Source organism: Paraburkholderia sp. J69-1 (assembly GCF_905220255.1).
Taxonomy (GTDB): Bacteria; Pseudomonadota; Gammaproteobacteria; order Burkholderiales; family Burkholderiaceae; genus Paraburkholderia.
The window spans coordinates 167,019-224,689 of sequence record NZ_CAJMZG010000001.1 but is presented as its reverse complement, the minus strand read 5'-3'; the positions used below and the strand labels follow the sequence as shown (position 1 = coordinate 224,689).

48 protein-coding genes (2 of these 48 cut by a window edge) are annotated in these 57,671 nt (G+C 65.1%); 33 read left to right on the top strand and 15 right to left on the bottom strand.

Annotated features, from left to right (window positions below; genetic code table 11):
• Positions 1 to 2,075 carry the 5' portion of a bifunctional [glutamate--ammonia ligase]-adenylyl-L-tyrosine phosphorylase/[glutamate--ammonia-ligase] adenylyltransferase gene (gene glnE / locus U5A67_RS01100; RefSeq protein ID WP_321815984.1) on the bottom strand. It extends 766 nt beyond the left edge of the window, so 2,075 of the gene's 2,841 nt are visible here — the first part of the coding sequence; it begins with the start codon at positions 2,073 to 2,075; the stop codon falls past the left edge of the window.
• A 285-nt stretch (positions 2,076 to 2,360) separates the two neighbouring features.
• Here glnE and U5A67_RS01095 point away from each other — a divergent pair, with 285 nt between their 5' ends.
• The 4 genes from U5A67_RS01095 to aroG all read left to right on the top strand — a co-directional run bounded on the left by U5A67_RS01095 (position 2,361) and on the right by aroG (position 10,835).
• A complete protein-coding gene (locus U5A67_RS01095; RefSeq protein ID WP_321815983.1) occupies positions 2,361 to 6,782 on the top strand; it encodes a YhdP family protein in 4,422 nt (1,473 codons plus the stop codon).
• Between the two features lie 127 nt (positions 6,783 to 6,909).
• Positions 6,910 to 7,761, top strand: coding sequence for a carbon-nitrogen hydrolase family protein (locus U5A67_RS01090; RefSeq protein WP_321815982.1), 852 nt, complete (start codon positions 6,910 to 6,912; stop codon positions 7,759 to 7,761).
• A gap of 90 nt (positions 7,762 to 7,851) precedes the next feature.
• Positions 7,852 to 9,318: a metalloprotease TldD gene (gene tldD, locus U5A67_RS01085; protein WP_205981377.1), complete on the top strand. Its 1,467-nt coding sequence runs from the start codon at positions 7,852 to 7,854 to the stop codon at positions 9,316 to 9,318.
• 443 nt (positions 9,319 to 9,761) lie between these two features.
• Positions 9,762 to 10,835: a 3-deoxy-7-phosphoheptulonate synthase AroG gene (aroG, locus tag U5A67_RS01080; protein WP_205981378.1), complete on the top strand. Its 1,074-nt coding sequence runs from the start codon at positions 9,762 to 9,764 to the stop codon at positions 10,833 to 10,835.
• 89 nt (positions 10,836 to 10,924) lie between these two features.
• Here aroG and hmpA read toward each other — a convergent pair whose 3' ends face one another.
• On the bottom strand, positions 10,925 to 12,139 hold the full coding sequence (gene hmpA, locus U5A67_RS01075) for an NO-inducible flavohemoprotein (protein WP_321815981.1): 1,215 nt from the start codon (positions 12,137 to 12,139) through the stop codon (positions 10,925 to 10,927).
• Positions 12,140 to 12,247: 108 nt separating this feature from the next.
• Positions 12,248 to 12,835: a cob(I)yrinic acid a,c-diamide adenosyltransferase gene (locus U5A67_RS01070; RefSeq protein ID WP_321815980.1), complete on the bottom strand. Its 588-nt coding sequence runs from the start codon at positions 12,833 to 12,835 to the stop codon at positions 12,248 to 12,250.
• Positions 12,836 to 13,040: 205 nt separating this feature from the next.
• Between U5A67_RS01070 and U5A67_RS01065 the strand changes: the two genes are divergently transcribed.
• The 6 genes from U5A67_RS01065 (at position 13,041) to proC (ending at position 20,421) form a co-directional block, all read left to right on the top strand.
• Entirely contained in the window at positions 13,041 to 14,465 is a 1,425-nt protein-coding gene (locus tag U5A67_RS01065; RefSeq protein ID WP_321815979.1) for an FAD-binding oxidoreductase, read from the top strand.
• Positions 14,466 to 14,492: 27 nt separating this feature from the next.
• On the top strand, positions 14,493 to 16,046 hold the full coding sequence (locus U5A67_RS01060; protein ID WP_205981382.1) for an FAD-linked oxidase C-terminal domain-containing protein: 1,554 nt from the start codon (positions 14,493 to 14,495) through the stop codon (positions 16,044 to 16,046).
• Positions 16,047 to 16,289: 243 nt separating this feature from the next.
• On the top strand, positions 16,290 to 17,378 hold the full coding sequence (gene glcE, locus U5A67_RS01055) for a glycolate oxidase subunit GlcE (protein ID WP_205981495.1): 1,089 nt from the start codon (positions 16,290 to 16,292) through the stop codon (positions 17,376 to 17,378).
• An 18-nt stretch (positions 17,379 to 17,396) separates the two neighbouring features.
• Positions 17,397 to 18,626 (top strand): glycolate oxidase subunit GlcF, encoded by a 1,230-nt coding sequence (glcF, locus tag U5A67_RS01050; protein WP_205981383.1) that lies wholly within the window; start codon positions 17,397 to 17,399, stop codon positions 18,624 to 18,626.
• Positions 18,627 to 18,884: 258 nt separating this feature from the next.
• Entirely contained in the window at positions 18,885 to 19,583 is a 699-nt protein-coding gene (locus tag U5A67_RS01045) for a YggS family pyridoxal phosphate-dependent enzyme (protein WP_321815978.1), read from the top strand.
• 22 nt (positions 19,584 to 19,605) lie between these two features.
• Positions 19,606 to 20,421, top strand: coding sequence for a pyrroline-5-carboxylate reductase (gene proC / locus U5A67_RS01040; RefSeq protein WP_321815977.1), 816 nt, complete (start codon positions 19,606 to 19,608; stop codon positions 20,419 to 20,421).
• Positions 20,422 to 20,511: 90 nt separating this feature from the next.
• Here proC and ubiA read toward each other — a convergent pair whose 3' ends face one another.
• The 5 genes from ubiA to recG form a co-directional block, all read right to left on the bottom strand.
• Complete coding sequence (ubiA, locus tag U5A67_RS01035; RefSeq protein WP_321815976.1) at positions 20,512 to 21,375, bottom strand: 4-hydroxybenzoate octaprenyltransferase; 864 nt, start codon at positions 21,373 to 21,375, stop codon at positions 20,512 to 20,514.
• A 219-nt stretch (positions 21,376 to 21,594) separates the two neighbouring features.
• A complete protein-coding gene (locus U5A67_RS01030; RefSeq protein WP_205981387.1) occupies positions 21,595 to 22,083 on the bottom strand; it encodes a Dps family protein in 489 nt (162 codons plus the stop codon).
• A gap of 235 nt (positions 22,084 to 22,318) precedes the next feature.
• Positions 22,319 to 22,495 carry a hypothetical protein gene (locus tag U5A67_RS01025; protein ID WP_205981388.1) on the bottom strand — a complete coding sequence of 59 codons (177 nt, stop codon included), beginning with the start codon at positions 22,493 to 22,495 and terminating at the stop codon, positions 22,319 to 22,321.
• 478 nt (positions 22,496 to 22,973) lie between these two features.
• A complete protein-coding gene (locus U5A67_RS01020) occupies positions 22,974 to 23,933 on the bottom strand; it encodes a hydrogen peroxide-inducible genes activator (RefSeq protein WP_205981389.1) in 960 nt (319 codons plus the stop codon).
• Between the two features lie 171 nt (positions 23,934 to 24,104).
• Entirely contained in the window at positions 24,105 to 26,399 is a 2,295-nt protein-coding gene (gene recG / locus U5A67_RS01015) for an ATP-dependent DNA helicase RecG (RefSeq protein ID WP_321959666.1), read from the bottom strand.
• A 252-nt stretch (positions 26,400 to 26,651) separates the two neighbouring features.
• On the opposite strand from recG, the gene queA reads away from it, so the two are divergent.
• The 5 genes from queA (at position 26,652) to secF (ending at position 32,823) form a co-directional block, all read left to right on the top strand.
• The gene (gene queA / locus U5A67_RS01010) at positions 26,652 to 27,713 is read left to right on the top strand and encodes a tRNA preQ1(34) S-adenosylmethionine ribosyltransferase-isomerase QueA (protein WP_205981391.1); all 1,062 of its coding nucleotides are present in this window, start codon (positions 26,652 to 26,654) and stop codon (positions 27,711 to 27,713) included.
• Between the two features lie 102 nt (positions 27,714 to 27,815).
• A complete protein-coding gene (gene tgt / locus U5A67_RS01005; protein ID WP_321815974.1) occupies positions 27,816 to 29,015 on the top strand; it encodes a tRNA guanosine(34) transglycosylase Tgt in 1,200 nt (399 codons plus the stop codon).
• A gap of 303 nt (positions 29,016 to 29,318) precedes the next feature.
• Complete coding sequence (gene yajC, locus U5A67_RS01000; protein WP_205981393.1) at positions 29,319 to 29,648, top strand: preprotein translocase subunit YajC; 330 nt, start codon at positions 29,319 to 29,321, stop codon at positions 29,646 to 29,648.
• A 151-nt stretch (positions 29,649 to 29,799) separates the two neighbouring features.
• Positions 29,800 to 31,857 (top strand): protein translocase subunit SecD, encoded by a 2,058-nt coding sequence (gene secD / locus U5A67_RS00995; protein WP_321815973.1) that lies wholly within the window; start codon positions 29,800 to 29,802, stop codon positions 31,855 to 31,857.
• Between the two features lie 15 nt (positions 31,858 to 31,872).
• On the top strand, positions 31,873 to 32,823 hold the full coding sequence (secF, locus tag U5A67_RS00990; protein ID WP_321815972.1) for a protein translocase subunit SecF: 951 nt from the start codon (positions 31,873 to 31,875) through the stop codon (positions 32,821 to 32,823).
• A gap of 102 nt (positions 32,824 to 32,925) precedes the next feature.
• Here secF and U5A67_RS00985 read toward each other — a convergent pair whose 3' ends face one another.
• Complete coding sequence (locus U5A67_RS00985) at positions 32,926 to 33,501, bottom strand: YceI family protein (RefSeq protein ID WP_321815971.1); 576 nt, start codon at positions 33,499 to 33,501, stop codon at positions 32,926 to 32,928.
• Positions 33,502 to 33,603: 102 nt separating this feature from the next.
• Complete coding sequence (locus U5A67_RS00980) at positions 33,604 to 34,176, bottom strand: YceI family protein (RefSeq protein ID WP_321815970.1); 573 nt, start codon at positions 34,174 to 34,176, stop codon at positions 33,604 to 33,606.
• A 346-nt stretch (positions 34,177 to 34,522) separates the two neighbouring features.
• Between U5A67_RS00980 and U5A67_RS00975 the strand changes: the two genes are divergently transcribed.
• From U5A67_RS00975 to U5A67_RS00940, 8 genes are all read left to right on the top strand, one after another.
• Positions 34,523 to 35,359 carry a paraquat-inducible protein A gene (locus tag U5A67_RS00975; protein WP_321815969.1) on the top strand — a complete coding sequence of 279 codons (837 nt, stop codon included), beginning with the start codon at positions 34,523 to 34,525 and terminating at the stop codon, positions 35,357 to 35,359.
• A gap of 49 nt (positions 35,360 to 35,408) precedes the next feature.
• Positions 35,409 to 36,080: a paraquat-inducible protein A gene (locus tag U5A67_RS00970; RefSeq protein WP_321815968.1), complete on the top strand. Its 672-nt coding sequence runs from the start codon at positions 35,409 to 35,411 to the stop codon at positions 36,078 to 36,080.
• On the top strand, positions 36,073 to 37,710 hold the full coding sequence (locus tag U5A67_RS00965) for an intermembrane transport protein PqiB (RefSeq protein ID WP_321815967.1): 1,638 nt from the start codon (positions 36,073 to 36,075) through the stop codon (positions 37,708 to 37,710). Before U5A67_RS00970 ends, U5A67_RS00965 begins: the two co-directional genes overlap by 8 nt.
• Positions 37,707 to 38,459, top strand: a complete 753-nt coding sequence (locus U5A67_RS00960) for a membrane integrity-associated transporter subunit PqiC (RefSeq protein WP_415767537.1) — start codon at positions 37,707 to 37,709, stop codon at positions 38,457 to 38,459. Before U5A67_RS00965 ends, U5A67_RS00960 begins: the two co-directional genes overlap by 4 nt.
• 180 nt (positions 38,460 to 38,639) lie before the next feature.
• Positions 38,640 to 40,775 carry a site-specific recombinase gene (locus tag U5A67_RS00955; protein WP_321815966.1) on the top strand — a complete coding sequence of 712 codons (2,136 nt, stop codon included), beginning with the start codon at positions 38,640 to 38,642 and terminating at the stop codon, positions 40,773 to 40,775.
• A 192-nt stretch (positions 40,776 to 40,967) separates the two neighbouring features.
• Entirely contained in the window at positions 40,968 to 41,243 is a 276-nt protein-coding gene (locus tag U5A67_RS00950; RefSeq protein ID WP_321815965.1) for a type II toxin-antitoxin system RelE/ParE family toxin, read from the top strand.
• A 9-nt stretch (positions 41,244 to 41,252) separates the two neighbouring features.
• The gene (locus tag U5A67_RS00945; protein WP_321815964.1) at positions 41,253 to 41,477 is read left to right on the top strand and encodes a HigA family addiction module antitoxin; all 225 of its coding nucleotides are present in this window, start codon (positions 41,253 to 41,255) and stop codon (positions 41,475 to 41,477) included.
• A gap of 190 nt (positions 41,478 to 41,667) precedes the next feature.
• Complete coding sequence (locus U5A67_RS00940) at positions 41,668 to 42,978, top strand: THUMP domain-containing class I SAM-dependent RNA methyltransferase (protein ID WP_205981404.1); 1,311 nt, start codon at positions 41,668 to 41,670, stop codon at positions 42,976 to 42,978.
• A 27-nt stretch (positions 42,979 to 43,005) separates the two neighbouring features.
• Here the strand turns inward: U5A67_RS00940 and U5A67_RS00935 are convergent, their stop codons facing one another.
• Positions 43,006 to 43,800: a glycosyltransferase family 2 protein gene (locus U5A67_RS00935; protein WP_321815963.1), complete on the bottom strand. Its 795-nt coding sequence runs from the start codon at positions 43,798 to 43,800 to the stop codon at positions 43,006 to 43,008.
• 252 nt (positions 43,801 to 44,052) lie between these two features.
• Between U5A67_RS00935 and U5A67_RS00930 the strand changes: the two genes are divergently transcribed.
• Both U5A67_RS00930 and U5A67_RS00925 read left to right on the top strand, forming a co-directional pair.
• Entirely contained in the window at positions 44,053 to 44,469 is a 417-nt protein-coding gene (locus tag U5A67_RS00930; RefSeq protein WP_241023181.1) for a VOC family protein, read from the top strand.
• 132 nt (positions 44,470 to 44,601) lie between these two features.
• Positions 44,602 to 45,288 (top strand): YafY family protein, encoded by a 687-nt coding sequence (locus U5A67_RS00925; protein WP_321815962.1) that lies wholly within the window; start codon positions 44,602 to 44,604, stop codon positions 45,286 to 45,288.
• 69 nt (positions 45,289 to 45,357) lie between these two features.
• Here the strand turns inward: U5A67_RS00925 and U5A67_RS00920 are convergent, their stop codons facing one another.
• From U5A67_RS00920 to U5A67_RS00910, 3 genes are read right to left on the bottom strand one after another with little or no spacing between them, the layout of a single operon-like run.
• The gene (locus tag U5A67_RS00920; protein ID WP_205981407.1) at positions 45,358 to 46,812 is read right to left on the bottom strand and encodes an NAD(P)(+) transhydrogenase (Re/Si-specific) subunit beta; all 1,455 of its coding nucleotides are present in this window, start codon (positions 46,810 to 46,812) and stop codon (positions 45,358 to 45,360) included.
• Positions 46,813 to 47,139 carry an NAD(P) transhydrogenase subunit alpha gene (locus tag U5A67_RS00915; protein ID WP_205981408.1) on the bottom strand — a complete coding sequence of 109 codons (327 nt, stop codon included), beginning with the start codon at positions 47,137 to 47,139 and terminating at the stop codon, positions 46,813 to 46,815.
• 13 nt (positions 47,140 to 47,152) lie between these two features.
• The gene (locus U5A67_RS00910) at positions 47,153 to 48,304 is read right to left on the bottom strand and encodes a Re/Si-specific NAD(P)(+) transhydrogenase subunit alpha (RefSeq protein WP_205981409.1); all 1,152 of its coding nucleotides are present in this window, start codon (positions 48,302 to 48,304) and stop codon (positions 47,153 to 47,155) included.
• Positions 48,305 to 48,594: 290 nt separating this feature from the next.
• On the opposite strand from U5A67_RS00910, the gene U5A67_RS00905 reads away from it, so the two are divergent.
• From U5A67_RS00905 to U5A67_RS00895, 3 genes are all read left to right on the top strand, one after another.
• A complete protein-coding gene (locus tag U5A67_RS00905; protein ID WP_205981410.1) occupies positions 48,595 to 49,098 on the top strand; it encodes an NUDIX hydrolase in 504 nt (167 codons plus the stop codon).
• 35 nt (positions 49,099 to 49,133) lie between these two features.
• Positions 49,134 to 50,354, top strand: coding sequence for a tRNA 2-thiouridine(34) synthase MnmA (gene mnmA / locus U5A67_RS00900; RefSeq protein WP_321815961.1), 1,221 nt, complete (start codon positions 49,134 to 49,136; stop codon positions 50,352 to 50,354).
• A gap of 235 nt (positions 50,355 to 50,589) precedes the next feature.
• A complete protein-coding gene (locus U5A67_RS00895) occupies positions 50,590 to 52,197 on the top strand; it encodes an FMN-binding glutamate synthase family protein (protein WP_321815960.1) in 1,608 nt (535 codons plus the stop codon).
• A gap of 144 nt (positions 52,198 to 52,341) precedes the next feature.
• Here U5A67_RS00895 and U5A67_RS00890 read toward each other — a convergent pair whose 3' ends face one another.
• Positions 52,342 to 52,953: a glutathione S-transferase gene (locus tag U5A67_RS00890; protein WP_205981413.1), complete on the bottom strand. Its 612-nt coding sequence runs from the start codon at positions 52,951 to 52,953 to the stop codon at positions 52,342 to 52,344.
• 235 nt (positions 52,954 to 53,188) lie between these two features.
• Between U5A67_RS00890 and U5A67_RS00885 the strand changes: the two genes are divergently transcribed.
• The 5 genes from U5A67_RS00885 to purH form a co-directional block, all read left to right on the top strand.
• On the top strand, positions 53,189 to 54,637 hold the full coding sequence (locus tag U5A67_RS00885) for an aminopeptidase P N-terminal domain-containing protein (protein WP_321815959.1): 1,449 nt from the start codon (positions 53,189 to 53,191) through the stop codon (positions 54,635 to 54,637).
• 70 nt (positions 54,638 to 54,707) lie between these two features.
• Positions 54,708 to 55,967, top strand: a complete 1,260-nt coding sequence (locus U5A67_RS00880; RefSeq protein WP_321815958.1) for a UbiH/UbiF/VisC/COQ6 family ubiquinone biosynthesis hydroxylase — start codon at positions 54,708 to 54,710, stop codon at positions 55,965 to 55,967.
• Positions 55,968 to 56,182: 215 nt separating this feature from the next.
• Entirely contained in the window at positions 56,183 to 57,247 is a 1,065-nt protein-coding gene (gene dusB, locus U5A67_RS00875) for a tRNA dihydrouridine synthase DusB (RefSeq protein WP_321815957.1), read from the top strand.
• Entirely contained in the window at positions 57,244 to 57,477 is a 234-nt protein-coding gene (locus U5A67_RS00870) for a Fis family transcriptional regulator (protein WP_027816854.1), read from the top strand. The genes dusB and U5A67_RS00870 overlap by 4 nt, the downstream gene beginning before the upstream one ends.
• 73 nt (positions 57,478 to 57,550) lie before the next feature.
• A protein-coding gene (purH, locus tag U5A67_RS00865; RefSeq protein ID WP_321815956.1) for a bifunctional phosphoribosylaminoimidazolecarboxamide formyltransferase/IMP cyclohydrolase crosses the window boundary here: on the top strand, positions 57,551 to 57,671 show its beginning. The gene runs 1,445 nt beyond the window's last position; the window shows 121 of its 1,566 coding nt (coding positions 1-121); it begins with the start codon at positions 57,551 to 57,553; the stop codon falls past the right edge of the window.

The window sequence follows — 57,671 nt, the reverse complement described above, 5'->3', positions numbered from 1 at the left end:
CCCAGCTTGCCGTAGGCGATCGCCGCAAAGCGCGGCACGTCGCGATGTCGCTTCGAAAACTGCTTCCAGACGGTTTCGATGGTGACGTCGAGCACCGCATCGGCGAGTTCGGAAAGCCGGTCGCTCACGTGTTCGACCGACAGCCGCCCGGCCAGGTCGTTGAGCAGAATGCGGAACACTTCGGCCTGGTGCGCGTGACGCAGCAGGTCCATCTGCTGCTCGACATCGGCGGCGGCGCTCATGCGCGCACGCAGCAGACGCGAGAACTCGGGCCAGTCGAACGGCGAGGAAATCGCTTCGTCGTCGAGCAGTTCGTCGAGCAGTTGCGGATGGCGGATCAGATAGCCCGCCGCCCAGCGCGACGCGCCCAGCACCTTGAGCACGCGGTTGAGCGCGTCCGGGTATTCGGTCAGCAGCGCGAGATAGGCGCCGCGCCGGATCACCGCTTCGAGCAGGTCGAACATGCGCGCGAGCGTGTCGCCGCGCCGCTCGCGCGGCTCCAGCGTGCGCGCGGCTTCGAGCGCGCGTTTGGCGACGCTGTCGAAGCGCTCGCGGCTCTTTTCCGGCAACCCGGTGTAACGCGACGATTGCCACAAGCCGCGCAGACGCGCGAGCAGCGGCGCCGGATCGTCGATGCCGAGTTCGGCGAGCCGCGCGAGCAGGTCGCCGTCCGCGCTTTCTTCGGCCAGCGCGCCGCTCCAGACCCACGCGGCCGCGCCGTCGTCGGGCGCGCCGCAGCCGCTTTCGCCGCCCACCTTGTCGGAAAAGATCTGGTCGAACTGCTGCTCGACCTTCTCGCGATGCGCTTCGAGCGCCACCATCAGCGCGGCGTAATCGGCGTAACCCATGGTCTGCGCGAGCGCCGCGCGCTCGGTTTCGTCGACGGGCATGGCGTGCGTCTGCGCGTCGTCGCGATATTGCAGACGGTGTTCGAGTTCGCGCAGGAAGTTGTAGGCGAGCGTCAGGTCGTGGCAGACCTCGGGCGCAATCAGGCCGCGCGCGGCCGCGTAGCCGAGCACGGCGAGCGTCGGGCGCACCCGGAAGCCCGCGTCCTGGCCGCCGCGAATCAGCTGGAACACCTGGGCGCTGAATTCGATTTCGCGGATGCCGCCGCGCCCGAGCTTGATGTCGTCGGCTTTATCGGGGCGCATCATGGCGCGGCGCTGCGCTTCCTGACGAATCTGCAGATGCAGCGAGCGGATCGCGCTGATCACGCCAAAATCCAGATAACGGCGATAAACGAAGGGCTTCACCAGCGAATCGAGTTGCGTGGCGAGGCGCAGGGCGCTCTCGCTCTCGCTCTCGCGCTCGGAAACGAGACGGCCCTTGATCCACGCGTAGCGCTCCCACTCGCGGCCCTGCACGTAGAAATATTCTTCGAGCATGCCGAGGCTGCACACGAGCGGCCCGGAATCGCCGTTCGGCCGCAGACGCATATCCACGCGGAACACGAAGCCGTCCGCCGTCACATCCGAAAGCGCGCCGATCAGCCGCTTGCCCACGCGCGTGAAAAAATCCTGGGTGGCGATGGGCGAACGCTGGCCGCCGGTGGTTTCGCCATCGTCTTCGTAGACGAAGATCAGGTCGATGTCCGAGGACACATTGAGCTCGCGCCCGCCGAGCTTGCCCATGCCGACCACGCCCAGCGTCAGACGCTCGCCGTTGGGGCCGCGCGGTTCGCCGAACAGCGTTTCGAGGTCGGCGCTCACGACTGCCAGCGCACGCTGGATCGCCACTTCGGCCAGATCGGTCATGGTGCCGGTGACTTCGGCGACATCGGCGTTGCGCGCGAGATCGCGCTCCATCACCGCGCAGATGACTTCGGCGCGCAACTGGCGCAGCGCTTTTTTCAGTTGCTCGTCGGTCAGCGTGGGAACCGTGGCGGGAACAGCGGCGGCACCGGCGGGCGTGCCGCTTGCTTGCAGACACAAGGCGTCGAGCCGCGCGACGATGCGCTCGCGCGTGATGAGCGATGTGGCCAGCGCGGCGACTTCGTGCGCCAGGTCGGCACGGGCGGCGTAGACGCGCGCTGCATAGCGCGAATAACTGGAACTCAGGAGAGGAATGTCAGTCATGAAGGCTCTGGCTCGGCTGATTCGACTAATAATGTTGCGTGTAGCGCGGAGAGTGGATGACGAGGAAAGGCGATGGCGGGCAAGTCACGCGACGGCGGCCTGCGCTGATGGATTCGCCGCGCCGGGCTAAATATCGCCGGTCGCAACGCAAAATTTCCGTGCCCGAAATGCCGCTCGCCGCTCTGCCGCTTACCATTCCGGCTTCCCCGGATGGCCGGTCCCACGGCCCTGTGTGATACATTTCGTCGTCAGAACGCAACGCTACCATACCCCACCCGCCGCAGCATGTCCGAGCGTAACGATCCCGCCGGCTCGCCTCAAACCGGACAAGTCAGCCGGGAAAGCGCAGACGCGGGCCCGCAACATCATCACCCGGTCTTGCGCCACACGCTACGCGTGCTGGCGTGCATCGCGCTCGTCTTCTACTTTATCGTCGCCACGCTGCTGCTCGGGCTGCGCTATATCGTGCTGCCGCACGTGGACGATTTCCGTCCGCGCATCGAAAAGCTCGTCTCCGACAGGATTCACGCCGACTTCCGCATCGGCAAACTTTCGCCGCACTGGTCGGGCTTCCAGCCGGGCATCGACGTCGCCAATCTGACGATCCGCGACCGTCACGGCAAGCTCGCGCTCAACGTTCCGCACGCCACGGCCTCGGTCGCCTGGCGCTCGCTCGTGACGTTCGAGCCGCTGCTCTCCAGCGTGATCGTCGAGAACCCGGACGTGGCAATCGCCCGCGAAGACGACGGCACGCTCACCGTCGCTGGCGTGCCCGTGCCGACCGCCCACACCGGCAACGCCACCTTCACGACCTGGCTGATGCGCCAGCAGGCCATCGTGCTGCGCGGCGGCACGCTGCGCTGGCGCGACGCCACGCGCGACGCGCCCGAACTCAAGCTCAGCAACATCCGTCTGGCGATTCTCAACGACGGTTACGACCATCAACTGGCCCTGCAGGCGCCCGCCGAGGGTACGGTGCTGCACGGCCCGCTCGACTTCCGCGCCCAGTTCAAGCACGCGCGCTTCGCCCAGGCCGGCAAGCCGAACGCCTGGAGCGGCAGCGCGTATGTCTCGACCGGCCCCGTCGATCTGCCCACGCTCGCGCGCTATATCAACCTGCCGATCACCACGTATGCAGGCCGCATCGACAACGCAATCTGGGCGAATTTCGAAGCCGGCCGCATCGTTTCCGCCGATGGCGTACTCAACGGCAACGATGTCGCGTTGCGCGTGAAGCCCACCCAGCCGCGTCTCGATCTGCCGATCGCGAAATTCAACTGGCGCATGGGTCTCGCGCCCGGCGACTACACGCTGCAACTGCGCGACTTCCGCGCCGAACTCGGCCAACCGCCGCTCGACGACGGCACGCCGCTTACGCGCTCGCTCGCCTTCACCACGCTCGACGCGCGTTTTCGCCAGCAGACGCTGCAGAACGGCCAGCTGATTTCGGTTAAGGGCGACCGTATCGATCTGGGCATCCTCGCCGAATTCATGCGCGGCCTGCCGCTGCCGGGCCGCGTGCAGACCGCGCTCGTGCGCTTCAATCCGCGCGGACTGGTCGCCAACTACGATCTGGCGATGGAGCGCAGCAAACCCGATTCGGGCGAAGCCGCCGCCGAGCAGCGCAGCACCAGCGCCGAGCCGTTGCTCCACTACCGTTTCAAGGGCGATCTGCAGGGCTTCAGCGTCGCGGCCCAGGAACCGGGGCCGGGCCTCACGCCGCGCAACCATCCGCGCGCGGGCCTGCCGGGGGTCGAAAACCTCTGGGGGCGCATCGACGCCGACGAATCGCACGGCACGATCGACTTCGATACCGCCGACGCCGCCATCACGCTGCCGGGCGTATTCGACGATCCGCGTCTGCACTTCGACCGCCTGTGGGGCGCGGCGAAGTGGACGGTGGCCGCGCAGCGCCAGCCTGGCGACAAGATCAAGGGCTTCGACGTCAACGTGACCGAACTCGGCGTGCAGAACGCCGACGCGCGCGCCAAGATGACCGCGCACTACCGCAACCCTGGCCACGGGCGCGGCGCGCTCGACCTCGTCGCGCATTTCGATCAGGCGCAGGTGAAGGCGATTCCGCGCTATCTGCCCACCAGCATCAGCGAAAAGACCCGCACGTATCTGGGCCACGGTTTGCAGGCCGGTCTTTCGAAGGGCGCGACGATCGAGATTCACGGCGATCTCGCCCAGTTCCCCTACTCGCGCGACCCGAGCGCGGGCCAGTTCCGCATCGTCGCGCCGTTCGCGAACGGGCGCTTCGACCCGTCGCCGTTCCCGCCGAAGAAGATGCGCAACGGCGCGCCCAACGTCTGGCCGGCGTTCGATGGCATCGACGGCGTGTTCAAGCTGTCCGAAAACAAGCTGCGTTTCGATGTGGCGCACGGTCATTACCGCCGCTTCGTGCTGCATGACGTGAGCGGTCGTATCGACGAACTCGGCGTGAAGGGTTCCGATCTGGTGATCGAAGGCGCGGGTCGCGGGCCGCTCGCCGATCTGCTCGATTACGCCGATAACAGCGCGCTCGGCGCGATGTCGAAGCACGCGGCCGCGAAGGTCGAGGCGCAAGGGCCGGCCACGCTCGCGCTCAAGCTCACGATCCCGCGCAAGCCGATGCCGAAGGTGGCCGTGGCGGGCGCGGTCGGTTTCGAGAACAACACGCTTTCGGCGCACAACGTACCGCCGCTGTCGAACCTCAACGGCCGCGTGCGCTTCACCAACCGCAGCGCCCAGGTCGAGCGGCTCACGGGCCGTTTCCTCGGCGGCGATCTGCGCGCCAACGGCGGCATGCGCGAGGACGGACACTATGACGTCAACGTCGCGGGCAATGTGGCCGTCGATGCGGCGCGCGGGCTCAATTTGCACGGCACGGCGGCGGCGGTGCTCGGGCGCTTCTCGGGCGCGGCGCCCTACTCGCTTTCGGTGACGGGCACGCGCGGCCATCTGCCCGACGTGAAGGCCAGTTCCGACCTGACCGATCTGGCCATCGACCTGCCCGCGCCGTTCGGCAAGACGGCGGGCACGCAGATGCCGCTGCGCTTCGCCTTGCAGCCCGGTCCCGGCGACGATCCCAACGCTCAGGCCGCCCCGCTTTCGGCCAGCGACGCCGCCGCGTTCCAGCACGCCGAGCTTACGCTCGGGCCGCTGGCGGCGCGTTACGTGCTGCGGCGCAATCCCGGTCATGTGCCGCAAGTCGTGCGCGGCGCGATCGGCATGAACAAGCCCGCCGATCTGCCGTCGGACGGCGTGACCGCAGCCGTCGATCTGCCCTCTTTCGATGCCGATGCGTGGCGTCGTGTGGTACAGGAACTGCGTGGGACGGCGGCGGCCAATCCTGCGGTTGCTGCAGTCGCTGCGGGTGCGACGCCAGCCAGCGCTGCGGCGTCCGCGCAGACAGGCCCGGCTGCGAGCGCTCCTCAAGCTGTCTCGCAAACGATAACGTCGACCGCGACGTCAACTGCGACGTCGACCGCGACTTCCACCGCGACATCGACCGCCACGCCGCCTGCGTCATCGCTCGCGCCGGGCGGCGCATTCGCGTCTTACGTGCCCTCGCGTTTCGCGGTCCACGTCGGCACGCTCACGCTGCTCAAGCGCCACTGGGAAAACGTGATCGTCGGCGCGTCGCGCGACGCCAACCAGTGGCAGGCCAACGTCGCCTCCAATCAGGTCTCCGGCCACGTCTCGTGGAAACCGGGCGCGGTGCCGGGATCGCCCGGCACGCTCGAAGCGCGCCTCGCGCGCCTCGTCGTGCCCGCCGCAACCGAAAACGATCTGCTCGGTCAGGCGGTCTCGCAGCCCGCGCAGAACATGCCGTCGATCGACCTCGTCGTGAACCAGCTGATCGTGCGCGGACGCGACTTCGGCCGTCTGCAGATCAACGCGCACAACTTCGACGAAAACGGCGTGCCGGTCTGGCAGCTCGACACGCTCGACATCGTCAATCCGGCTGGTCATTTCACGGCGACGGAGAACTGGCGCGCCATCGGCGACGAAACCGCTCCGGCCGATACCGCAGGCGGCGCCGCGCAGACGCCGCGCCGCACCGCGCTCGACTTCCATCTCGACATCAAGGATGCAGGCGACCTGCTCGAGCGCGCGGGCGTCGCGCACGCGATCAAGGGCGGTTCGGGCACGCTCAGCGGCAATCTCGTGTGGCGCGGCGGCCCCAGCAAACTCGACTATCCGACGCTCAACGGCAGCCTCGCGCTCGATCTGCGCCACGGCGAAATCCTCAAGATCCATCAAGGCGTGGCGACGCTGCTCGGCGTGCTGAGCCTGCAGAGTCTCGCGCGCTACGCGAGCATGGATTTCCGCGATGTGATCGGCGAAGGTCTACCGTTCACGAGCGTCACGGGCAGCGCGCAGATCCAGAACGGCATCGGCCGCACCAGCGACTTCAAGCTCGTCACCGCACCGGGCCGCGCGCAGATGATGGGCAGCGTCGATCTCGCGCATGAAACCCAGGACCTGCGCGTGCACGTGGTCCCGACGGTGAGCGCGGGCGCGGGCGTGATCGTCGCGGCGGTGATCAATCCGCTGCTCGGCCTGGGCGCGCTGCTCGGCGACATCGCGCTCTCGCACACGGTCGAAACCACCTTCGCGCGCAACTACGCCATCACCGGTTCCTGGGCCAAACCGCATGTTGAGCGACTGCTGGGCGATCAGGGTAAGATGGACGCGCAGGTTCCGGCGGCGGCGCATTGAGTTCCACATCGTCTGCCGATGATCGCTGCGAGACATGCGCCGTGCGCGTCTCGCAGCGATCCAGCAACGCGCAATCGCACAACATGCAGCGCTCCGGGCCCGACCACTGTCCAAACAAGAGCCGTCGATGAGCGAATCTTCCTCCCGCGCAGCATCCAGCGCCCCGGTTACGCCGTTCCGCGTGGCCGCGTTGCAGATGGTCAGCACGCCCGAGCCCGCCCGCAATCTCGCCGAAGCCGAACGCCTGATCGCCGCCGCCGTCGCAAAGGGCGCACAACTCGTGCTGCTGCCCGAATACTTCTGCTTCATGGGTCACAAGGACATCGACAAACTAGGCGTGCGCGAGCCCTACGGCGACGGCCCGATCCAGCGCTTTCTCGCCGATGCCGCGCAACGTCATAAGGTGTGGATCATCGGCGGCACGCTGCCTTTGAAAGCCGAGGAAGAAAACCGTGTGCTCAACACCACGCTCGTGTTCGATCCGAGCGGCACCGAGCGCGCGCGTTACGACAAGATCCATCTGTTCAGCTTCGAAAAAGGCGCCGAATCGTTCGACGAAGCGCGCACGATTCGCCCCGGCACGCAGGTGCGCACCTTCGACGCGCCGTTCGGCCGGGTGGGCCTGTCGGTCTGCTACGATCTGCGCTTTCCCGAGCTGTACCGGCGCATGGGCGACTGCGCGCTGATGGTCGTGCCATCGGCGTTCACCTACACCACGGGCCGCGCGCACTGGCGAACCTTGCTGAGCGCGCGCGCCGTCGAAAACCAGTGCTACGTGCTCGCCGCAGCGCAAGGCGGCACGCACGAAAACGGCCGCCGCACGTGGGGCCACAGCATGCTGATCGATCCGTGGGGCGAAATCGTCGATGTGCTCGACGAGAATCCCGGCGTGGTGATCGGCGATATCGACCTCGAACGCATCGCGGCCGTGCGCGCCAGTCTGCCCGCGTGGCGGCATCGCGTGCTCGACTGCAACTGACACGCTTCCCGAGCCAACCATCGACCAGGGCGTCTTGATTTCGCCGTACCGCGCCCGAATCTGCCATCTGAAACTTTCCATATTGAGCGCATGAACATCATCGAACCCGGCATCCGCAATCTGGCGACCGCGAAGGAAGTGCTCCTCGCGCCCTATGGCCTCGACGAGGCGCTGCTCACGCGCACGCTCGGCGAGATCTTCACGCACCGCGTCGACTACGCCGATCTCTATTTCCAGGCCACGCGCAGCGAGGCATGGAGCCTGGAGGAAGGCATCGTCAAGTCGGGCAGCTTCAGCATCGATCAAGGTGTGGGCGTGCGCGCGGTATCCGGCGAGCGCACCGCGTTCGCCTATTCCGACGACCTCTCGCCCGAAGCGATCCGCCAGGCGGCCATCGCCACGCGTTCGATCGCCAAGGCTGGCGGCGGCAAGCAGAAAATCCAGGTGGCCACCTCGCTCAAGGGCGTCGCGGGCCGCGATCTGTATCTGCCTTCCGATCCGCTGACTTCGCTCGACGCCACCGAAAAGGTCAAGCTGCTCGAACGCATCGAGCAGATGGCGCGTGGCCGCGATCCGCGCGTCACCCAGGTGATGGCTGCGCTCGCGGGCGAGTACGACGTGGTGCTGGTCGCGCGCAGCGACGGCGCGCTCGCCGCCGACATCCGCCCGCTCGTGCGGGTGTCCGTCACCGTGATCGCCGAACAGAACGGCCGTCGCGAAGTGGGCAACGGCGGCGGCGGCGGTCGCTACGACTACAGCTATTTCACCGACGACGTGCTGTCGAAATACGTCGACGACGCCGTGCATGCGGCGCTCGTGAACCTCGAAGCGCGTCCGGCGCCGGCCGGCGCGATGACCGTCGTGCTCGGCCCGGGCTGGCCTGGCGTGCTGCTGCACGAAGCGATCGGCCACGGGCTGGAAGGCGACTTCAACCGCAAGGGTTCGTCGGCGTTCGCGGGTCAGATCGGCCAGCGCGTGGCGGCCAAGGGCGTCACCGTGGTGGACGACGGCACGCTGCCGAACCGCCGCGGCTCGCTCAATATCGACGACGAAGGCAACCCGACGCAGTGCACCACGCTGATCGAGGACGGCATTCTCAAGGGCTATATCCAGGATTCGCTCAACGCGCGCCTGATGAAGATGCCCGTGACCGGCAACGCGCGCCGCGAATCCTACGCCGCCCTGCCGATGCCGCGCATGACCAACACCTACATGCTCAACGGCGACAAGGACCCGCAGGAAATTCTCGCTTCGGTGAAGAACGGCCTGTATGCGGTGAACTTCGGCGGCGGTCAGGTGGACATCACCAACGGCAAGTTCGTGTTCTCGGCCTCCGAGGCCTACATGATCGAAGACGGCAAGATCACCTACCCGGTGAAGGGCGCGACGCTGATCGGCAGCGGCCCGGAATCGCTCAAGTACGTGAGCATGATCGGCAACGACATGCGCCTGGATTCGGGCGTGGGCGTGTGCGGCAAGGAGGGCCAGAGCGTGCCCGTGGGCGTGGGCCAGCCGACGCTGCGTATCGACCGCATGACGGTCGGCGGCACGGTCTGACGACCCTGTCAGCCTGAAGCCGCTGTGAAGCCGCTACGCAGGCTTCATGCATGGCGATGCGGAAATTCCGCATCGCCATGCGGATTTCCTGCACTGAAGCGAGAATTTCCGCGGAACATCCGCTTTTTCGCCGCGACCCGCTTGCCAGCCTGAAGAAGGCCGGGTTATAAAGGCAATCACCCTTTTCGACGTAACGAACCGAATCCGCCATGTTCGCCACGAAGTTTTATTTTTACTTCTTTTGGTATCTCAGACCGCTGGCGGATCGAGAGGGTTGATAGTACGCGCAGGACCCCGAACAAACGAAAACCGCCAGCCTAGCCTGGCGGTTTTTTTTCGCCCGGCTTCTTTGGCCCCCCACTCATACGAGCCTCACTTTCATCTAGCAGATTGCCGACGTTTCGCATCGCGAAGCACGCTACACAGGATCAGGAGAAAACAACATGCCCCCGCACAACACCGACGATGTCCGCATCCGCGAACTCAAGGAACTCACGCCGCCCGCACACCTGATCCGCGAATTCCCGTGCTCGGAAGCCGCTTCCACGCTGATCTACGAATCGCGCCGCGCGATGCACCGCATCCTGCACGGCATGGATGATCGTCTGATCGTGATCGTCGGGCCGTGCTCGATTCACGACACCAAGGCCGCGGTCGACTACGCGAAGAAGCTCGTGGAGCAACGCTCGCGCTTCAAGAACGAGCTGGAAATCGTCATGCGCGTGTACTTCGAAAAGCCGCGCACGACGGTGGGCTGGAAGGGTCTCATCAACGACCCGTTCATGGACAACAGCTTCAAGATCAACGACGGCCTGCGCACCGCGCGCGAACTGCTCGTGTCGATCAACGAACTCGGCCTGCCGGCGGGCACCGAATACCTCGACATGATCAGCCCGCAGTACATCGCCGATCTGATTTCGTGGGGCGCGATCGGCGCGCGTACGACCGAATCGCAGGTGCACCGCGAACTGGCTTCGGGTCTCTCCTGCCCGGTCGGCTTCAAGAACGGCACGGACGGCAACGTGAAGATCGCCGTCGATGCGATCAAGGCCGCGTCGCAGCCGCACCATTTCCTCTCGGTGACGAAGGGCGGCCATTCGGCCATCGTCTCGACGGCGGGCAATGAGGACTGCCACGTGATCCTGCGCGGCGGCAAGACGCCGAACTACGACGCGGAAAGCGTCAACGCGGCGTGCAACGACATCGGCAAGGCGGGTCTCGCCGCGCGTCTGATGATCGACGCGAGCCACGCGAACAGCTCGAAAAAGCACGAGAACCAGATTCCGGTCTGCGCCGATATCGGCCGCCAGATTGCGGGCGGCGACGAGCGCATTGTCGGCGTGATGGTGGAATCGCACCTCGTGGCGGGCCGCCAGGATCTGAAGGAAGGCTGCGAGCTGACCTACGGCCAGAGCATCACCGACGCGTGCATCGGCTGGGACGAAAGCGTGGGCGTGCTCGAAGGGCTCGCCGAAGCGGTCAAGCAGCGCCGTATCGCGCGCGGCAGCGGCAACTGATGGTTCGCTGACGCTCGATGATGTGAACAGCCCGGCCAGTTCTGTTGATCACTGGCCGGGCTTTTTTACGTCGATCGCTTCGGGTTCGCTCAGTCGAGCATGCCCGAGCCGAAGATTTCCGTGTGGATGCGCGCCGCGTCCACACCGCGCGCCACCAGCGCTTCGCGCTGCGCGCGCATGAAGGCGACCGGGCCGCAGATGTAGTAATCGGCATCCGGCAGCATGACGTCGGCTTCGATGCGCGCGATGTCCATGCGGCCTTCGAAGTCGTAGTCCTTGCCTGGCTGATCGTCCGCGCTCACGGCCTCATAGAACACCGCGCGCTTGAGGTTCGGATGCTCGGCGGCGCTGCGGCGCAGCCAGTCGCTGAACGCATGCACGCGAGCGTTGCGGCAGGCGTGCGCGAAGGTGATCTGGCGCTCGCTGCGTGCGGCCAGCAGCGTGGCGAGCATCGACGCCATCGGCGTAATGCCGACGCCGCCGCTCATCAGCACGACCGGCGTGCTCTTGTTGCGATCGAGCGTGAATTCGCCCATCGGCGCGCTCACGTGGACGATCGCGCCCTGCTCGACGCCGTCGTGCATCAGGTTCGAGACGAGGCCCGGCTGCACGTCTGCGGCGGCGCTGTTGCCCGCTTCGCGCTTCACCGAAATGCGCAGCCAGCGGCCGTGCGGCGCATCCGAGAGACTGTACTGACGCGGCTGATCGACGCCGAGTTGATCGACGAAGCGCGTCACGCTCACGTACTGACCCGGTTCGAAACCGCCAGCCGGCGCGCCGTCAGCGGGTGCGAGATAGAACGAGGTGATTTCGTCGCTTTCCACCTGCTTGCGCACGACCTTGAACGGACGGAAGCCGCTCCACGGCGCCGCTTCATAGAGCTTCGATTCCGCGCCGATCATGATCTGCGCAAGCTGCGCGTAGGCCACGGCCCAGGCGTCGAGCGTGGCTTGATCGACGGCGTCGCCGAGTACATCGACCACGGCGCCCAGCAGATGACGCCCGACGATCGGATAGTGTTCCGGGCGAATGTTCAGGCTCGCGTGCTTGTGCGCGATATGCGTGACCGCGCCGCTCAGCGCGCCCAGATTGTCGATGTTCGCCGCGTACGCGTAGACCGCGCGCGCCAGCGTTTCGGGCTGGCTGCCGCTCTTCTGATGCGTCTGGTTGAAGAGGTTCTTCAACTCAGGATGCGCGTTGAACATGCGCTGATAGAAATGCTTCGTGATGGTCGTGCCATGTTCGGCAAACACGGGCGCGGTGGCCTTGACGCGGGCGATCTGGTCGGCGGTGAGCGCGGTCATTGCGGCTTCTCCTCGTTAAAGATGTACACAAGATACATCTTTAACGAGGCAGGCTGTCGGGTCATTTTGTCGCACCCCAGCAAAAGGTCGGGGTGCGCATCGTGTCCTCTATTCGATATCCGCGGCAACGCCAGATTGGCCGCGATCATGGCGCCAGAGCACGTCACTGCCGCCCGCCGCGCGATTGAGCACACGCGCGAGCACGAACAGCAGATCGGATAGCCGGTTCACGTAGCGGCGCGGCGTCTGCACGAGTTGCGCTTCTGCGTCCTGCGCATCGCCCAGCGTGACGATCGAGCGTTCCGCGCGCCGACAGACCGTGCGGCAGACATGCGCGAGCGACGCCGCGCGCGAACCGGCCGGCAAAATGAACTCCTTGAGCGGCGGCAGCGTGGCGTTGTAATCGGCGAGCCAGGCGTCGAGGCGCGCAAGATGCGCATCGGTGACGATCGTGTGCCCCGGCATGCACAGCTCGCCGCCCAGATCGAACAGATCGTGCTGGATCGCGATGAGCGCGGCACGCACGTCGTCGGGCAGCGGCTCGCAAAGCAGCACGCCGATGTTCGAATTGAGTTCGTCGACGTCGCCGATAGCGGCGATACGCGCATCGTCCTTGCGCACGCGGCTGCCGTCGCCGAGTCCGGTCGTGCCGTCGTCGCCGGTGCGCGTGGCGATCTTGCTCAGGCGGTTGCCCATGATGTGTCTCTCCAGAAACGTGAACGTGCTTGAAGCTGTTGCTCGAAGCCGGGATTGTCGCTTGCCCGCGCCCAGCGTGGATCATGCAGTGCAGCATGGCGCATGAACTCCGGGCTGCCCCGCCTTTGCGCCCGGAACGTTGAGCGTAGAATGATTTCCGACGAGCATCGCACCAAAGATCAAGCCCAACAAGGAGACACCCCGCGTGAATCATCTCGCGCCGCCGGCCGTTGCCCAACCCGCACGCCGCCCGTTCCCCGCCGATCTCCTTAACAGCCTGCGCACCGCCTTCGGCGAGCGCGTTTCCACTTCCGAAGCCGTGCGCGCCCATCATGGCCGCGACGAATCGCGCTTCGATCCGCAACTGCCAGACGCCGTCGTCTACGCGCAGAGCACCGAAGAGGTCCAGGCGATCGTGAAGCTGTGCGCGCAATACAGCGTGCCGATCATTCCCTACGGCAACGGTTCCTCGCTCGAAGGCCATCTGCTGGCTGTGCAGGGCGGTGTGTCGATCGATCTCTCGCAGATGAACCGCGTGCTTTCGATCAACGCCGAAGACCTGACCGTCACCGTCGAGCCCGGCATCTCGCGCAAGCAGCTCAACGAAGCGCTGCGCGACACGGGCCTGTTCTTCCCGATCGATCCGGGCGCGGACGCGAGCATCGGCGGCATGTCGGCGACGCGCGCCTCGGGCACCAACGCCGTGCGCTACGGCACGATGCGCGAGAACGTGCTGGGCCTGAGCGCCGTGCTGGCGGACGGCCGCGTCATCAAGACCGGCACGCGCGCGCGCAAATCGTCGGCGGGCTACGACCTCACGCGTCTGTTCGTGGGCTCCGAAGGCACGCTCGGCGTCATCACCGAAATCACCGTGAAGCTGTATCCGCAGCCTGAAGCGGTGTCGGCGGCCATCTGCGCGTTTCCGTCGATGGCCGAAGCCGTGCGCAGCGTGATCGAAACGATCCAGATTGGCGTGCCGATCGCCCGCGTGGAATTTATCGACGCGCTTGCGGTGCGCGCCATCAACAAGCATTCGAACCTGACGCTGCGCGAAAAGCACACGCTGTTCTTCGAGTTTCACGGCACCGAAGCGGGCGTGGCCGAGCAGGCGCAACTGGTGCAGGAAATCGCCGCGCAAAACGGCGGCGAAGGCTTCGAATGGGCCACGCGCCCGGAAGATCGCAGCCGCCTGTGGAACGCGCGCCACAGCGCCTACTTCGCGATGCTGCAACTCAAGCCCGGCTGCCGAGCCGTGACCACCGACGTCTGCGTGCCGATTTCGCGCCTCGCCGAATGCGTGGTGGAAACCGAAGCCGATCTCAAGGCTTCGCCGCTGCCCTGCCCGATCGTCGGTCATGTGGGCGACGGCAACTTCCATGTGGCGATCCTCATCGACCCGGACAAGCCCGAGGAAATCGATGAAGCCGAACGCCTGAATCACCGCATCGTGCAGCGCGCGATCCGCATGGACGGCACCTGCACGGGCGAGCACGGCGTGGGCCTGCACAAGATGGATTTCCTGATCGAGGAACACGGCGCGGATACCATCGACACCATGCGCGCGATCAAACACGCGCTCGATCCGCAGAACCTGATGAACCCGGGCAAGATATTTAGCTGGGCCGCCTGATCCGGGCGCACTGAACCTGGAGGAGACATGAACGGACCGGACGCCAAGCTGGTGGAGCCGAACAATGCGCCCACGAACGCGCAAAAACATGCGGACGCCCTCGAACTCACACCCGAAGTGCTCGCGCAGCGCCAGCGCGAAGTCGTGCAGGCGCTGATGGCGGTGCTGCCCGCGCATTGCCTGCTGCATCGCGAGGAAGACACGGTCGCCTACGAATGCGACGGGCTGGCCGCCTATCGCCGCCTGCCGCTCGCGGTGGCGCTGCCGGAAACCGAATCGCAGGTGCAGCGCATCGTGCAGATCTGCCGGCGTCTGGATGTGCCCGTCGTGCCGCGTGGCGCGGGCACCGGCCTTTCCGGCGGCGCGATGCCGATCCGCCATGGCATCGTGCTGTCGCTCGCGCGCTTTCGGCGCATTCTCGAAGTCGATCCCTACGCGCGCACCGCCACGGTCCAGCCCGGCGTGCGCAATCTGGCCGTTTCCGAAGCGGCGGCGCCCTACGGCCTTTACTACGCGCCCGATCCGTCCTCGCAGATCGCCTGCACGATCGGCGGCAACGTTTCCGAGAATTCGGGCGGCGTGCACTGCCTCAAGTACGGCTTGACGCTGCATAACGTGCTGCGCGTGCGCGCCGTGACGATGGACGGCGAGATTGTCGAATTCGGCTCGCTCGCGCCCGATGCGCCCGGCCTCGACCTGCTCGCCGTGATGATCGGCAGCGAAGGCATGTTCGCGATCGTGACCGAAGTCACCGTCAAGCTGATCCCGCGCCCGCAGACCGCGCAGGTGATCATGGCGAGCTTCGACGATGTCGTGAAAGGCGGCGACGCCGTGGCCGCGATCATCGCCTCCGGCATCATTCCGGCCGGTCTGGAAATGATGGACAAGCCGGCGACGCGCGCGGTCGAAGAGTTCGTCAACGCGGGCTACGATCTCGACGCCGCGGCCATCCTGCTGTGCGAGTCCGACGGCACGCCCGAGGAAGTCGCCGACGAAATCGCCCGCACGACCGTCGTGCTGCGCGAGCACGGCGCAACACGCATCCAGATTTCGCGCACTGAAGAAGAGCGTCTGCGCTTCTGGTCGGGCCGCAAGAATGCGTTCCCGGCGGCGGGCCGCATATCTCCCGACTATTACTGCATGGACGGCACCGTGCCGCGCCGCGCGATCGGACCGCTGCTCGCGCGCATCCACGAGATGGAGCAGCAGTACCGGCTGCGCTGCATCAACGTGTTCCACGCGGGCGACGGCAATATGCATCCGCTGATTCTCTTCAACGGCAGCGATCAGGACGAATGGCATCGCGCCGAGGCCTTCGGTTCGGACATCCTCGAAACCTGCGTCGAACTGGGCGGCACGGTCACGGGCGAACATGGCGTGGGCATCGAAAAGATCAATTCGATGTGCGTACAGTTCTCGCCCGAAGAGCGCGACGCCTTTCATGCGGTGAAGCACGCCTTCGACCCCGCCAATCTGCTCAATCCCGACAAGGGCATTCCCACACGCGCGCGCTGCGCCGAGTACGGGCGCATGCACGTACGCGGCAATCTGCTGCCGCATCCCGACCTGCCACGGTTCTGATCCAGGCGTTCCCGCCACGCGCGTTGCGTTTTGCATGATTTTTTGCAGGACGCGGGGCGCGTCGGGCGGCGTGCTGCAAAGCCTGCTGCGAATCGCGCTCCGCTGCGGCCCACCGCCGGGTTTCGGCGCGCACCGCCATGCGGGCCTGCCCCGGGTTGTCAGCACGAAACGCGTCAGTACAATCAGGCGAACCACAACGACAACCGCGCCAGCAACCGCGCCAAGACACGCGCTATGGGAAGCATGCAAGAGGACGACATCGTCGCTGACTGGTCGGAGCGCATCCGCGCCGCAAGTGCGGACGGCAAGCCGCTGCGCATCCGTGGTGGCGGCACCAAGGACTGGTATGGCCAGGCGCTCGAAGGCGAGGTGCTGGATACCCGCGCGCATCGCGGCATCATTGCGTATGACCCCGCCGAACTGGTGATCACGGCGCGCGCCGGCACGCCGCTTCTCGAAATCGAACACGCTCTGGCGGCGCACGGCCAGATGCTGGCGTTCGAGCCGCCTCACTTCGGCCCGCAGGCGACCTTCGGCGGCTGCATCGCAGCAGGTCTTGCCGGACCGCGCCGCGCGAGCGCAGGCGCGGCGCGCGACTTCGTGCTGGGCGCCGTGATCATGAACGGTCGCGGCGAGGTGCTGCACTTCGGCGGTCAGGTCGTGAAAAATGTGGCGGGCTACGACGTCTCGCGCCTGCTGGCGGGTTCGCTCGGCACGCTTGGGCTGATGCTGGAACTGTCCGTGAAAGTGCTGCCGGTCGCGCAGGCGGAAGCCACGCTGCGCTTCGACATGAACGGCACCGACGCCGTGCGCAAGCTCAACGAATGGGGCGGCCGCCCCTTGCCGATGACCGCCAGCGCCTGGCGCAACGGCACGCTCGCCGTGCGGCTGGCGGGCGCCGAAGCAGGCGTGAAAGCTGCGCGCACATCGCTGGGCGGCGAAGTCGTGGATGCCGTGGAAGCCGAGCGCTTCTGGGCGGGGTTGCGCGAGCAGACCGATCCGTTCTTCGCCTCGATCGCTCCCGACGCCGCGCTCTGGCGCCTCGCACTTCCCTCGATCGCCGAGCCGCTGCAATTGCCCGGCACGCAACTGATGGAATGGGGCGGCGCACAGCGCTGGTGGATCACCGAAACCGATGCGCAGACCGTGCGCATCACCGCCAAGCAGGCCGGCGGCCACGCCACCCTGTTCCGCAACGGTCACGCTTACGACCGCAGCGCGGGCGTGTTCACACCGTTGCCCACGCCACTCATGAAGATCCATCGCGGCCTGAAAGCCGCGTTCGACCCGGCCCGCATTTTCAATCGCGGCCGCCTGTATTCCGACTTCTGACGAGAACCCCACGCGGCGATGCAGACGAACCTCGCGGACTTCATTCGCAACACTCCCGACGGCGACGAAGCCGACGCGATCCTGCGCAAATGCGTGCATTGCGGCTTCTGCACCGCGACCTGCCCGACCTACCAGTTGCTCGGCGACGAACTGGACGGCCCGCGCGGTCGCATCTATCTGATGAAGCAGATGGTGGAAGGCGCGCCGGTCACGAAAAGCACGCTCACGCATCTGGACCGCTGCCTCACCTGCCGCAGTTGCGAGACCACCTGCCCGTCCGGCGTGCAATACGGGCGGCTCGTGGAAGTGGGCCGCAAGCTGGCGGAAGAACGCGTGTCGCGACCGTTGCGCCAGCGCCTGATTCGCCGCTTTCTCGCGGGTTTCCTGCCGCGCCGCATGCTGTTCTCGCCGGCCATGCGCACGGCGCAGCAGATGCGCGCCTTGCTGCCGCGCCGCCTGCGCGACAAGGTGCCGGTGCGACAGCGCCCGCTCGCCTGGCCGACGGCGAAGCACCCGCGCAAGATGCTGATGCTCGCGGGCTGCGTGCAGCCTTCGATGATGCCCAACATCAACACGGCGACCGCGCGCGTGCTGGACGCAATCGGCATCGAAACCATCGTGGCGCCGCAGGCGGGTTGCTGCGGCGCGATCCGCCTGCACATGGGCTATACCGACGATGCGCTCGAAGACGTGCGCGCGAATATCGACGCCTGGTGGCCCTACGTCGAGCAAGGCGCCGAAGCCATCGTGATGAATGCATCGGGCTGCGGCGCGACGGTCAAGGAATACGCGCACTTGCTGCGCAATGATCCGGTCTATGCCGAAAAAGCGCGGCGCATCGCCAGTCTCACGCGCGATCTGTCCGAAATCCTGCCCGCGTTCGAAGAAGCGCTGACCGCCGCCACGCGCAGGCGCGGCATCCATACCGTGGCGTACCACCCGCCCTGCACGCTGCAGCACGGCCAGCAACTGCGCGGCGGCGTGGAGAAGGTGCTGGGCGCGCTGGGTCTGGACGTGCGTCTGCCTGCCGACAGCCACCTGTGCTGCGGTTCCGCCGGCACCTACTCCATCACGCAGCCGCGCCTGTCGTACACGCTGCGCAACCAGAAGGTCGATCGGCTCAAGGCGCTGGAGCCGCAACTGATCGTATCGGCGAATATCGGCTGCATTGCCCATCTGCAAAGCGGCACGAAGATTCCGGTCACGCACTGGATCGAGCTGGTCGAGCATATGCTGGCGGCCAATTAACGGAAAGAAACGGAGCGAAACCCAGGGTTGCACCTCGGTGGAACCCTGGTTGCACTTTCACCTCGCGCAGGTAACACTCGCAGGTGACGCTTCCAGCCTACAGACTCGCCGTGTGCCGCAACAGTCGGCCATTCGGCCTATGACTTTTGGCGGGTGTCTGGCGCCCCACGCAGTCCGTATAATTGCCCTCGTTCGTTTCAAGTGCGCCTAACCCAGTGCGCGGCCGCGGGCAGCGCGACGCGGCCGGCCAGAATTCTCATGACCGATCTCGCTCATCACCTCGAAGCCGTTCAACAGCGCATCGCCGCTGCCGCCCGCAATGCGGACCGCGCGCCGGAATCCGTCGCGCTGCTCGCGGTATCGAAAACCTTCCCGGCCGCAGACGTCCGCGCCGCCCACGCGGCCGGCCAGCGCGCGTTCGGCGAGAACTACGTGCAGGAATCGGTGGACAAGATCGAGACACTGGCAGACCTGCGCGCGAGCCTCGAATGGCATTTCATCGGGCCGCTGCAATCGAACAAGACGCGCCCCGTGGCGGAGCGTTTCGACTGGGTGCATTCGGTCGACCGCCTGAAGATCGCGCAACGCCTGTCGGAACAGCGCCCGGCCGACATGGCGCCGCTCAACGTCTGCCTGCAAGTGAACGTGAGCGGCGAAGACTCCAAGAGCGGCGTGGCGCCCGCAGAAGCCGTGCAGATCGCCCACGCGATCGCCGCGCTCCCGAACCTGCGCCTGCGCGGGCTGATGTCGATTCCCGAACCCGCGCAAACGCTCGACGCGCAACGCGCGCCCCATCGCCGCCTGCGCGAGCTGTTCGACGCGCTGCGCGCCGACGGCCTCGAACTCGATACGCTCTCCATGGGCATGTCGGCGGATCTAGAAGCGGCCGTGCTCGAAGGCGCCACCATCGTGCGCATCGGCACCGCGATCTTCGGCGCCCGCGATTACTCTCACTGATTCACTGACGCACTCCAACACCATGAAAATTGCCTTCATCGGCGGCGGCAACATGGCCGCTGCACTCATCGGCGGCCTGATTCGCAAGGGCGTCCCGGCCGGGAATCTGTACGCAATCGATCCGAACGAAGACGCCCGCAAGCGCACCGCCGACCAGTTCGGCGTGAACACGGGCGCCGCGGCCGACGGCGCACTCGCCGGCTACGACGCCGTGCTGATCGCCGTCAAACCGCAGATCGCCAAGGTAGTCGCCGAAGGTCTCGCGCCGCATCTGGGCGCGCATCAGGTCGTCATCAGCATCATGGCCGGCATCCGTATCGAAGATCTGTCGCGCTGGCTCGGCGGTCATGCGCGCGTGGTGCGCACGATGCCGAACACGCCCGCGCTGATCGGCATGGGCGCAACGGGTCTGGTCGCAAGCAGCGGCGTGGACGCGGCGGGCCGCGAACTGGCGTCGAACGTGCTGGGCGCGGTTGGCCTGTCGGTGTGGTTCGACGACGAAAGCAAGATCGACGCAGTCACGGCGATTTCGGGCAGCGGCCCGGCCTACGTGTTCTATTTCATCGAGGCGCTGGAAGAAGCCGCGCGTCAGCTCGGCATGGACGAGCAGCAAGGCCGCGCGCTGGCCATCGCCACCTTCACCGGCGCGGCGCAACTGGCGCTGCAATCGGACGAAACGCCCGCCGTGCTGCGCGAGCGCGTGACCTCCAAGGGTGGCACGACGGCGGCGGCGCTCGCTTCGTTCGACGCTTCGGGCATCAAGGACGCCATCGTGCGCGGCGCGCTCGCGGCCGACGCGCGTGCGACGGAAATGGGCAAGGAATTCGGCGCGCAGTAATCCGCTCGATAAACCGCTCAGAAAGCGTCATGCTCAAGTAAAAAAGCGCCCAATGGGCGCTTTTTTACGTCTGAAACCGGAGCGGTTCGCTCACATCCCCGCCGCCACGTAATGCGCCGCGATGCCCACAAACAGCGCGCCGCCGAGCCAGTTGTTGTGACGGAACGCCGCGAAGCACAGCATGCGCTCGCGGTTCTTGATCAGCGTGTAGTGATAGATCGCGCAGCCCACCGCCGCCGCCCAGCCGAGCCAGTACAGCACGCCGAACTGCTGCGTGATGCCCACCCAGACGTAGATGCCCAGCGTGAACGCGTAGCAGAGCATGATCGCGAGCACATCGAAGCGGCCGAACGTCAGCGCCGAAGTACGAATGCCGATCTTGATATCGTCGTCGCGATCGACCATCGCGTATTCGGTGTCGTAGGCGACCGACCAGAACACGTTGGCGATCAGCATGATCCACGCGAGCATCGGCACGTGATCCTGAATCGCCGCGAAGGCCATCGGAATGCCAAAGCCGAACGCGATACCCAGATACGCCTGCGGAATCGCGAAAAAGCGCTTGGTGAACGGATACGACGCCGCCACGAACAGGGCCACCACCGAAAGCTGCTTGGTGAGCGCGTTGAGCGGCAGGATCAGCAGGAACGAGACGATCGCGAGCGCTGCGGCAATTGCCACCGCTTCCCACGCGCGGATGCGCCCCGAGGTGATCGGCCGCTCGGCTGTGCGCTTGACGTGACGGTCGAAATCGCGGTCCGCGTAATCGTTGATCGCGCAGCCCGCCGAGCGCATCAGCACCGTACCGACCGTGAAGATCACCAGCAGCGAAAGCGACGGATGGCCGTTCGAGGCGATCCACAGCGCGTTGAGCGTCGGCCACAGCAGCAGCAGGCTGCCGATCGGCTTGTCCATGCGGACGAGCCGCAGATAGAGCGGAAGTCGGGCGAACATGTTCGGGGCGGGAATGACGATGAATGCGGGAAAGACGATGCGCTATTGTAGGCCACGCATGCGGCAGCTCGCCGCCATCCTTGCCAGCGCGACGCGCGGGAAATCGGGCGCTATCGTCAGCAGATCCGCGCATAACCCACAAACAAGCGCACAAAAACAAAAACCCGCCGGACCAGCCAGCGGGTTTTTCTATTTCGGACCACCGTATTCGAACGGCGATTAGGCGAGCATCGAACGCAGCATCCACGCCGTCTTTTCATGCGTCTGCATGCGCTGCGTGAGCAGGTCGGCGGTCGGCTCGTCGTGGGCGGCTTCCGTGGCCGGGAAGATCGCGCGCGCGGTACGCACCACGGCTTCCTGACCTTCCACCAGCTGACGGATCATGTCTTCGGCAGCCGGCACGCCGTCCGCTTCGGGGATCGACGAGAGCTTCGCGAATTCCTTGTAGCTGCCCGGCGCATGCACGCCCAGCGCGCGGATACGTTCGGCAATGGCGTCCACGGCCAGCGCCAGTTCGTTGTACTGCGTTTCGAACATCAGATGGAGCGTGTTGAACATCGGCCCCGTGACGTTCCAGTGGAAGTTGTGCGTCTTGAGGTACAGCGTGTACGTGTCCGCGAGCAGGTGCGAGAGACCGTCCGCGATCTTCTTGCGATCCTTGTCGGTGATGCCGATATTCACGTGCTGCACAGCAGATTTTTTGGCCATGACGACTCCTTTTGTAGCAGTGAGACTACCCATCCGAGACGCTGTAAATCTTCGCTTGCGCACCGATGCCCAGTGCTGGCTCGCGAACGCTCGATCGGGCCTCAGTTTATCTTATTAACGCCGGAAAACAGGGTCATCCGGCCCCACAGTTCAACAGAGGTCAAGCAGCGAGCGTGCCTGCTGTGACATATCGCGTCATGAAGCCGATGGCGGTGCCGATGCGCTCAATTCACGCTCAATGCGCGGGCAACTGCGTGAACGCGTGCGACGCAATCGCCACGAACACGCTGGCGATGATCGCGAAACCCACGACACGCCGCACCATCTGGGTACCGTCGGCGCGCGAACGTGCCATTTCTGCACCGCGGCCCGCGCCCATCGCCTTGCGTGTCATCGTCATCGTTCTGGTCATGATCGTGCTCCTAACTGTTCCTGCGCTTTGGCGTTACCTGCGAATCTGGTGCGACGAGGCGCGATATGCGCCCCGCCGCGGCTCCCTGCTTTTTTGCCTGCTTTGTTATTTCAATTGCGCTCAACCGCGTTCCAGCGATCCAAGCAATTCAAGCGGCCAGCGCGCGATCCACGAGCAGCGAAAACGCGACGGTGCGCAGGCTCGACGCCAACGTCGATGGCGTTGCTGCGGTGGTCGTTGCAGTCGTGTTTTGCATCGCGTCCTCTCGTTGATTCGTTGTCTGGCGGGTTGAGAGAGACTTTATCAATGACTATCGATATTGATAATTTGATTTATTTTATATATCGAATAGTCGCGATTTATCGGCGATGCAAAGCAGCGGCGCAAAACCAGAAGGGAGATGAAAACGCGGGCGAACGCCGCGTCGGGTCAGGCAAAGCGCCGCGCGGGGAGCGCAGCGCGTCAAACAGTCAGCGTATCAAGCCGCTTCGACCGGCGCCTCGATCTTCTTCACGCCCGGCAGTTCGCAGGCATGGATCGCTTCGACGATCGCTTCGATCGCCGGCATGCGCGTAAAGCTCTTGCGCCACGCCAGCACGACACGGCGGTCGGGCACCGGTTCGTCGAACGGCACATAGGACAGCAGGCCGGAATCGATACCGCCCGCGTGCGGCTTCACCTCGGTCACCGACATGCGCGGCAGCACCGTGATGCCAACACCGCTCGCCACCATATGGCGAATGGTTTCCAGCGACGAACCTTCGAACGTCTTCTGGATGCCGTCCGCGTTCTGCGAGAAGCGCATCAGTTCCGGGCACACGCCCAGCACGTGATCGCGGAAGCAATGGCCGCTGCCGAGCAACAGCATGGTTTCCTGCTTGAGATCGTCCGGGTCGATCTTCGGGCGCTTTTCCCACGCGTGCCCCGAAGGCAGCGCCACGACGAACGGCTCGTCATAGAGCGGACGCAGCGTGAGGCCGGTTTCGGGGAACGGCAGCGCCATGATGGCCACGTCGATTTCGCCCTGCTTGAGCAATTCGATCAGCTTGAGCGTGTAATTTTCCTGCAGCATCAGCGGCATCTGCGGGACGCGCTTGATCATCTGCTTGACCAGCGTGGGCAGCAGGTACGGCCCGATCGTGTAGATCACGCCCAGACGCAGCGGCCCGATCAGCGGGTCCTTGCCCTGCTTGGCGATTTCCTTGATGGCGAGCGTCTGCTCGAGCACGCGCTGCGCCTGCGTGACGATCTGCTCGCCGATGGGCGTCACGCTCACTTCGCTCGTGCCGCGCTCGAAAATCTGCACGTTCAGTTCGTCTTCGAGTTTCTTGATGGCCACCGACAGCGTCGGCTGGCTCACGAAGCAGGCTTCGGCGGCCCGTCCGAAGTGGCGCTCGCGGGCAACCGCGACGATGTATTTCAATTCAGTGAGCGTCATTTCATTGGGGACCAATCAAAAAGGGTGAATCAATAGCTTGTACTTATACACCTATGGCGGCGATTCGCCAATAATCAACGCCCCTATCCGGGGCGCGATCATGAACAGGGTCAGACGGAATTGCGGCGCACAGGTTCCGCAACGCGTGCACGAAGCCGCGCAATGGACTATTCAGGCTTTGAGATACTGTTCGCGCGCGCCGAGCCAGCGGTTCAGATGCTGGGTGACCACGTGCGGATATTCGTGCAGCAGGCGCTCGGCGGCTTCGCGGGCGGGCTCGATCAGCCAGGCATCGTTTTCGAGATCGGCGAAGCGCAGCATCGCCGCCCCCGACTGACGCGCGCCGAGGAATTCGCCCGGACCGCGAATTTCCAGATCCTTGCGGGCGATTTCGAAGCCGTCGGTGGTTTCGCGCATCGTCTGCAAACGCTGACGGCCGGTGAGCGAAAGCGGCCCCGTGTAGAGCAGCAGGCACACCGACGCCGCGCTGCCGCGCCCGACCCGCCCGCGCAACTGGTGCAGCTGCGCAAGGCCGAAGCGCTCGGCGTGCTCGATCACCATCAGCGAGGCGTTCGGCACGTCCACGCCCACTTCGATCACCGTGGTCGCCACCAGCAACTGCACTTCGTTGCGCGAGAACGCGTCCATGACGGCGGCTTTGTCCGCCGAAGCCAGCCGCCCGTGCACGAGCCCGACCGCCAGTTCCGGCAGTGCCGCCACCAGCGTTTCCCAGGTTTCCACCGCGGTCTGCAACTGCAGCGTCTCGCTTTCCTCGATCAGCGGACACACCCAGTAGACCTGCCGCCCCGTGAGCGCCGCCGCGCGCACCCGCGCGATCACTTCTTCGCGGCGCGCATCGGAAACGAGCTTGGTGACAATCGGCGTGCGGCCTGGCGGCAGTTCGTCGATGGTGGACACTTCGAGGTCCGCGTAATAGGTCATCGCCAGCGTGCGCGGGATCGGCGTGGCGGTCATCATCAGTTGATGCGGCTGGAACTCGCGCGCGGTTTCGTCGGGCGACTTCGCGTTTTGCGCCTTGGCGCGCAGCGCAAGCCGCTGCTCGACGCCGAAGCGATGCTGTTCATCGACGATCACGAGCCCCAGGCGCGCGAATTCCACGGCGTCCTGAATGATCGCGTGCGTGCCGATCACGAGCCGCGCCGTGCCCAGCGCCGCCGCTTCCAGCGCGGCGCGCTTTTCCTTCGCCTTGAGGCTGCCCGAAAGCCACGCCACCTGCACGCCGAGCGGTTCGAGCCAGCCGCGCAGCTTGCGCGCGTGCTGCTCCGCGAGAATTTCGGTGGGCGCCATCAGCGCGGCCTGATAACCGGCGTCGATGGCCTGCGCCGCCGCGAGCGCCGCCACCACGGTCTTGCCGCTGCCGACGTCGCCTTGCAGCAGACGCTGCATCGGATGCGGCGCTTCCAGATCCTGCGCGATCTCGCCGACCACGCGTTCCTGCGCATTCGTGAGCTTGAACGGCAAGGCTTCGCGCAGACGGGCGAGCAAGGTTTCCTCGCTCTTGCGGCCCGCGATATGACGCGCCATCGCCGGCGCGGCGCGTGTGCGGCGCTCTTCATGCGCGCGTTTGAGCGAGAGTTGCTGCGCGAGCAGTTCGTCGAACTTGATGCGCGTCCACGCGGGATGCGTGCCGTCGATCAGCTCGTTCTGATCGGCGTTGATGGGCGGATGGTGCAGCGTTCTCACCGCATCCATGAGGCCGGGCACGTTCAGCGGCGCGAGAAACTCCTGCTCGATCGGCTCCGGCAGCAGTTCGGGCAGATGCGCGCGTTCGAGTGCGTTGTCGATGGCCTTGCGCAGATACGCCTGACTCACGCCCGCCGTGGACGGATAGACCGGCGTGAGCGCCTGCGGCAGCGGCGCATCGCCTTCGACCACCTTCACGGCCGGATGCACCATTTCCAGCCCGAAAAAGCCGCCGCGCACGTCGCCGCGCACGCGCAGGCGTTTGCCCACCGCCATCTGCGTGACCTGCGAGCCGTAGAAGTTCAAGAAACGCAGATGCAGTTCGTCGCCGTTGTGGTCGCGCAGTTTCACGACCAGCTGGCGGCGCGGGCGATAGGCGACTTCGTTGTCGAACACCACGCCTTCGGTCTGCTCGATGCCGCCCGGCAGCAGTTCGCCGATGGGCGTGAGCGTGGTTTCGTCCTCGTAGCGCATCGGCAGATGCAGCACGAGGTCGATGGCGCTTTTCAGGCCCAGTTTGGCGAGGCGGTCGGCGGTTTTGGTGAGCTTGGGCTTGTCTTTGTCGGCGGATTTATCTGCAGACTTCGCAGCAGACTGCGCGGCGGTTTTCTTCGCCGCGGCACGCTTGCGCGGCGAGGCAGCGTCGGGCGCTGCGTCCTGTGCGTCCGCGCGCGTGTCCGGCTGCGCGTCCGGCTGCAAATCGTCATCGGGGACGCTCGCGGGATCGGATTCGGCAATCATTCGGCTAACGGACGAGGGCATGGGCTGCTTCACAAGTACAATATCGGCTTTCCGGCATGGCGCGGCACGTCCGCGCATCGGCCTGCTGCGGACAATGCTGCTGTCGACGCTCCGTTCAGGCCGGTTCCGCAATCATATCTGTTCGCTCCGTAAGGGCGGGCATCAAGGCCGTTTTTAGGGTACAAGCGCTGCGCGTTGCAACACGCGCAAGCCGCCCGCTGGCCGCCGCGCCGCATCGTCGGCGCCTTACCGCTTACCGTGTTTTCAGGCCGTATGTTCAAGCTTTCCGATTTCGATTTCGATCTTCCCGAAGCACTGATCGCGCAGACCGCCCTGCCCGAGCGCAGCGCGAGCCGCCTGCTGGAAGTCGACAATGCCGCGCTGCCGGCGCGATTGACCGACCGCACGTTCGCCGATCTGCCCGCGTGCATCGCGCCCGGCGATCTGCTCGTGTTCAACGATACCAAGGTGCTGAAGGCGCGCTTCTTCGGCCAGAAGGCCAGCGGCGGCAAAATCGAAGTGCTGGTCGAGCGTCTGACCGGCGCGCGCACGGCGCTCGCGCAGATCCGCGCGAGCAAGAGCCCCGGCCCCGGCACGGTGCTGCGTCTGGCCGATGCCTTCGACGTCACCGTGGGCGAGCGCGTCGAACCGTTCTACACGCTGCATTTCCCCGAAGACTGCCTGACGCTGATCGAGCAGTTCGGCCGTCTGCCGCTGCCGCCCTACATCACGCACGACGCCGATGCCGGCGACGAAACGCGCTATCAGACCGTGTTCGCGCAGAACCCGGGTGCCGTGGCCGCACCCACCGCCGGCCTGCACTTCGACGACGCACTGCTGGCGAAGCTCGATGCCATGGGCGTGGAGCGCGCCACGCTCACGCTGCACGTGGGCGCGGGCACGTTCCAGCCGGTGCGCGTGGAAAACATCGCCGAACACAAGATGCACAGCGAGTGGTATCAACTGCCGCAATCGCTCGTCGATAAGATTGCCGCCACGCGCGCACGCGGCGGCCGCGTGATCGCCGTGGGCACGACCTCGATGCGCGCGCTCGAAGCCGCCGCGCGCGACGCCGCGAACGAAAACCGCGAACTCGCGGCCACGCAGGCGGAAACCGATATTTTCATCACGCCGGGCTATCAGTTCCGCGTGGTCGACCGGCTCGTGACCAACTTCCATTTGCCGAAATCGACGCTGCTGATGCTGGTTTCCGCGTTCGCGGGCATCGAGACGATTCGTGCTGCGTACAAACACGCCATCGAAGCGCGCTATCGCTTTTTCAGCTATGGCGACGCCATGTTGCTGACGAAAACCGCAGACGCACTGAAGGCTTGAAACAAGCCTGAACGTTTCCCGGCCGCCACGCCTCGCACGAGCGCGCAGCGGCGTTTCACTATCTGCGCCGGACTGTTTTCCGGTTGCACAGGAGTCCACCGCATGACCGACGGTCAGCAAAACAACGCACGCGCCGAACACGGCGCTTATCTGGGCGAACGCCCGCAAAACGGCCTCAAATTCGAATTGCTCGGCACCGACGGCCTCGCCCGACGCGGCCGCGTCACGCTCAATCATGGCGTGGTCGAAACGCCGATCTTCATGCCCGTGGGCACCTACGGCACCGTCAAGGCCACCCAGCCGCGCGAGCTGGAGGAAATGAAGGCGCAGATCATCCTCGGCAATACCTTCCACCTCTGGCTGCGCCCGGGTCTGGAAACCATCGAGGCGCACGGCGGCCTGCATCGCTTCATGGGCTGGAACCGGCCGATCCTCACCGATTCGGGCGGCTTCCAGGTGTTCTCGCTCGGCGATCTGCGCAAGATCTCGGAAGACGGCGTGCGCTTCGCCTCGCCCGTGAACGGCGACAAGCTGTTCCTCTCGCCCGAAGTGTCGATGCAGATCCAGAAGGTGCTGAACTCGGACATCGTCATGCAGTTCGACGAATGCACGCCCTACGCGACCAACGGCGTGACGACCACGCATCAGGAAGCGGCCGATTCCATGCGCATGTCGATGCGCTGGGCGCAGCGCTCGATCGACGAATTCAACCGCCTCGGCAACCCGAACGCCTTGTTCGGCATCGTGCAGGGCGGCATGTTCGAGGATCTGCGCGACGAGTCGCTCGAAGGTCTTTCGCAGATGCCGTTCCACGGCTACGCGATTGGCGGGCTGTCGGTGGGCGAACCGAAGGAAGACATGATGCGCGTGCTCCAGCACATCGCGCCGAAGCTTCCCGCCGACAAGCCGCACTACCTGATGGGTGTGGGCACGCCGGAAGATCTGGTGGCAGGCGTGGCGGCGGGCGTCGACATGTTCGACTGCGTGATGCCCACGCGTAACGCGCGCAACGGCTGGATCTTCACGCGTTTCGGCGACATCAAGATCCGCAACGCCACGCACAAGAATTCGCTGCGCCCGCTCGACGAGCAATGCGGCTGCTACACCTGCCGCAACTTCACGCGCGGCTATCTGCATCACCTGCATCGCGTCGGTGAAATTCTCGGCGCGCAGCTCAACACGATCCACAACCTCCATTACTACCTGGAGTTGATGAGCGAAATCCGCACGGCGATCGAGACGAAGTCCTTCACGGCCTTCCGTCAGCGTTTCGCCGAAAACCGCGCGCGCGGCGTGGATTGAGTGGCCCGACGGTCGAACAAGGTGCGCGCCAGCAAGCTTTAGAAGGTTTTTGATGGCGCGTCACTGCGAAACCGGCGACACTTTACAATTACCTTTCGCGACGACTGCGCCCGGGCCACGCCCGATGTGCGGCTGACCTTCCAGACCTGTGCCGCCCACCCCACCCAGCCGGGCAAAGCGGCTAACAGCTTGATCGGAAAGCCCATTTGGCGCCATCGTCGCGTTAGTTGCCGGTGGTAGAATAACCGGCTCGCTTTTGATCGTATCTTTGATCGTACTGATCGTATAAACGGAGAGACCAACGTGTCGTTTATTTCCAATGCCTTCGCCCAAGGCTCCGCAGCTGGCGGCGCAGAATCCAGCCTGATGAGCTTCCTGCCGCTGATTCTGATGTTCGCCGTGCTGTACTTCATCATGATCCGTCCGCAGATGAAGCGCCAGAAGGAACACCGCAACATGCTCGCCGCCATGGCCAAGGGCGACGAAGTCATCATCAGCGGCGGTATCGTCGGCAAGGTCACGAAGGTCAGCGAAGCCTACGTTGGCGTCGAAATCAGCGACAGCACGGAAGTGACCGTGCAGAAGTCGTCGGTGACGACCATCCTGCCGAAGGGCACGATCAAGTCGCTGTAAGCGCGAGACGATCGATCACTTCCGGCCGCACTCATTCTGCGGTCCAGCGCGTCCGGCCCGGCCCTGATTGCACCCAGACCGGGCGGCACGAAGGCCTCGCCGGACGCGCGCGCATCGAGATGGCAATTCCTCTCCCCCGTTGGGCCAACCAATGAACCGTTATCCCCTCTGGAAATATGTCGTGATGGTCGTGGCGCTTGCCATCGGCCTCGTGTACACATTGCCCAATTTCTTCGGCGAAGCGCCCGCGGTCCAGGTGTCGAGCGGTAAAGCGACCGTCAAGCTCGGCTCCGACACGCTCGCTCAGGTCGAATCGGCCGTCGCCGCCGCCAACATCAAGGCCGACGACGTCACCTTCGACAACTCGTCGATGAACGCGAATATCCGCGTGCGTGTGGCCGACACCGACACCCAGCTGCGTCTGAAGGACGCACTGAACCACGCGCTGAACGCCGATCCAAGCGATCCGCAGTACATCGTCGCGCTGAATCTGCAGAGCGCCTCGCCGCGCTGGCTGACGGCGCTGCACGCGCTGCCGATGTACCTCGGTCTGGACCTGCGCGGCGGCGTGCACTTCCTGCTCCAGGTGGACATGAACGGCGCGCTCAACAAGAAGCTCGATTCCGATGCTTCGGACGCCCGCTCGATCCTGCGCGACAAAACCATCCGTGACGGCGGCGTGAACCGCGTCGGTCAGACGGTGGTGATCAATTTCGCCGATCCGGCCGTGGCCGATCAGGCTAGCAAGGTGCTCTCGGGCACGGGCGGCGTGAGCGAACTGTCGTGGTCCACGCAGAACAATCCTGAAGGCGGCGTGCAGCTGGTCGGCACGTTCACGCCGGCGGTCAAGAAGGCCGTGCAGGATGCCGCGCTCAAGCAGAACATCCAGACGCTGCATAACCGCGTGAACGAGCTGGGCGTGTCCGAGCCCGTGATCCAGCAGCAAGGCGACGACCGCATCGTGGTCGAACTGCCGGGCGTGCAGGACACCGCCAAGGCGAAGGACATCATCGGCCGCACGGCGACGCTCGAAGCGCGCCTCGCCGACCCGAACGGCCTGCACCCGAACCCGACCGATCCGGTCCCGCCGGGCGACGAGTTGTTCACGCAAGGCAACGCCGCGCCGGTGCTGCTGCGCAAGCAGGTGATCTTCACCGGCGACCGCATCATCGACGCATCGGCGGGCTTTGACGAACATCAGCGTCCGTCCGTGAACATCCGCCTCGACTCGGCCGGCGGCCGCGCCGTGGGTCAGGTGTCGCGCGACAACATCGGCAAGCCGATGGCGATGGTGCTGTTCGAAAAGGGCAAGGGCGAAGTGCTGACGGTGGCGACCATCCAGTCGGAACTGGGCGACCGCTTCCAGATCACGGGCCAGCCCACGGCACAAGCCGCAACCGATCTCGCGCTGCTGCTGCGCGCCGGTTCGCTCGCCGCGCCGATGGACATCATCGAAGAACGTACGGTCGGTCCGAGCCTCGGTGCGGACAACATCCGCAAGGGCTTCGATTCGGTGGTCTACGGCTTTGCCGCGATCGCCGTGTTCATGCTCTGCTACTACCTGCTGTTCGGTCTGATCTCGATGATCGGCCTGTCGGTGAACCTGCTGCTGCTGGTGGCCGTGCTCTCGATGATGCAGGCCACGCTGACGCTGCCGGGTATTGCCGCTATCGCGCTCGCGCTCGGTATGGCGATTGACGCGAACGTGCTGATCAACGAGCGCGTGCGTGAAGAATTGCGCAACGGCGCGCCGCCGCAACTGGCGATCCAGAACGGTTACGCGCACGCCTGGGCGACGATTCTCGACTCGAACGTGACCACGCTGATCGCCGGTCTCGCCTTGCTGGCCTTCGGTTCGGGCCCGGTGCGCGGTTTCGCGATCGTGCACTGTATCGGCATTCTGACCTCGATGTTCTCGGCCGTGTTCTTCTCGCGCGGTCTCGTGAACCTCTGGTACGGCGGCAAGAAGAAGCTCAAGACGCTGGCAGTCGGTCAGGTGTGGCGTCCGGAACCGGAAGCGGCGGGTGCACCCGCACTGAGCGCCGAAGACACGGACACCGACACGGGCCGCGCGCTCGCCTCGAGCGCCGCAAAGCGTCAAGCCGGTCAGCCTGCGAAGGCCGGCGCCAAGGGTGGCGCACGTGCGAAGCCGACGGTTCGCCGCCGGAACGACCCCAGCAGCCCCGACAACACCGGTTCGTCCCGCTGATACGGAGACTAGAAAATGGAATTTTTCCGCATCCGCAAAGACATCCCGTTCATGAAGCACGCGTTGATCTTCAACGCGATCTCCTTCATTACGTTTATCGCGGCGGTGTTCTTCCTGTTCCACCGCGGTCTGCATCTGTCGATCGAGTTCACCGGCGGTACGGTCGTCGAAGTGCAGTATCCGCAGGCGGTGCCGCTCGAACCGGTGCGCGATTCGCTCGCGAAGATCGGTTACGGCGACGCCCAGGTGCAGAACTTCGGCACCTCGCGTGACGTGCTGATCCGCCTGCCGATCAAGCAGGGTCTCTCCTCGGCCCAGCAGAGCGACCAGGTAATGACCACGCTCAAAGCCGCCGAACCGCAGGTTCAGCTGCAGCGCGTGGAGTTCGTCGGCCCGCAGGTCGGCAAGGAACTCGCCACCGACGGCCTGCTCGCGCTCGCCTGCGTGGTGGCCGGCATCATCATCTATCTGTCGTTCCGCTTCGAGTGGAAATACGCCGTCGCCGGCGTGATCGCCAACCTGCACGACGTGGTGATCATTCTGGGCTTCTTCGCGTTCTTCCAGTGGGAGTTCTCGCTCTCTGTGCTGGCCGCCGTGCTGGCCGTGCTCGGTTATTCGGTAAACGAATCGGTCGTTATCTTCGACCGGATTCGCGAAACCTTCCGCCGCGAACGCAAGATGAGCGTGACCGAAGTGATCAACCACGCGATCACGCGCACGATGTCGCGAACCATCATCACCCACGGCTGTACGGAAATGATGGTGCTGTCGATGTTCTTCTTCGGCGGCCCGACTCTGCACTACTTCGCACTGGCGCTGACGGTGGGTATTCTGTTCGGTATCTACTCGTCGGTGTTCGTGGCGGCATCGCTGTCGATGTGGCTCGGCGTGAAGCGCGAAGACCTCATTAAGGACAAGAAGGACAAGTTCGATCCGAACGATCCGAACGCAGGCGCACAGGTTTAAGCACCTGTCCTTCGTCGAATAAAAAGCCCCGCGAATCTCGCGGGGCTTTTTCGTTTCCGGGCGGCCAATTTTGGACTTAAGCGTCGGCCTTAAACGTCGGGCTTACTGCTTGATGCCCTCGGCCTGAATATGCAGCTTCGTCTTCATGCTGAAGCCGTACTTCCTGCCCATATCCATGCCGAAGTCGTCGCGATCGAACTCGGCTTCGGCTTCCACGCCGCAGACCTCGCGCTTGAGCATCGGATGCGGCATGCACTTGAACGAGTCGATTTCCAGCTTCACGGGCTTCGTCACGCCATGCAGCGTAAGCGTGCCGATCACTTCCTTCGGCTTGTCGCCGTCGAATACGATCTGCGTGCCCTTGTAAGTGGCGGCCGGATACTTCGCGACGTCGAAGAACTCTTCGCCGCGCAGATGCTTGTCGAGCTCCGTATTGCCGGTCTGCACTGAAGCGGGATCGATGCTGACGTCGACCGTGCCGGTTTTCGCCGCGCGGTCGAGCGTGACCGTGCCCGTGGTCTTCGTGAACTTGCCGCGCCACACCGATAAACCGGCGAAGTGATCGGCTTCGAAGCTCGGGTAAGTGTGGTTGGGATCGAGCTGATAGGTGTCGGCGGCCTGCGCCATCGACGGGGCGAGCGACGCGGCAATCGACAGCGCGGCAGCCCCGGCGGTCATGACGCTTTTCAACACGAAATTATTCAAGTACGCCTCCTTTCTTCGCTACGTGGTGGTGATACCGGAACCACATCGCCGCACTGGCGGTGAACCGAAACAGCACTAACGCCGTGCGACGACGATGTGAAACTTGATCAGCACTTCATCGGCAACGCGCGACGTATCCCGCCACTGCCCCATGCCGATGCCGAACGCCAGCCGGTGAACCGGCAAGGTGCCGTCGTAGGTCTGCGTCGCGCCCTGCTGCGTGAGCACGACGGGCACGGCGACACGCTCCGTATGCCCCTTGATCGTCAGATCGCCGCTCACGCTGTACTGGTTCGGCCCGGTCGTGGCGATCGAGGTGGAAACGAAGGTCGCCTGCGGCCAGGCCGCTGCATCGAACCACTCGGGCCCGCGCACCGACTCGTTATAGGTCGAATCGCCCAGATCGTAGCTGGCCGTGTCCACCGTCAGCCGCGCGCTGCCCGCCGCGGGCTTCGCCGGATCGAAGTCGATCCGCGCGTCGAACTTCGTGAAGCTGCCCGCCACCCGCACGCCCAACTGGCGCGAGATGGCCTCGACCGTGCTGCTGTCCGCGTCGAGTTGTGCGCCTGCGTAGCCCGCGTCGAGCGACAGCGCGCCCGCCAGCAAGGCGTACGCCACAACGCGTGCCCGTCTTGTCGATCTATCCATGGCCAACCCCGAGCCGGGCGCTCCCACAGCTCCGCGCACCCGACGCCCACGCGGATGCCCTGGAGGCGCAGCCGGCCAAACCGGCCGCCCAACTGCAAAGATAGCCCAACGGCTGCAATCAAGCAGAAGCGGCCTGAGCAGACGCCCCCTGCCGCTCTCGCACGCACCGACGCGGCAAACATGGCACACTCCTGCGCCCGCCGAGCTGCCTCGGCAAGCCTGATGCGCGGCGCAAGCCGCCTTTGGTAACATGAACAGCGAGGGCTCTACCGGCAATGCAGACTCGATCGACAGCCGCGCCCGAGCTGCTCGTCCCCGTTCACGTCGTTTTGCGTCATCTATCCGCATGGCCCAGGACAATCTGATCGCGTGTCACGAATGCGACGCGCTCTACCGCAAGCCTCGCCTGCTGGGGCGCCAGTCCGCGCGCTGCTCGCGTTGCGGCGCCGCGCTCTATCAAAGCAGCTCGGCGCAACTCGACCGCATCTGTGCGATCACCGTCGCCGCGCTCGTCACCTTCATCATCGCGCAGTCGTTTCCAATCATCGAACTCGACGCCAACGGCATCACCTCGGAGTCGAGCCTGTTTGGCGCGCTCGTGGTGCTGTGGAACGAGGACATGGAGATCGTTGCGGTGATGGTCTTCTGCGCAACCATCCTCTTTCCGCTCACCGAGATGGTCGCGCTGCTCTACGTGCTGCTGCCGATCCGGCGCGGCTTCATTCCGCCAGGTTTTAACCAGGTGCTGCGTGCGATCCAGTTCGTGCGGCCGTGGGGCATGCTCGAAGTCTTCATGCTGGGCGTGCTCATCACCATCGTCAAAATGGTGAGCCTCGCGCGCGTGATCCCGGAAACAGCGCTGTTCGCCTTCGGCGCGCTCACGCTGATGTTCACCGTGGTGGTGACGTTCGATTCGCGCACGCTCTGGGATATCGCCGACGCGCTGCGCGCGGGTGCGCGCCAGGCCCGTCGTCCAGCTGGCAGCGCGGTGCTGGGCGGCCACGAGATCGATCCCGACGGGCTGAGCGACCCGGGCGTGCCGCCCACGCTGGGCGGGCCGGAGGCGGGAGGCGCTGTCAGCCCCGCCCCTGCCGCGGACCATCCCGTCAGCGAACCCGAGATCCGCGATCCTTCCGCGCCGAAGCCCGGCGGCCCGACCACGCCCGGATGGAAACCGCGATGAAACCGACACTGAAGCGTCCGCAGAAAATCGCGCGCACCGAGGCATGCCGATGAAATACCTCACCGCCACCGACGCCGGCCTGATCTCCTGCCACGCCTGCGGCCATCTGCAGCCGCGTGCTCGCGCGCGCGCCGGCCACGCCCATGAGCGCTGCCAGCGCTGCAACTCGCCGCTGCATCTGCGCCATCCCGACAGCCTCGCGCGCACCTGGGCCCTGCTGATCGCGGCCGCGCTGCTCTACATTCCGGCGAACCTGCTGCCGGTCATGCACACGGCCTCGCTCGTCGGCGACGAAGACGACACGATCATGAGCGGCGTCGTCTACTTCTGGACCTCCGGCGACGCGCCGCTCGCGGTGATCGTCTTCATCGCCAGTATTCTGGTGCCGATGCTCAAGCTCAGCGTCATCGCACTGCTTTGTTTCACCTCGCAGCGCCGCTCCACCTGGCGCCCGGTCGAGCGCACCAAGCTCTACCGGCTGGTCGAATTCATCGGCCGCTGGTCGATGCTGGACATCTTCGTGGTCACCCTGACCGTGGCGCTGGTACGCTTCCAGTCGCTTGCGGTGATCACGGCGGGGCCCGGCGCAATCGCATTCGGCTCGGTCGTGATCCTGACGATGATGGCGTCGATGCAGTTCGACCCGCGCTTGATCTGGGACCCGGTGGACGAAGACAAACAGCAACCCACGCAACACTCTCAGGATCACCCACATGAATAGTCCGAAAGGACCGAATCCGCCGCCGGCCGGGGGCTCGCTGCCGCCCGACCTGCCCGAGCCGGACATCGTCAAGCCCAAACGCTGGCTGCCCTCGCTCGTCTGGATCGTGCCGCTCGTAGCCGCGCTGATCGGCGTGGCGCTCGTGGTGAAGTCGGTCGCCATGCGCGGGCCGACCATCACGATCAGCTTCATGACCGCCGAGGGCCTGGAGCCCGGCAAGACCAAGGTCAAGTACAAGGACGTCGAGATCGGCTCGGTGCGGGCCATCAAGCTTTCGCCAAATCTCTCGCGCGTGCTCGTGACGGTCGAACTCACCAAGGACGCAGAAAACTTCGCCAAGAAGGACAGTCACTACTGGGTGGTGCGCCCCCGCGTGGGCGCGAGCGGCGTTTCGGGTCTCGGCACGCTGCTTTCGGGCTCCTACATCGGCGCCGATGCCGGTCGTTCGGACGAAACCGCCAGCGAATTCACCGGGCTGGAGACCCCGCCCGCCGTGACCATCGACGAAAAAGGCCATCGCTACACGCTGCATAGCGAAACGCTCGGCTCGCTCGATATCGGCACGCCGATCTTCTACCGCCGCATCCAGGTGGGCCAGGTCACGGGCTATTCGCTAGACAAGGACGGCACGGGCGTGACGGTGCAGGTGTTCGTCAGCGCGCCTTACGACCAGTACGTGGGCACCAATACCCGCTGGTGGCATGCCAGCGGCGTGAACGTGCAACTGGATTCGAGCGGCATCAAGGTCAATACGCAGTCGCTCGCGACCGTCGTGGTGGGCGGCCTCGCCTTCCAGTCGCCGGCCGGCCAGACGATGGGCCCGCAAGCGCCCGACAACGCTACCTTCACGCTCGCCTCGGACGAAAGCGAAGCGATGCGCGAACCGGACGGCGCGCCGGTGCGCGTGGTGATGTACTTCAACCAGTCGCTGCGCGGGCTTTCGGTGGGCGCGACGGTGGACTTCCGCGGCATCGCGCTCGGCCAGGTGACGGATATCGGCATCGAATACGATCCGAAGGCGCACAACTTCACCATGCCGGTGACGATGGATCTTTACCCGCTGCGGCTGTCGCGCCGCACGCGTGGCGAAGCGCCCACGCCGCACACGCCGCAAAGCCGCGAGCTGGTCAAGCGACTCGTCGCGCGCGGGCTGCGCGGCCAGTTGCGCACGGGCAACCTGATCACCGGCCAGTTGTATATCGCGCTCGACGTGTTCCCGAAGGCCGGTCCCGCGAAGGCGGATCTCGACCGCGACCCGATGGAGCTGCCGACGGTGCCGAACTCGCTGGAAGAACTGCAACAGCAGGTCGCCGACATCACGAAGAAACTCAATCAGATTCCGTTCGACAAGATCGGCAACAACCTGAACGAGTCGCTGAAGAACGCGAACCAGTTGTTCGGCAAGGTCAACGACGAACTGCTGCCGCAGATGAAGGGCACGCTCGACGAAGCGCAGAAGACCTTCAGCGCCGCGCAATCCACGCTGCAGCAGGATTCGCCGCTGCAATCGGATGTGCATCAGGCGCTGCAGGAACTCACGCGCACGCTGCAATCTCTCAACTCGCTCTCGGATTATCTGGAGCGCCATCCCGAATCGCTGCTGCGCGGCAAATCAGGAGACAAGCCATGACGTTTCGCCTGCCTCCCCTGCGGCGTCCCGCCGCCCTTTCGATGCTCGCCCCGACGCTGGCGATCACCGTGACACTCGCGGCGGCGCTCGCGGGCTGCGCCTCGCCGGGCAGCCGCTTCTACACGCTGAGCCCAAGCGACGACACGGCGCGCACGGCCCCGGCCGCCACCGCCAGCAATCCGGCGTGGCTGATCGAGCTGGCGCCTGTCGATGTGCCGCCGCAGGTCTCCAAGGCCCAGTTGGTCGTGCAGACCGACGCAATGCAGGTGAAGGTGCTGGAACAGGAGCGCTGGGCGTCGATGCCCGGCGACGAGATCCGCCGCGCGCTGTCGGGCGATCTCACCCAGCAGCTCAACACCATCGACGTCTATGGCTCGCCGCGTCCTGACGGCGTGCCGGTGTATCGCGTCAGCGTGAACGTGCAGCGCTTCGAATCGTGGCCCGGCTCGCACGCGCTCATCGACGCGGTGTGGAGCGTGCGCGCGCTCGATTCGCAGACTGTCATGACCTGCCGCAGCGTGCTCAACGAACCGGTGGGAGACGGTTACGACGCGCTGGTGATCGGTCATCGCCGCGCGGTATCCGATCTGTCGATGGCGATTTCGAGCGGCGTGCGTGCGCTCGCCGCCATGCCGCAGGTGAGCGTGCCTGCGGCGACGAAGAAAGGCGCCACGAAATCGGCCATGCCGACAAAGCCCGTAACCAGCATGGCCTGCCCGACGCTCGTTCCGGCGGCATCGGCAAGCTGACGCGTTCGGGTTTCCGACCCGCTTCACAACGAGGGATGACGCGGCGCGATGCGCTGCCTCATCCCTCGTTGCATTTCTGCGTCCGCGCGCAGCCGGTCAGGCAAAGTCGGCCCAACAAAACCGGCTCAAAGCACGCGGCCCGCGATAATGGCGGTTTGCCTCGCTGCCTGACACTTCTGTATGTTTCGTTCGATCACCACGCTCTGGAAAAAGTGGCGCGCCTCGCGCAGCGCCGGACAGCAACTCGACGCGCTGCTGGCGAGTGCCGACGCCGACGCCCCTTACGCCGAACGCAGCGACTGGCTGATTGAGCTTGCGCACTGGCTCCACCGCCGTGGCAAGCTCGACACCGACGCTGCGCCCAGCACCGTTCTCGCCGACGACGCGCCGCAGCGCACGCCGCCCGAGCATGTGCGCGTGCGCTATTTGCTGCACGTGCTCGAGCGCAATCCGGCCTGGAAAGCGAACGTCGGCGCGATGGTGCGCAAGCTGCTGCGCGACAGCGACAGCATTTCGCTGCTCTGCGATGCCGGCATGCCGGTGCATTCGGGCCTCGTCGGCGCGCTGGTCGAGCGTGTGCAGGCTCAATTGATCCCGCCCGCGCCCAATCGCCGCGACCTCGCCGCGCTCGTCACGCTGATGTTCCCGGCCGCTTACGATCCCGAGTGGATCTCGACGCTGCCCGCCGATCTGCTCAAGCGCCTGCAGGCGCTGATCGCCGAACCCGCGCCCGTGCTGGCAAGCGACACGCCCGCCGAATCCGCGACGGTGAAACTGCCGGGCGATTTCTCGCTCGACCTGCTTACGGCGCTGCACAACCTGACCTGCCAGATCAGCTCGACGGGCCTTTCCCCGACAGTGCGCAGCCGCCTGTCCAGCGACGAAGCGCGCGTCGCCGTCGAAAAACTGCCATTCTTCCGCCTCACGCGCGCGATGCTCGCGGTGGAAAACGCCCGCGACGCGGGTGAGCCCGCGCGGCTGCTGCAGGAAGTGAGCTGGCTGCGTCTGCTGCTCGACGACTGCCGCAAGGCCACCGACGATGTCTTCGCGCATCTCTATCGCCATGGCGTGCGCGTGGACACGGTGTTTCAGGTGCAGCGCATGCGCATGCGCATCGTGCGCGCCGAGCGCCTGCTGGACGCCTGGATGGCCGCCGACGATGCCCCGACGCAAGCGCGCCTCATCGCCGATCTGGTGCGCGCGAACCAGCGCAGCCAGAGCGTCTCGCATCTCGTGCGCAGCAACTTCGCGCTGCTTTCGCGCAAGGTCGTGGAGTTGTCCGCCGACACCGGCGAGCACTACATCGCACGCGATCGCGCCGAATATCTGACGATGCTGCGCATGGCAGCCGGCGGCGGCCTGGTCACCGCGGTGACGGTGTATGTGAAGTTCGGCGTGACGGGCGCGCATCTGCCATCGATGATCGAAGGGGTGTTCGCCGGTCTCAACTACGCGGTGAGCTTTCTGGTGATGCACTTCTGCCACTTCTCGCTGGCGACCAAGCAGCCCGCCATGACCGCACCCACGCTCGCGCGCGAACTCGACGGCACGCATGTGGCGGCGGGACGTGCGCGCTTTGTCTCGTCGGTGGTGGCGCTGATCCGCACCCAGGCTGCGGCGGTGCTCGGCAACGTGCTGCTGGTGTTCCCGGCGTGTCTGGCGATCCAGCTGGTGTGCGGCTGGCTGTTCCACGCGAACCTGATCTCGCCGCAGAAAGCGCACGCGACGCTGCAATCGTTCTCGCTGCTCGGGCCCACGCCGTTCTACGCCGCGCTCACGGGCGTGCTGCTGTGGGCGTCGAGCCTGTTCGCGGGTTGGGCCGACAACTGGTTCGTACTCCATCGCGTCGAAGATGCGCTCGCGTGGAACCGGCGTCTGCGCATGACGCTGGGCGTTTCGGGCGCGGCGCGTCTGGCGCACTTTTGCCGAATCAACGCGGCCGGCGTGTGGGGCAATGTCGTGCTCGGCATGATGCTGGGCGTGGTGCCAGCGATCGTGTCGGCGGTGGCGTTCCACTTCGAGGTGCGGCACGTGACGCTGTCGGCGGGCTCGATCGGCGTGGCGATGGGCGTGCTGGGCACGAGCACGCTGAAAAGCGGCGAACTCTGGTGGGCCGTGGCCGGCGTCGCCAGCATGGCGGTGCTCAACGTGACGGTGAGTTTTGCGCTCGCGCTGCAGATGGCGTTGCGCTCGCGCGACCTTGGCCGTCGAGACGTGCGCCCGCTGATGCGCGCATTCTGGCGCCGCGTCACGCGCCATCCGATCGATCTGGTCTGGCCGATCCGGCGCGCACAGTTGCGCGAGGACAACGAATGAGCGTGCGGTTTTGTATGCCAGATGGCCAGTGATGCGCGTCGCCCTGATGCAACCCAAACTGCCCGGCCAGCCTTGATGCCACGATGAGGAACGCGCGCGCTCCGTGTTTCCAGGGAGCGTTCCTCAACTTTCTGCTCGATGGCGTGGCATCGCGCGGCGCTTGCCTCGTGTAGTCACGTAGGTTACAGCCGCATGATCAAAACCTTTCGGCACAAAGGTCTTGCATCGTTTTTTCTGGACGGCAACAAGGTAGGTATTCAGGCGCATCACGCTCCGCGATTGCGCGTTCGACTGGGCGCGCTCGAGTTGGCGTGCGGCCCGCAGGACATGAACTCGCCGCCCTGGCGCCTGCATGCGCTACGCGGCGATCTACGCGATCATTCGGCCGTCTGGGTAAATGGCAACTGGCGTCTCACCTTCACCTTCGAAGGCGAGGACGCCATTCTCCTCGATTATCAGGACCATTAAAGGACAGGCATGAGCAGCAGCATGCACAACCCGCCGCACCCCGGCGAGGTACTGCGCGACTGGATTCCGCAGGACATGACCGTGACCGAAGCCGAAAATTCGCTCCATATCAACCGCGTGACGCTGTCGAATCTGCTGAACGGCAAGGCCAACGTGACGGCGAATATCGCGCTGCGCCTGTCCGCGTGGCTCGGCACGTCGACCGATCTGTGGCCCGGCATGCAGATCCAGTGAGATTTGTGGCAGGCCAGCCAGCAGCCCCGGCCGAAGATCAAACCTTTGGTTCGGGATACGCTGTGAGGTCTGTCCGGGCGGCGAACACGTGGCGAACATGCTGCAAACATGTTGCGAACACCACGCCCACCGGCCCCGCCGCCTAACCCGCGTACAATAGCGCCTTCCCCGCAGCGTCACCTCTCTCCTCATGTCTTTCGATTTCTTTGCTCCCTGCCCGCGTGGCCTTGAAGCCGCGCTCGCCGCCGAACTGGCCGAAACCGCGCAACGGCGTCTGCCGCCCGGCGCGCTCCAGGTCGGCGCCGAAGTCCCCGGCGGCGTGCATTTCCGCGGCAACTGGGCCGGCGGCATGGCCGCGAACCTGCATTCGCGCATCGCGAGCCGCGTGCTCCTGAAGCTCGCCCAGCGTCCCTATCGCGGCGAGCAGGACATCTACGCGCTCGCCCGCGAGCAGCAGTGGGAGAAATGGTTCTCGCCGAACGAGACGATCCGCATCGACATCACCGCGATCAAGTCGCCGCTGCGCAGCCTCGAATTCGCCACGCTGCGCGTGAAGGACGCGATCTGCGACCGCATGCGCGACAAGGCCGGCTCGCGTCCGAGCGTCGATACCGCGTACCCGGATGTGCGCATCTTCGCCTTCCTGACCGCGACCGATTGCACGCTTTACCTCGACACGTCCGGCGAGCCGCTCTTCAAGCGCGGCTGGCGTCTGGACAAGGGCGCGGCGCCGCTGCGCGAAAACCTCGCCGCCGGCATCCTGCGTCTGACCAACTGGTCGCCCGAACAACCGCTGTATGATCCGATGTGCGGCTCCGGCACCTTCCTCGCCGAAGCCTGCCAGGTCGCGCTGGATATCGCGCCGGGTCTGTCGCGCAGCTTCGGTTTCGAGCGTCTGAAGCAGTCCGATTCGGCCGCCTGGCGCCATCTGAAGAGCGAAGCCAATACGGCTCGCAATACGGCCATGAGCCGCGCAAAAGATCTGAAGATTTTCGGCAGCGACATTTCCGACGTCATGCTGGAGAAGGCTCGCGCCAACTTCGCACGCGCCGGTCTGGGCAATGTGCCGCTCAAGCAGATCGACGCGCGCAACATGACGCCGCCCGCCGAGGGCGACGGCATCCTCGTGGCAAACCCGCCGTATGGCGAGCGTATCGAAGTGCGCGGCCGCAACGCGCGCGGCGAACTGCGCGAGCGCAATCCGCGTGACGACGACGGCTACGACGCACCCGAATCGTTTCGCCGCGTCCACACCGACGCACCGGACGCGGAGTTCTTCCATGCGCTCGGCGACGCGCTCAAGCAGCGTTTCACCGGCTGGCGCGCGTTCTTCCTCACCTCGGATCGCAAGCTGCCGGGCCAGTTGCGTCTGCGCGAAGCCGCCAAAACGCCGCTCTTCAACGGCGCGCTCGAATGCCGTCTGTTCCGCTTCGACCTGATCGCGGGCAGCGTCCGCCAGCGTCCGGCGAAGGACGCATCGAGCGAAAACAGCGAAGGCTAACAGCCTCGCATCGGGCCGCCGTGCGCTTCAGACGCGCGCGGGCCCGATCTGCGCGCCGCCCGGCGCGACCGGCAGCGGATAGCCTGCGTAGTCGGGAAACAATCTCGGCAGCAGAAACATCGGCAAGGCGTAGCGCGAGAAACAGCGCGACGTCGAAGCCGGATGAATCAGATGCAGGCAGCTCGCCTGCGTATCGTCCGCCGCCAGCACCTTTTCTCCTGCTGCCACCACGCGGCGGATGAAACTTTCGTCCTCGCCCAGATTCACATCGTCGTAATGCGCGATGTCGAACAGCGATTTGCGATACACATACGCGAAGCCATAAAACAGGATGAAATCGGCGCCGATTTTCATCTTGTCGTGAAACGTCACCGTGTTGACCGTTTGCCCGCTCAGTTCGTAGTGCAGACCAACGCGCGCATTCAGATCCATATAGCCGAGAAACTGCGTGTGCGGCGCGAACATCCAGAACGTCGATAACTTCATGAGCGCCGCGTCGTTCTCGCGCATCAAGCGCGTCATCTGTTCGAGATAGTGGGCGGCGTAGTGATCGTCATCGTCGAAATGGGCGATGGTGCCGGCGCGCGATTCGGCGACAAGCAGATTGCGCTTCGCGCCGATCGACATCGGCTCCTTCGACCAGTGATAGCGCACGCGCGCGTCGCTGCGCGCGAGTTGCTGCATGAAGGCGCTGGGCTGCGGGCTGTCGTCGAGCACCAGCCACTCCCAGTCGACGCGCTGACGCGCGACACAGCGCGCAATCGCCGGCAGAAAAGCCTCGCGATTCGCGGTCGGCGTGATGATGGAGACGTTTGGAGACATGAGATGAAGGCGAGGCAATGGAGATGCGATGCGTCGATTACAACAAATCCGCGCGCGAGGCTCTCTCGAAAAAGTTCGAAACGCCGCGCCGCGGGTCATACCGCTAGCTACTGACAGCACGCTGTCAGCAGGGGGTCTGCACACTGCCTCTATCCCACGCCGCACGCCACAAGCGGCCAGGGACGGCGCCCCGGCATCCCGCCAGCCGCCGCCATCGAACCGCATCCGCCGTCGCCACTCAAGGAGTGCATCATGTCCACCGAAATGCTCGAAGTGCCCCAGCTGTCCCAAGCTGCCCGCGTCATCTCGTGGTTCGAAATCCCCGCTCACGATCTCGATCGTGCGGCCCGTTTCTACGAATCCGCGCTCGATACTTCGCTGCAGCGCGAAGTCGTCGGCGGCGTGCCGATGGCGATCTTCGGTCACGCCGATAACGCCACCGGCGGCTGCATTGTGTTCAATCCGCAGGACGCCAAGCCGGACCCGAAAGGCGTGCTCGTGTATCTGAACGCGCAGCCCTCGGTCACGGCCGTGCTCGATCGCGTCGAGAAGGCCGGCGGCAAGAAGCAGGGCCCGGCGCTGGAGTTGCCGAACAACTACGGCTATATCGGCTTCTTCATCGATACGGAAGGCAACCGCGTCGGGCTGCATGCCGCGAAGCTGGGCTAAGCCGGACGCTCACGCCGCCACGCAGCGCGGGCCGTGCTGCGGGCGGCGCTATCATCTGCACAGCCTCACCCGCGGGCGCGCCCTCATGCGCTCCCTCACGCGCGCCCTTCCTTCTTCTCCAGCGGCCCCACCATGACCCGTCGCGCCGACCGCCTGTTCCAGATCGCCGAACTACTGCGCGGGCGCCGTCTCACCACGGCGCAGCAGCTTGCGGAATGGCTCGCCGTGTCGCCGCGCACGGTTTATCGCGATGTGCGCGATCTACAGCTTTCGGGCGTGCCGATCGAAGGCGAAGCGGGCATCGGTTACCGGCTCGCGCGCACGGCCAGCCTGCCGCCGCTCACCTTTACCGCCGACGAACTCACCGCGCTCGCCGTCGGCGCCCGCATGGCCGAATCCTGGGGCGGCGCGGCACTCGCGGGCGGCGCGCGCGGGGCGCTGGCGAAAATCGCCGCCGCGATGCCGGCGGAAAAACGCGCCGTACTCGAACGCATCGCCGTGTTCGCGCCGTTGTATCACGTCGATCCGGCGTACTCGGAAAAAGTGGACGCGCTGCATCGCGCCGTCGATTCGCGGCTCGTGGTGCGCTTCGCGTATTGCGACCGTATCGGCGCGCAAACGGAACGGCGCGTCTGGCCGCTCGGGCTCGTGTATTGGGGCGCGCAGTGGACCGTGGGCGCGTGGTGCGAGATGCGCGAAGGCTTTCGCAATTTCAATATCGAGCGCATGAATAGCGTGGAAGTGCTCGAACCGTTTCCCGATGTCAGCGGACGGCGGCTCGCCGATTATCTGCGCCATGTGAATGCGCCATCGCGATGACGTGCAAACGAAAAAGCCCGCCAGTTAGCGGGCTTTTTCACGACCATCGAGCGTGACAGCCAGAGGCGCTTACTCCACCGCCTTCACCATATCCTCGATCACTTTCTTCGCGTCGCCGAACACCATCATGGTTTTATCCATGTAGAAGAGTTCGTTGTCGAGACCCGCGTAACCCGCCGCCATCGAACGCTTATTGACGATGATGGTGCGCGCCTTGTACGCCTCGATGATCGGCATGCCCGCGATCGGCGACTTCGGATCGTTCTTCGCGGCCGGATTCACCACGTCGTTCGCGCCGAGCACCAGCACCACATCGGTCTGGCCGAACTCGTTGTTGATGTCTTCCATCTCGTACACGAGGTCGTAGGGCACTTCGGCTTCGGCGAGCAACACGTTCATGTGACCCGGCATGCGGCCCGCGACCGGGTGAATCGCGTAGCGCACATCCACGCCTTTTTCGACGAGCTTGTCAGTCAGTTCCTTCAGCGCATGCTGCGCGCGCGCCACGGCCAGACCATAACCCGGCACGATCACCACGCTTTCCGCGTTGCCGAGCATGAACGAGGCATCGTCGGCGGAACCGGACTTCACCGGACGCTGCTCCTGCGCGCCACCCGTGGCCGCCGCGCCCGCTTCCGCGCCGAAACCGCCCAGCAGCACGTTGAAGAACGAGCGGTTCATCGCGTGGCACATGATGTACGACAGAATCGCGCCCGACGAACCCACCAGCGACCCGGCGATGATCAGCATCGCGTTGTTCAGCGAGAAGCCGATGCCCGCCGCCGCCCAGCCCGAGTACGAGTTCAGCATCGACACCACGACGGGCATATCCGCGCCGCCGATCGGAATGATGATGAGCACGCCCAGCGCGAACGCGATCGCCGTCATGATGATGAACGGCAGCCACGATTGCGTGATGAAGAACAGCACGCCGAAGCCGATCATGCCGATCGCCAGCATCAGGTTGATCAGATGCTGGCCCGGGTAGACCACGGGCGCGCCCTGAAACAGCCGGAACTTGTACTTGCCCGAGAGCTTGCCGAAGGCGATCACCGACCCGCTGAAGGTAATCGCACCCACGAAGGTGCCGATAAACAGTTCGATGCGGTTACCGTACGGCAGGAAGCCCGGATACGGCGCGTCTTCCGCCACGAGTCCGAACGCAGCCGGCTCCGACACCACCGCATACGCGATGCACACCGCCGCGAGACCGATCAGCGAGTGCATGGCCGCAACGAGTTCGGGCATCTTCGTCATCTCGACGCGTGCCGCCACGAACGCACCCAGCCCGCCGCCGATAATCAGCGCGCCAAACAGCAGCCCAAGCCCCAGCCCGAGATTCGAGCCGAACTGTGCGGACTCCTTCACGATCAGCGCAAGCGTCGTGAGGATGGCGATGGCCATGCCCACCATGCCGAACATATTGCCGGCGCGCGCGCTGCGCGGATTCGACAAGCCCTTGAGCGCCTGAATGAAGCAAACCGACGCCACCAGATAGAGCAGCGTAACGACGTTCATGCTCATTTACGCGCCCTCCTTGCCAGCCGCGGGGAGCTTTTTGGGCTCTTTCTTGCGGAACATCTCCAGCATTCGCCGTGTGACCAGAAAGCCGCCGAACACGTTCACGGCCGCCAGCAGCACGGCAAACGTGCCGAAGAACTTGCCCGCGCCGCCCACGGTCAAGCCCGTCGCCAGCATCGCGCCGACGATCACGATCGCCGAAATTGCATTGGTCACGGCCATCAGCGGCGTATGCAGCGCGGGCGTGACATTCCAGACCACGTGATAGCCCACATACACGGCCAGCACGAAGATGATCAGGTTGATGACGGTATGGTTGATCAGTTCCATTGCCGGTCTCCTCTCAGGTCTTGCGCGTGACGGCGCCGTCGCGAGCCAGCAGCGTGGCCGCGACGATATCGTCCGCGAGATCGATGTTGAGCGTGGCTTCCTTCGTGATGATGAGCTTGAGGAAGTCGAGCAGATTGCGCGCGTAGAGCGCCGAGGCATCGGCGGCCACCATCGACGCGAGATTCGTGTAGCCGCAGATCTGTACGCCGTGCTGTGTGATCACCTGATCGGCGACGGTCAGCGGGCAGTTGCCGCCGCGCCGTCCCGTAGCCTGATCGGCGATGGGACCGCGTCCCGCCGCGAGGTCGATGACCACCGAACCCGGCTTCATCGCCTGCACCGTTTCCGATGGCAGCAGCGTGGGCGCGTCGCGGCCCGGAATCAGCGCGGTCGAAATGACGATGTCGGCCTGACGCGCGCGCTCGTGCACCAGGGCAGATTGCCGCGCCAGCCACGAAGGCGGCATCGGCCGCGCATAACCGCCTACGCCCACCGCTGCTTCGCGCTCCTCATCGGTTTCGTACGGCACGTCGAGGAATTTGGCGCCGAGCGATTCGATCTGCTCCTTCACCGCCGGACGCACATCCGATGCTTCGATCACCGCGCCAAGGCGCTTGGCCGTCGCAATCGCCTGCAGGCCCGCCACGCCCGCGCCCAGGATCAGCACGCGCGCGGCCTTGACCGTGCCGGCGGCCGTCATCAGCATCGGCATGAAGCGCGGATACAGATTCGCCGCCACCAGCACCGCCTTGTAGCCGGCGATATTGGCCTGCGAGGACAGCACGTCGAGGCTTTGCGCGCGCGTGGTGCGCGGCGCGGCTTCGAGCGCGAACGCCGTCAGGCCCGCATCGGCGAGCTTCTGGGCGTTATCCGCATTGAATGGATCGAGCATGCCGGCCAGCACCGCGCCGCGCTTCATGAACGCGAGTTCGCTGACGCTGGGCGATTGCACCTTGAGTACGAGGTCGGCGCCGAAGGCGGCCGCCGCGTCGGCAATCTGCGCCCCGACCGCCGCATAGGCTTCGTCGGGAAAGCTGGCGCCGGTGCCGGCACCGGACTGGATCGTGACCGTATGGCCCTGCGCGACGTACTTCTTGACTGTCTCCGGCGTCGCGGCCACGCGGCCTTCGTTCGCCCGGGTTTCCGCGGGCACTCCGATATGCATCGTTGTTTCCTCCTCGGCCTGCTTCTCTTTTTGATATGGCTCGTGTCAAAGGACAGAGCGGAGTAAGGCCGACGAGGCTCGCCGGCTCTTATTGCAACGTTCTGGTACGGCTGAAACGGGCAATGCAACGGCAAACGACGCACCACTTTAACCGAAAGCAGCGACGGCTTTGAAGCGGGATTTATCCCTTTTTGTGCACTGCACACAACACTGCATGTCGTCCGACCGGACGGTCGGGGCCTGATCCGGCCCCGGGCAGCCTTGGGCGCGTGCCGGTAAAATACCGGCCCATGAACGATGAAACCTGGGCACCCCACGTCACCGTGGCCGCCGTGATCGAGCGCGACGGGCGTTTTCTGCTGGTCGAGGAACACACGCCTGCGGGCTTGCGCCTGAATCAGCCGGCCGGCCATCTGGAAGCCGGCGAGACGCTGTTTGAAGCCGTCGTGCGCGAGACGCTCGAGGAGAGCGCCTACTCGTTCGCACCGCAGGCGCTGGTCGGCATGTATATGACTCACTTCGGCAAGCCGGGCGAGTCCGGCACGACCTATCTGCGCTTCACGTATTGCGGCAGCGTCGCGAGCGAGCCGGAAGATCGCGCGCTCGATCCCGATATCGTCCGCACGCTCTGGATGAGCGTCGACGAGCTGCGCGCCGCGAGCGAGCGCCATCGCACGCCGCTCGTCATGCAGTGCGTGGACGATTACCTCGCGGGCAAGCGCGTGCCGCTCGATTTCGTGCAGACGCACGCGGTCGGACCCAGGTTAGCGAACCAGACAGGCAGCAAGGGCTAGTCGCCCACTAGATGCAGCACAAAAAGGCAGCAGAGATGAGTAAAAAACGAGTGGTGGTAGGCATGTCGGGCGGCGTGGATTCGTCGGTGACCGCGTGGCTGCTCAAGGAGCAGGGTTACGACGTCGTCGGCCTCTTCATGAAGAACTGGGAAGACGACGACGACGGCGAATACTGCTCGACGCGTCAGGACTGGATCGATGTGGTGTCGGTCGCGGATCTGATCGGCATTGACGTCGAAGCCGTGAACTTCGCCGCCGAATACAAGGACCGCGTGTTCGCGGAGTTCCTGCGCGAGTATTCGGCGGGCCGCACGCCGAACCCGGACGTGCTCTGCAACGCCGAGATCAAGTTCAAGGCCTTCCTCGACCACGCGATGTCGCTGGGCGCGGAAACCATCGCCACGGGCCATTACGCGCGCGTGCGCCAGAACCTGGACAACGGACGTTTCGAACTGCTGAAGGCGCTCGATCATACGAAGGACCAGTCGTACTTCCTGCATCGGCTGAACCAGGCGCAGTTGTCGAAGACGATGTTTCCGCTTGGCGAAATTCCGAAGACGAAGGTGCGCGAGATCGCCGAACAGATCGGTCTGCCGAACGCGAAGAAGAAGGATTCGACCGGCATCTGCTTTATCGGCGAACGGCCGTTCCGCGACTTCCTGAACCGCTATCTGCCGACCCAACCCGGCCCGATGATGACGCCCGACGGCAAGACCGTAGGCGAGCACATCGGCCTCGCGTTCTATACGTTCGGGCAGCGCAAGGGCATTGGTCTGGGCGGCAGCAAGGACGGCAGCGGCGATCCGTGGTTCGTCGCCGGCAAGAACATCGAAACCAATACGCTCTACGTCGTGCAGGGTCACGATCATCCGTGGCTGCTCGCGCATGACCTGCGCGCCGGCAACGTGAGCTGGGTCGCGGGCGAGCCGCCAGCCGAAGGCCATGCGTGCGGCGCGAAAACGCGCTATCGCCAGGCCGATGCGCCCTGTTCGTTCGCGGGCGCGGCCGAGTTCGGCGAAGGCCAGTTCTCGCTGCATTTCCCGGATGCGCAATGGGCCGTCACGCCGGGCCAGTCGGCCGTGTTGTACGACGGCGAAGTCTGCCTGGGCGGCGGCATCATCGAAGCCGTGACGACGCTCGAACCGCACGTGCCCGCCGTGCTGCCGCCGGTTGCGCCGAAGAAAAAGCGCTCGCCGCGCAAGAAGTCGCCGCAGTTCGCGGCCAAGGCTTCGTCCACCACAGAAAGCCAGGCGTAAGCTGATTCGCGCGGCGCGTTCTGCGCCGCGCGCCCTCCTCGTTCGTTCTCTCGCGTTATTGCACGCGGCTTTGCGCGGCGTCGACTCCGGCCCCGCCAAACCCTGCCCGCTTGCCGGCCAGTTTCACAAACTTGCGGCATTATGCGGGCACGCCAGCGCCGTACCCCAGCGCGGCGGGTTCGCGCGGACCTGACCGGATTTCGCGCGGCAAATCAAGAGATCGAGGAGTCCCCCCATGTTTTCCCGACGTTACCTCGCCATGTGGTGCGCGGTGCTGCTACTCGCGGCCTGTGTCATCGCAGCGGCGTTCCATCACCTGTCGTGGTTCTGCGCCATCGTGCCCGCGCTGCTCGTCGCGCTCGGCCTTTACGACATGACCCAGTTGCGCCACGCCATCCTGCGCAATTACCCGCTCTGGGGCCATCTGCGTTTCCTGTTCGAGTTCGTGCGGCCTGAAATCCGCCAGTACTTCGTCGAAGACGACACCGACGAAAAACCCTTCTCGCTCGTGCAGCGCAGCGTGGTGTACCAGCGCTCGAAGAATGTCGTCGACAGCCGCCCTTACGGCACCGAACTCGACGTCAAGGCCGTCGGCCACGAATGGATCAGCCATTCGCTCGCGCCCACCAAACTCGATGGCAGCGACTTCCGCGTGCTGGTGGGCGCGAGCCGCCCGCAGCCGTATTCGATGTCGATCTTCAACATCTCGGCGATGAGCTTCGGCGCGCTGTCGGCCAACGCGATCCGCGCGCTCAATCTGGGCGCGAAAAAAGGCGGCTTCGCGCACGACACCGGCGAAGGCTCGATGTCGAAATATCACCGCGAACACGGCGGCGACATCATCTGGGAAATCGCTTCGGGCTACTTCGGCTGCCGCAATGACGACGGCACTTTCAGCGCCGATAAATTCCAGCGTCTCGCCAACGAGCCGCAAGTGAAGATGATCGAGGTGAAGCTTTCGCAAGGCGCGAAACCGGGTCACGGCGGCATGCTGCTCGCGGCCAAGGTCACGCCCGAAATCGCCGAAACGCGCGGCATTCCGATGGGCCAGGACTGCGTGTCGCCCGCGCGTCATTCGGAGTTTTCGACGCCGCGCGGCCTGCTCGAATTCGTCGATCGCCTGCGCAAGCTGTCGGGCGGCAAGCCCACGGGCTTCAAGCTGTGTATCGGCCATCCGTGGGAGTTTTTCGGCATCGCCAAGGCCATGCTCGAAACCGGCATCCTGCCCGATTTCATCGTCGTGGACGGTGCGGAAGGCGGCACGGGCGCCGCGCCCATCGAGTTCACCGATCACATCGGCACGCCGTTGCAGGAAGGCCTGCTGCTCGTGCACAACACGCTCGTGGGCATCGGCTTGCGCGACAGGATCAAGATTGGCGCGAGCGGCAAGATCATCACGGCATTCGACGTGGCGAAGACGCTGGCGATTGGCGCGGACTGGGTGAATTCGGCGCGCGGCTTCATGTTCGCGGTGGGCTGCATCCAGGCGCAGAAGTGCCATTCGGACCGCTGCCCGACGGGCGTGGCGACGCAAGATCCGGTGCGCCAGCGCGCGCTCGACGTGCCCGACAAGGGCGAGCGCGTCTACAACTTCCATCGCAACACGCTGCACGCGCTGCAGGAAATCATTCAGGCCGCCGGCCTCGCAAGTCCCGCCGATCTGCGCGCGCATCACATCGTCCGGCGCGTTTCTTCATACGAAGTGAAGCTGATGTCGGAACTGCTCAAGTATCTGAAGCCCGGCGATCTGCTGGAAGCGCGCTATCGCTATCAGTTGTACGAGAAGTGGTGGCCGGTGGCGCGCAGCGATTCGTTCGCGCCGGCCGAAGAAAAAATCGTCTGATGTTTCTATGAGTTTGCGTGATGGTTGCGCTCGCAACCATCGTCGAAAATTCGATGACGAAAAAAAAGCGCGCATTCTGAATGCGCGCTTTTTTTCATGCTTCGATGATGCTGCTTGTCAGGCTTAAGGCTCAGGGCTTAAGGCTTAGGCCTGTGGCACCGTATCCGCGAACGACGGACGCTGCATGAGCTTCTCGAAGTGCTTCTCGAGATTCGGATGCAGCTCGCGCCAGTTCAGTTCCGGCTGACGGAAGTCGAGATAGCCGAGCGCGCAACCCACTGCGATATCGGCGAGCGTGTAGCGGTTGCCCGCGCACCACGCATTGCCTGCGAGGCCCTTGGCCATCGCTTTCAGGCCTTCGTGAATCTTGCGATTCTGGCGCTCGATCCATGCGGCCGATTGCTGTTCGGGCGTGCGCTGCGTGCCTTCCGCGCGGATCAGCACGGCGGCGTCGAGCATGCCGTCGGCGAGCGCTTCCCAGCACCGCACTTCCACGCGCTCGCGTCCGCCCTGCGGAATCAGCTTGCCGACCGGCGAGAGCATATCCACGTATTCGCAGATCACGCGCGAGTCGAACACCGCTTCGCCGTCCTCCATCACGAGACACGGCACCTTGCCGAGCGGGTTGAAATCGTGGATCGCCGTTTCGGCGGCCCACACGTTTTCAAGCACCAGCTTGTAGTCGATTTTCTTTTCGGCGAGCATGATCCGCGCCTTGCGGACATACGGGCTGCCGAGCGAACCGATAAGTTTCATCGCACCTGCCTTTTCTGGAATCCGGCCGAAGTATACGTGGTAATCGACAAATTCTGACGGGTTGTCCGCTGGATAGCGCATATTCGGCGGGCGTCGATGTCGCGCTTTGTCGACAGGATGCAACACCGCGCGCGGCGCGGCGGGCCTTGCGCCCTGCATAAAACCGGCGATAACGCGGTGTCCAGGCACCGTGTTCCGGCGGACGTCGCCAACCTTCAGGCGCTACAATCGCACGATGGACACGACCCTTACGGAAAACGCTGCGGCGCCCGGCGCTGCAGCCGCTGCAGCCGACGCACCGCGCGGCCCCGATGGCGGCGCATCGCTCTATCGCGCGCGCCGCGAGCGCGTGCTGGCTGCCCTGCGAGCGCAAGGCGGCGGCGTGGCGCTGGTGCCCACGGCGCCCGAAGTCATGCGCAATCGCGACGCCGACTATCCCTATCGGCACGACAGCTATTTCTACTACCTCACCGGCTTTACCGAGCCCGAGGCGCTGCTCGTGCTGGACGCGAATGCCGGCGAAAACGAACCCGCCGAAATCCTGTTTTGCCGCGCGAAAAACGTCGAGCGCGAAACATGGGAAGGCTTGCGTTTCGGCCCCGATGGCGCGCGCGAAGCATTCGGCTTCGACGCGGCGTTTCCCATCGACGATATCGATACGCAGATGCCGCGTCTGATCGCCAATCGCCCGGCGCTGCATTACGCGCTGGCCGCATCTGAGCAATTCGACGCGCAGGTGCGCGGCTGGATCGATGCCGTGCGCGCGCAGGGACGCAGCGGCGTCACCGCGCCCGCGGCCGCCTATGACGTGTTGCCCTTGCTCGACGAGATGCGCCTCGTCAAGGACGCGCACGAACTCGACACGATGCGCCGCGCCGCGGAGATTTCCGCGCTCGCGCACGTGCGCGCGATGCAGACATGCCGCCCCGGCATGCGCGAATACGAGATCGAAGCCGAATTGCTTTATACGTTCCGCAAGCATGGCGCACAGGCGCCGGCCTACGGTTCGATCGTCGCCACGGGCGCGAATGCCTGCGTGCTGCACTATCCGGCTGGCAACGCCGTCGCACGCGAAGGCGACCTGATCCTGATCGACGCGGCCTGCGAACTGAACGGCTACGCCTCGGACATCACGCGCACGTTTCCCGCCAGCGGGCGCTTCACGAGCGCGCAACGCGAGCTCTACGACATCGTGCTGGCCGCGCAGCAAGCGGCCGTCGACGCCACACGCGCCGGCGTGAATTTCGAAGCGCCGCACGAAGCGGCTGTGCGCGTGCTCGCGCAAGGTCTGCTCGATACGGGCATTCTCGATCGCCAGCGCTACGCGAGCGTCGACGAAGTGATCGCCGATCGCGCCTACGCGCGCTTTTATATGCATCGCACGGGCCATTGGCTCGGCATGGATGTGCACGATGTGGGCGATTATCGCGAGCGCGGCACGCCAGACACGTCAGGCGATGCGCCGCCCTGGCGCACGTTGCGCGCGGGCATGACGCTCACCATCGAGCCGGGGCTTTATATCCGCGCGGCCGAAGACGTGCCGGAGCGCTATTGGGACATCGGCATCCGCATTGAGGACGACGCCATCGTCACCGAGACCGGCTGCGAACTCATTACGCGCGGCGTGCCCGTGAACGCCGACGACATCGAAGCGCTGATGCAGAACGCGCAACGCGGCGCATAAGCGTGAGTGCCGCGTAAATTCCGCGTGATTTCCATCACCACCGCCAATCAACCGATACCAACGCAGCGACATGAGTGCAGTGAACGCAGCCAGCCAGCCAACGACGCCCGCCCCTTTCGACCATGACGTCATCATCGTCGGCGCCGGGCCGGTTGGGCTCGCGCTCGCGGGCTGGCTCGCGCAGCGCAGCGCGACGTCGTCGTTGTCGGTTGCGCTGATCGATGCGCGCGAGCCGGAAGACAGCGCGGGCGATCCGCGCGCGATCGCCGTGTCGCAAGGCAGCCGCACTTTGCTGCAGGCGCTCGCGTGGCCGCAGGATGCAACGTCGATCGAACGTATTCATGTCTCGCAGCGTGGCCGCTTTGGCCGCACGCTGATCGACCGGCACGACTACGATCTGCCAGCGCTCGGTTATGTCGCGCGTTATGGCTCGATCGTGCAATCGCTTGCGCAGGCGGTGCGCGGGACTGACGTGCACTGGCTGCATCACACGCATGCGCAGGAACCTGTGGTCGAGCACGATGGCGTGACGTTGCGCGTGGAAAGCGCGGGCGTGGCGCGCACGTTGCGCACGCGCGTGCTCGTGAATGCGGAAGGCGGTTTGTATCGCGTGCAGGCTGCCGCGAACGCCGATGCGGATGTGGCTGTGGCTGAACCTGGCGCGGTGCAACGTCCGCAAAAGCGCACGCGGGATTATGGGCAGACGGCGCTGGTTGGCGTGGTGAGCGTGTCCGCGCCGCAAGCGCATGTCGCGTGGGAGCGTTTCACCGACGAAGGCCCGATCGCGCTATTGCCGATGGGTGGTGCGCGCGATGCCGATTTCGCGCTGGTGTGGTGTTCGGAGCCGGTGGAAGCGGCGCGGCGTGCTGAATTGTCCGATGCCGAATTTCTCGCCGAACTGGGCGAGGCGTTTGGGGCGCGCATGGGGCGCTTCACGCAGATTCAGGGGCGCGCGGCGTTTCCGCTGGGGTTGAACGCGCTCGATACGCTGGTGTCGGGGCATGGGCGGATTGCAGCGGTGGGCAATGCGGCGCAGACGCTGCATCCGGTTGCCGGGCAAGGGCTGAATCTGGGTTTGCGCGACGCACACGCGCTCGCGGATTCGCTGGCGCAGCATGGCGCGACGCCGGTTGCGCTGGCTGAGTTCGCGGGGCGGCGCGCGTTTGATCGGCGTATGACGATTGGCGCGACCGATACGCTTGCGCGGCTCTTTACGGTGGATTTTCCGGCGCTTGGAACGCTGCGCGGGCTTGCGCTTACTGCGCTTGAATTCGTGCCGCCGGTTAAAACCGCGCTGGCGAGGCAGATGATGTTTGGGCAGCGCAGTTGATCTGGGGTCGGACGGGGTTGTAAAACCACTAAAGGGTCGCATCGCAATACAACGCGACATCCAACGCACCCCAAACCACACCAGGGTCCACAACCCAAACCCTCCCATCCCGTTAACGCTAAAATACGCGTTTCCCCATTTCGAGCAGCACCGCGCCACCGCCCCCGGCCCTGCCGGAGCGCAGCCAGGCGCGCTACTGCTTTTGTCCGCGCATCATGTTCACAATTGGCCGCCACACCCTGCGCAACAACCTGTTCGTCGCCCCTATGGCGGGTGTCACGGACCGGCCGTTCCGTCAGCTGTGCAAGCGCCTCGGCGCGGGCTATGCAGTGTCGGAAATGGTTGCCTCCAACGCCCAGCTCTGGAAAAGCGAAAAGACCATGCGCCGCGCCAATCACGCGGGCGAGGTCGAACCCATTTCCGTCCAGATCGCGGGCGCCGACCCCGAAATGATGGCCGAAGCGGCGCGGTATAACGTCGCAAACGGCGCGCAGATCATCGACATCAACATGGGCTGCCCGGCCAAAAAGGTCTGCAACGTGGCCGCCGGGTCCGCGCTGCTGCAAAACGAGCCGCTCGTCGCGCGCATCGTCAAGGCCGTGGTCGATGCCGTCGGCGTGGGGCCAGATGCCGTGCCCGTCACGCTGAAGATCCGCACCGGCTGGGACCGCGATCACCGCAACGCGCTCACCATCGCGCGCATCGCAGAAGAATGCGGCATTTCGATGCTGACCGTCCACGGCCGCACCCGCGCCGACCTCTATCACGGCGACGCCGAGTACGAAACCATCGCCGCCGTGAAGGCCGCGGCGCGCATTCCGGTGGTTGCCAACGGCGATATCACGAAGCCGCAGAAGGCCAGACACGTGCTCGAAGTGACGGGGGCGGATGCCATCATGATCGGCCGCGCGGCGCAGGGGCGCCCGTGGCTGTTCCGCGAAATCGAGCATTTTCTCGCCACCGGCGAGCTGTTGCCGTCGCCGCGCGTGGACGAAATCCAGATGATCATGAACGAGCATCTGGAGGACCACTACGCGTTTTATGGCGAGTTTACGGGCGTGCGTACTGCGCGCAAGCATATCGGCTGGTACACTCGCGGCCTTTGCGGCGCCAACGCGTTCCGGCATCGCATGAACACGCTGGACACCACACGCGAACAACTCGCCGCCGTCAATCAGTTCTTCGACGAGCAGAAGGCCGTTTCCGAGCGCCTCGTCTACGAAGACGATGAAAACGGCGCACAAGGCGAGCGCGAACCAACCGATCGACTGGCAGCATGAGCAAGCACAATATCGAACAATCCGTCCGCGATAGCCTGGGAGTCTATTTCCAGGATCTCGACGGCAGCAATCCGCACGACGTCTATGAAATGGTGATGGCGTGCGTCGAAAAACCGATGCTCGAGGTGGTGCTCGAGCAGGCCGGCGGCAATCAGTCGCTGGCCGCCGAGTACCTCGGCATCAACCGCAATACGCTGCGCAAGAAGCTCCAGCAGCACGGCCTGCTGTAAGCGCCGTCGCGGTCCGCCGCATATCTGGACTTCCAGCGCTCCCTCCTCGATCTCCCGGCAACTCTCCCCCATCATGATCAAGCAAGCGCTCATCTCCGTTTCCGACAAGTCAGGCATCGTCGACTTCGCGAAATCGCTGTCGGACCTCGGCGTCAAGATCCTTTCGACCGGCGGCACCGCGAAACTGCTCGCGG

Excerpts from the sequence above, each read along its gene's own strand:
- ubiA (WP_321815976.1), bottom strand. The coding sequence starts at position 21,375 with ATGTTCGCCCGACTTCCGCTCTATCTGCGGCTCGTCCGCATGGACAAG.
- aroG (WP_205981378.1), top strand. The coding sequence starts at position 9,762 with ATGCCCCCGCACAACACCGACGATGTCCGCATCCGCGAACTCAAGGAA.
- U5A67_RS00980 (WP_321815970.1), bottom strand. The coding sequence starts at position 34,176 with ATGGATAGATCGACAAGACGGGCACGCGTTGTGGCGTACGCCTTGCTG.
- U5A67_RS01095 (WP_321815983.1), top strand. The coding sequence starts at position 2,361 with ATGTCCGAGCGTAACGATCCCGCCGGCTCGCCTCAAACCGGACAAGTC.
- tldD (WP_205981377.1), top strand. The coding sequence starts at position 7,852 with ATGAACATCATCGAACCCGGCATCCGCAATCTGGCGACCGCGAAGGAA.
- queA (WP_205981391.1), top strand. The coding sequence starts at position 26,652 with ATGTTCAAGCTTTCCGATTTCGATTTCGATCTTCCCGAAGCACTGATC.
- U5A67_RS01030 (WP_205981387.1), bottom strand. The coding sequence starts at position 22,083 with ATGGCCAAAAAATCTGCTGTGCAGCACGTGAATATCGGCATCACCGAC.
- glcE (WP_205981495.1), top strand. The coding sequence starts at position 16,290 with ATGCAAGAGGACGACATCGTCGCTGACTGGTCGGAGCGCATCCGCGCC.
- U5A67_RS01060 (WP_205981382.1), top strand. The coding sequence starts at position 14,493 with ATGAACGGACCGGACGCCAAGCTGGTGGAGCCGAACAATGCGCCCACG.
- U5A67_RS00950 (WP_321815965.1), top strand. The coding sequence starts at position 40,968 with ATGATCAAAACCTTTCGGCACAAAGGTCTTGCATCGTTTTTTCTGGAC.
- proC (WP_321815977.1), top strand. The coding sequence starts at position 19,606 with ATGAAAATTGCCTTCATCGGCGGCGGCAACATGGCCGCTGCACTCATC.
- hmpA (WP_321815981.1), bottom strand. The coding sequence starts at position 12,139 with ATGACCGCGCTCACCGCCGACCAGATCGCCCGCGTCAAGGCCACCGCG.
- dusB (WP_321815957.1), top strand. The coding sequence starts at position 56,183 with ATGTTCACAATTGGCCGCCACACCCTGCGCAACAACCTGTTCGTCGCC.
- glcF (WP_205981383.1), top strand. The coding sequence starts at position 17,397 with ATGCAGACGAACCTCGCGGACTTCATTCGCAACACTCCCGACGGCGAC.
- U5A67_RS00885 (WP_321815959.1), top strand. The coding sequence starts at position 53,189 with ATGGACACGACCCTTACGGAAAACGCTGCGGCGCCCGGCGCTGCAGCC.
- U5A67_RS00945 (WP_321815964.1), top strand. The coding sequence starts at position 41,253 with ATGAGCAGCAGCATGCACAACCCGCCGCACCCCGGCGAGGTACTGCGC.
- U5A67_RS00925 (WP_321815962.1), top strand. The coding sequence starts at position 44,602 with ATGACCCGTCGCGCCGACCGCCTGTTCCAGATCGCCGAACTACTGCGC.
- U5A67_RS00920 (WP_205981407.1), bottom strand. The coding sequence starts at position 46,812 with ATGAGCATGAACGTCGTTACGCTGCTCTATCTGGTGGCGTCGGTTTGC.
- U5A67_RS00870 (WP_027816854.1), top strand. The coding sequence starts at position 57,244 with ATGAGCAAGCACAATATCGAACAATCCGTCCGCGATAGCCTGGGAGTC.
- U5A67_RS00890 (WP_205981413.1), bottom strand. The coding sequence starts at position 52,953 with ATGAAACTTATCGGTTCGCTCGGCAGCCCGTATGTCCGCAAGGCGCGG.
- recG (WP_321959666.1), bottom strand. The coding sequence starts at position 26,399 with ATGCCCTCGTCCGTTAGCCGAATGATTGCCGAATCCGATCCCGCGAGC.
- U5A67_RS00915 (WP_205981408.1), bottom strand. The coding sequence starts at position 47,139 with ATGGAACTGATCAACCATACCGTCATCAACCTGATCATCTTCGTGCTG.
- U5A67_RS00960 (WP_415767537.1), top strand. The coding sequence starts at position 37,707 with ATGACGTTTCGCCTGCCTCCCCTGCGGCGTCCCGCCGCCCTTTCGATG.
- U5A67_RS01045 (WP_321815978.1), top strand. The coding sequence starts at position 18,885 with ATGACCGATCTCGCTCATCACCTCGAAGCCGTTCAACAGCGCATCGCC.
- U5A67_RS01090 (WP_321815982.1), top strand. The coding sequence starts at position 6,910 with ATGAGCGAATCTTCCTCCCGCGCAGCATCCAGCGCCCCGGTTACGCCG.
- U5A67_RS01025 (WP_205981388.1), bottom strand. The coding sequence starts at position 22,495 with ATGACCAGAACGATGACGATGACACGCAAGGCGATGGGCGCGGGCCGC.
- secF (WP_321815972.1), top strand. The coding sequence starts at position 31,873 with ATGGAATTTTTCCGCATCCGCAAAGACATCCCGTTCATGAAGCACGCG.
- U5A67_RS00965 (WP_321815967.1), top strand. The coding sequence starts at position 36,073 with ATGAATAGTCCGAAAGGACCGAATCCGCCGCCGGCCGGGGGCTCGCTG.
- secD (WP_321815973.1), top strand. The coding sequence starts at position 29,800 with ATGAACCGTTATCCCCTCTGGAAATATGTCGTGATGGTCGTGGCGCTT.
- U5A67_RS00880 (WP_321815958.1), top strand. The coding sequence starts at position 54,708 with ATGAGTGCAGTGAACGCAGCCAGCCAGCCAACGACGCCCGCCCCTTTC.
- U5A67_RS00935 (WP_321815963.1), bottom strand. The coding sequence starts at position 43,800 with ATGTCTCCAAACGTCTCCATCATCACGCCGACCGCGAATCGCGAGGCT.
- U5A67_RS00905 (WP_205981410.1), top strand. The coding sequence starts at position 48,595 with ATGAACGATGAAACCTGGGCACCCCACGTCACCGTGGCCGCCGTGATC.
- U5A67_RS00910 (WP_205981409.1), bottom strand. The coding sequence starts at position 48,304 with ATGCATATCGGAGTGCCCGCGGAAACCCGGGCGAACGAAGGCCGCGTG.
- U5A67_RS00930 (WP_241023181.1), top strand. The coding sequence starts at position 44,053 with ATGTCCACCGAAATGCTCGAAGTGCCCCAGCTGTCCCAAGCTGCCCGC.
- U5A67_RS00985 (WP_321815971.1), bottom strand. The coding sequence starts at position 33,501 with ATGACCGCCGGGGCTGCCGCGCTGTCGATTGCCGCGTCGCTCGCCCCG.
- U5A67_RS00970 (WP_321815968.1), top strand. The coding sequence starts at position 35,409 with ATGAAATACCTCACCGCCACCGACGCCGGCCTGATCTCCTGCCACGCC.
- U5A67_RS00895 (WP_321815960.1), top strand. The coding sequence starts at position 50,590 with ATGTTTTCCCGACGTTACCTCGCCATGTGGTGCGCGGTGCTGCTACTC.
- tgt (WP_321815974.1), top strand. The coding sequence starts at position 27,816 with ATGACCGACGGTCAGCAAAACAACGCACGCGCCGAACACGGCGCTTAT.
- U5A67_RS01070 (WP_321815980.1), bottom strand. The coding sequence starts at position 12,835 with ATGGGCAACCGCCTGAGCAAGATCGCCACGCGCACCGGCGACGACGGC.
- U5A67_RS00955 (WP_321815966.1), top strand. The coding sequence starts at position 38,640 with ATGTTTCGTTCGATCACCACGCTCTGGAAAAAGTGGCGCGCCTCGCGC.
- U5A67_RS00975 (WP_321815969.1), top strand. The coding sequence starts at position 34,523 with ATGGCCCAGGACAATCTGATCGCGTGTCACGAATGCGACGCGCTCTAC.
- mnmA (WP_321815961.1), top strand. The coding sequence starts at position 49,134 with ATGAGTAAAAAACGAGTGGTGGTAGGCATGTCGGGCGGCGTGGATTCG.
- U5A67_RS00940 (WP_205981404.1), top strand. The coding sequence starts at position 41,668 with ATGTCTTTCGATTTCTTTGCTCCCTGCCCGCGTGGCCTTGAAGCCGCG.
- U5A67_RS01020 (WP_205981389.1), bottom strand. The coding sequence starts at position 23,933 with ATGACGCTCACTGAATTGAAATACATCGTCGCGGTTGCCCGCGAGCGC.